General features: G+C 68.5%; 52 protein-coding genes (2 of these 52 running past the window's edge). 39 read left to right on the top strand and 13 right to left on the bottom strand.

Translation table 11 applies throughout. The features are described 5' to 3' along the window. A protein-coding gene (gene dnaJ, locus LRA98_RS02165; protein WP_201170613.1) for a molecular chaperone DnaJ crosses the window boundary here: on the top strand, positions 1 to 755 show its 3' portion. 406 nt of this gene lie to the left of the window's left edge; only the last 755 of its 1161 coding nucleotides appear in the window; its start codon lies off the left edge, out of view; it ends in the stop codon at positions 753 to 755. Further along, positions 752 to 1555 carry a 4-hydroxy-tetrahydrodipicolinate reductase gene (dapB, locus tag LRA98_RS02160; RefSeq protein WP_238633180.1) on the top strand — a complete coding sequence of 268 codons (804 nt, stop codon included), beginning with the start codon at positions 752 to 754 and terminating at the stop codon, positions 1553 to 1555. Before dnaJ ends, dapB begins: the two co-directional genes overlap by 4 nt. Positions 1556 to 1593: 38 nt before the next feature. Here the strand turns inward: dapB and LRA98_RS02155 are convergent, their stop codons facing one another. From LRA98_RS02155 to map, 7 genes are all read right to left on the bottom strand, one after another. Then, positions 1594 to 5007: a BadF/BadG/BcrA/BcrD ATPase family protein gene (locus LRA98_RS02155; protein ID WP_238633181.1), complete on the bottom strand. Its 3414-nt coding sequence runs from the start codon at positions 5005 to 5007 to the stop codon at positions 1594 to 1596. Continuing rightward, positions 4991 to 6715, bottom strand: coding sequence for an activator of (R)-2-hydroxyglutaryl-CoA dehydratase (locus LRA98_RS02150; RefSeq protein ID WP_238633182.1), 1725 nt, complete (start codon positions 6713 to 6715; stop codon positions 4991 to 4993). The genes LRA98_RS02155 and LRA98_RS02150 overlap by 17 nt, the downstream gene beginning before the upstream one ends. A gap of 95 nt (positions 6716 to 6810) precedes the next feature. Continuing rightward, positions 6811 to 7950 (bottom strand): succinyl-diaminopimelate desuccinylase, encoded by a 1140-nt coding sequence (gene dapE, locus LRA98_RS02145; protein WP_238633183.1) that lies wholly within the window; start codon positions 7948 to 7950, stop codon positions 6811 to 6813. Next, entirely contained in the window at positions 7947 to 8768 is an 822-nt protein-coding gene (gene dapD, locus LRA98_RS02140; RefSeq protein WP_238633184.1) for a 2,3,4,5-tetrahydropyridine-2,6-dicarboxylate N-succinyltransferase, read from the bottom strand. Before dapD ends, dapE begins: the two co-directional genes overlap by 4 nt. A gap of 10 nt (positions 8769 to 8778) precedes the next feature. Next, the gene (gene dapC, locus LRA98_RS02135) at positions 8779 to 9978 is read right to left on the bottom strand and encodes a succinyldiaminopimelate transaminase (protein ID WP_238633185.1); all 1200 of its coding nucleotides are present in this window, start codon (positions 9976 to 9978) and stop codon (positions 8779 to 8781) included. After that, a complete protein-coding gene (glnD, locus tag LRA98_RS02130; protein WP_238633186.1) occupies positions 9975 to 12641 on the bottom strand; it encodes a [protein-PII] uridylyltransferase in 2667 nt (888 codons plus the stop codon). The genes dapC and glnD overlap by 4 nt, the downstream gene beginning before the upstream one ends. A gap of 29 nt (positions 12642 to 12670) precedes the next feature. Further along, positions 12671 to 13438, bottom strand: coding sequence for a type I methionyl aminopeptidase (gene map / locus LRA98_RS02125; protein ID WP_238633187.1), 768 nt, complete (start codon positions 13436 to 13438; stop codon positions 12671 to 12673). A 280-nt stretch (positions 13439 to 13718) separates the two neighbouring features. On the opposite strand from map, the gene rpsB reads away from it, so the two are divergent. From rpsB to dnaE, 14 genes are all read left to right on the top strand, one after another. Continuing rightward, the gene (rpsB, locus tag LRA98_RS02120) at positions 13719 to 14462 is read left to right on the top strand and encodes a 30S ribosomal protein S2 (protein WP_201170597.1); all 744 of its coding nucleotides are present in this window, start codon (positions 13719 to 13721) and stop codon (positions 14460 to 14462) included. 15 nt (positions 14463 to 14477) lie between these two features. Then, positions 14478 to 15353: a translation elongation factor Ts gene (tsf, locus tag LRA98_RS02115; protein WP_201242641.1), complete on the top strand. Its 876-nt coding sequence runs from the start codon at positions 14478 to 14480 to the stop codon at positions 15351 to 15353. 76 nt (positions 15354 to 15429) lie between these two features. Continuing rightward, positions 15430 to 16176 (top strand): UMP kinase, encoded by a 747-nt coding sequence (pyrH, locus tag LRA98_RS02110; protein WP_201170595.1) that lies wholly within the window; start codon positions 15430 to 15432, stop codon positions 16174 to 16176. Continuing rightward, positions 16173 to 16730, top strand: a complete 558-nt coding sequence (frr, locus tag LRA98_RS02105; protein ID WP_201242640.1) for a ribosome recycling factor — start codon at positions 16173 to 16175, stop codon at positions 16728 to 16730. Before pyrH ends, frr begins: the two co-directional genes overlap by 4 nt. A gap of 9 nt (positions 16731 to 16739) precedes the next feature. Continuing rightward, the gene (gene uppS, locus LRA98_RS02100) at positions 16740 to 17519 is read left to right on the top strand and encodes a polyprenyl diphosphate synthase (protein ID WP_238633188.1); all 780 of its coding nucleotides are present in this window, start codon (positions 16740 to 16742) and stop codon (positions 17517 to 17519) included. After that, positions 17512 to 18336 carry a phosphatidate cytidylyltransferase gene (locus tag LRA98_RS02095; protein WP_238633189.1) on the top strand — a complete coding sequence of 275 codons (825 nt, stop codon included), beginning with the start codon at positions 17512 to 17514 and terminating at the stop codon, positions 18334 to 18336. Before uppS ends, LRA98_RS02095 begins: the two co-directional genes overlap by 8 nt. Continuing rightward, entirely contained in the window at positions 18336 to 19508 is a 1173-nt protein-coding gene (locus LRA98_RS02090; RefSeq protein ID WP_238633244.1) for a 1-deoxy-D-xylulose-5-phosphate reductoisomerase, read from the top strand. The genes LRA98_RS02095 and LRA98_RS02090 overlap by 1 nt, the downstream gene beginning before the upstream one ends. 7 nt (positions 19509 to 19515) lie before the next feature. After that, positions 19516 to 20883 (top strand): RIP metalloprotease RseP, encoded by a 1368-nt coding sequence (gene rseP, locus LRA98_RS02085; protein ID WP_238633190.1) that lies wholly within the window; start codon positions 19516 to 19518, stop codon positions 20881 to 20883. A 70-nt stretch (positions 20884 to 20953) separates the two neighbouring features. Next, positions 20954 to 23296, top strand: coding sequence for an outer membrane protein assembly factor BamA (gene bamA, locus LRA98_RS02080; RefSeq protein ID WP_238633191.1), 2343 nt, complete (start codon positions 20954 to 20956; stop codon positions 23294 to 23296). Positions 23297 to 23511: 215 nt separating this feature from the next. Next, on the top strand, positions 23512 to 23973 hold the full coding sequence (fabZ, locus tag LRA98_RS02075) for a 3-hydroxyacyl-ACP dehydratase FabZ (protein WP_201170578.1): 462 nt from the start codon (positions 23512 to 23514) through the stop codon (positions 23971 to 23973). Next, positions 23970 to 24746 (top strand): acyl-ACP--UDP-N-acetylglucosamine O-acyltransferase, encoded by a 777-nt coding sequence (lpxA, locus tag LRA98_RS02070; protein ID WP_201170577.1) that lies wholly within the window; start codon positions 23970 to 23972, stop codon positions 24744 to 24746. The genes fabZ and lpxA overlap by 4 nt, the downstream gene beginning before the upstream one ends. A 32-nt stretch (positions 24747 to 24778) precedes the next feature. Further along, on the top strand, positions 24779 to 25918 hold the full coding sequence (lpxB, locus tag LRA98_RS02065) for a lipid-A-disaccharide synthase (RefSeq protein WP_201242632.1): 1140 nt from the start codon (positions 24779 to 24781) through the stop codon (positions 25916 to 25918). Then, positions 25915 to 26499, top strand: coding sequence for a ribonuclease HII (locus LRA98_RS02060; RefSeq protein WP_201242630.1), 585 nt, complete (start codon positions 25915 to 25917; stop codon positions 26497 to 26499). The genes lpxB and LRA98_RS02060 overlap by 4 nt, the downstream gene beginning before the upstream one ends. Before the next feature lie 64 nt (positions 26500 to 26563). Beyond that, the gene (dnaE, locus tag LRA98_RS02055; RefSeq protein ID WP_238633192.1) at positions 26564 to 30115 is read left to right on the top strand and encodes a DNA polymerase III subunit alpha; all 3552 of its coding nucleotides are present in this window, start codon (positions 26564 to 26566) and stop codon (positions 30113 to 30115) included. Here dnaE and LRA98_RS02050 read toward each other — a convergent pair. Then, complete coding sequence (locus tag LRA98_RS02050) at positions 30112 to 30837, bottom strand: HAD-IA family hydrolase (protein WP_201170572.1); 726 nt, start codon at positions 30835 to 30837, stop codon at positions 30112 to 30114. The two genes, dnaE and LRA98_RS02050, sit on opposite strands and share 4 nt — an antisense overlap. Positions 30838 to 30979: 142 nt before the next feature. Between LRA98_RS02050 and LRA98_RS02045 the strand changes: the two genes are divergently transcribed. Genes LRA98_RS02045 through frdD form a run of 5 tightly spaced genes read left to right on the top strand, consistent with a single transcriptional unit; the run spans position 30980 to position 35646 of the window. Further along, positions 30980 to 32308 (top strand): transposase, encoded by a 1329-nt coding sequence (locus tag LRA98_RS02045; protein WP_201170571.1) that lies wholly within the window; start codon positions 30980 to 30982, stop codon positions 32306 to 32308. A gap of 56 nt (positions 32309 to 32364) precedes the next feature. Continuing rightward, positions 32365 to 34137 (top strand): fumarate reductase (quinol) flavoprotein subunit, encoded by a 1773-nt coding sequence (frdA, locus tag LRA98_RS02040; protein ID WP_207190326.1) that lies wholly within the window; start codon positions 32365 to 32367, stop codon positions 34135 to 34137. Beyond that, positions 34134 to 34898, top strand: a complete 765-nt coding sequence (locus tag LRA98_RS02035) for a succinate dehydrogenase/fumarate reductase iron-sulfur subunit (RefSeq protein WP_238633193.1) — start codon at positions 34134 to 34136, stop codon at positions 34896 to 34898. The genes frdA and LRA98_RS02035 overlap by 4 nt, the downstream gene beginning before the upstream one ends. Beyond that, positions 34895 to 35293, top strand: a complete 399-nt coding sequence (locus tag LRA98_RS02030; RefSeq protein WP_201242624.1) for a fumarate reductase subunit C — start codon at positions 34895 to 34897, stop codon at positions 35291 to 35293. The genes LRA98_RS02035 and LRA98_RS02030 overlap by 4 nt, the downstream gene beginning before the upstream one ends. Continuing rightward, complete coding sequence (frdD, locus tag LRA98_RS02025; protein ID WP_238633194.1) at positions 35290 to 35646, top strand: fumarate reductase subunit FrdD; 357 nt, start codon at positions 35290 to 35292, stop codon at positions 35644 to 35646. Before LRA98_RS02030 ends, frdD begins: the two co-directional genes overlap by 4 nt. A 2-nt stretch (positions 35647 to 35648) precedes the next feature. Here frdD and LRA98_RS02020 read toward each other — a convergent pair whose 3' ends face one another. Both LRA98_RS02020 and LRA98_RS02015 read right to left on the bottom strand, forming a co-directional pair. Then, a complete protein-coding gene (locus LRA98_RS02020) occupies positions 35649 to 37745 on the bottom strand; it encodes a putative bifunctional diguanylate cyclase/phosphodiesterase (RefSeq protein WP_238640820.1) in 2097 nt (698 codons plus the stop codon). A 10-nt stretch (positions 37746 to 37755) separates the two neighbouring features. Next, positions 37756 to 38610: a fumarylacetoacetate hydrolase family protein gene (locus LRA98_RS02015; RefSeq protein ID WP_238633196.1), complete on the bottom strand. Its 855-nt coding sequence runs from the start codon at positions 38608 to 38610 to the stop codon at positions 37756 to 37758. Positions 38611 to 38722: 112 nt separating this feature from the next. On the opposite strand from LRA98_RS02015, the gene LRA98_RS02010 reads away from it, so the two are divergent. The 3 genes from LRA98_RS02010 (at position 38723) to tilS (ending at position 41502) form a co-directional block, all read left to right on the top strand. Next, positions 38723 to 39112: a hypothetical protein gene (locus tag LRA98_RS02010; RefSeq protein WP_201170554.1), complete on the top strand. Its 390-nt coding sequence runs from the start codon at positions 38723 to 38725 to the stop codon at positions 39110 to 39112. Positions 39113 to 39217: 105 nt separating this feature from the next. Next, entirely contained in the window at positions 39218 to 40174 is a 957-nt protein-coding gene (locus LRA98_RS02005; protein ID WP_201170552.1) for an acetyl-CoA carboxylase carboxyltransferase subunit alpha, read from the top strand. A 5-nt stretch (positions 40175 to 40179) separates the two neighbouring features. Next, positions 40180 to 41502, top strand: coding sequence for a tRNA lysidine(34) synthetase TilS (gene tilS / locus LRA98_RS02000; protein WP_238633197.1), 1323 nt, complete (start codon positions 40180 to 40182; stop codon positions 41500 to 41502). Here the strand turns inward: tilS and LRA98_RS01995 are convergent. Beyond that, the gene (locus LRA98_RS01995; protein WP_238633198.1) at positions 41484 to 43466 is read right to left on the bottom strand and encodes a M1 family metallopeptidase; all 1983 of its coding nucleotides are present in this window, start codon (positions 43464 to 43466) and stop codon (positions 41484 to 41486) included. The two genes, tilS and LRA98_RS01995, sit on opposite strands and share 19 nt — an antisense overlap. Before the next feature lie 224 nt (positions 43467 to 43690). Between LRA98_RS01995 and LRA98_RS01990 the strand changes: the two genes are divergently transcribed. The 8 genes from LRA98_RS01990 (at position 43691) to truD (ending at position 50429) form a co-directional block, all read left to right on the top strand. Continuing rightward, complete coding sequence (locus LRA98_RS01990; protein WP_238633199.1) at positions 43691 to 44020, top strand: hypothetical protein; 330 nt, start codon at positions 43691 to 43693, stop codon at positions 44018 to 44020. Positions 44021 to 44110: 90 nt separating this feature from the next. Next, a complete protein-coding gene (locus tag LRA98_RS01985; RefSeq protein WP_238633200.1) occupies positions 44111 to 45766 on the top strand; it encodes a CTP synthase in 1656 nt (551 codons plus the stop codon). Further along, positions 45762 to 46589 (top strand): 3-deoxy-8-phosphooctulonate synthase, encoded by an 828-nt coding sequence (gene kdsA / locus LRA98_RS01980; protein ID WP_338018539.1) that lies wholly within the window; start codon positions 45762 to 45764, stop codon positions 46587 to 46589. Before LRA98_RS01985 ends, kdsA begins: the two co-directional genes overlap by 5 nt. Positions 46590 to 46604: 15 nt before the next feature. Next, positions 46605 to 47891, top strand: coding sequence for a phosphopyruvate hydratase (eno, locus tag LRA98_RS01975; protein WP_238633202.1), 1287 nt, complete (start codon positions 46605 to 46607; stop codon positions 47889 to 47891). Between the two features lie 39 nt (positions 47892 to 47930). Further along, entirely contained in the window at positions 47931 to 48203 is a 273-nt protein-coding gene (gene ftsB / locus LRA98_RS01970; RefSeq protein WP_201170538.1) for a cell division protein FtsB, read from the top strand. Continuing rightward, positions 48200 to 48931 (top strand): 2-C-methyl-D-erythritol 4-phosphate cytidylyltransferase, encoded by a 732-nt coding sequence (gene ispD / locus LRA98_RS01965; RefSeq protein WP_238633203.1) that lies wholly within the window; start codon positions 48200 to 48202, stop codon positions 48929 to 48931. The genes ftsB and ispD overlap by 4 nt, the downstream gene beginning before the upstream one ends. Beyond that, positions 48931 to 49419, top strand: a complete 489-nt coding sequence (gene ispF / locus LRA98_RS01960) for a 2-C-methyl-D-erythritol 2,4-cyclodiphosphate synthase (RefSeq protein ID WP_338018474.1) — start codon at positions 48931 to 48933, stop codon at positions 49417 to 49419. The genes ispD and ispF overlap by 1 nt, the downstream gene beginning before the upstream one ends. Then, positions 49416 to 50429: a tRNA pseudouridine(13) synthase TruD gene (gene truD, locus LRA98_RS01955; protein WP_274519814.1), complete on the top strand. Its 1014-nt coding sequence runs from the start codon at positions 49416 to 49418 to the stop codon at positions 50427 to 50429. Before ispF ends, truD begins: the two co-directional genes overlap by 4 nt. 33 nt (positions 50430 to 50462) lie before the next feature. On the opposite strand, the gene LRA98_RS01950 is transcribed toward truD, so the two are convergent. Then, positions 50463 to 51026, bottom strand: a complete 564-nt coding sequence (locus LRA98_RS01950) for a Smr/MutS family protein (RefSeq protein WP_201170531.1) — start codon at positions 51024 to 51026, stop codon at positions 50463 to 50465. A gap of 88 nt (positions 51027 to 51114) precedes the next feature. Here LRA98_RS01950 and surE point away from each other — a divergent pair, with 88 nt between their 5' ends. From surE to LRA98_RS01915, 7 genes are all read left to right on the top strand, one after another. Then, positions 51115 to 51870 carry a 5'/3'-nucleotidase SurE gene (surE, locus tag LRA98_RS01945; RefSeq protein WP_201170529.1) on the top strand — a complete coding sequence of 252 codons (756 nt, stop codon included), beginning with the start codon at positions 51115 to 51117 and terminating at the stop codon, positions 51868 to 51870. Continuing rightward, positions 51870 to 52532: a protein-L-isoaspartate(D-aspartate) O-methyltransferase gene (locus LRA98_RS01940; protein ID WP_201170528.1), complete on the top strand. Its 663-nt coding sequence runs from the start codon at positions 51870 to 51872 to the stop codon at positions 52530 to 52532. Before surE ends, LRA98_RS01940 begins: the two co-directional genes overlap by 1 nt. Continuing rightward, the gene (locus LRA98_RS01935) at positions 52533 to 53114 is read left to right on the top strand and encodes a VTT domain-containing protein (protein WP_201170527.1); all 582 of its coding nucleotides are present in this window, start codon (positions 52533 to 52535) and stop codon (positions 53112 to 53114) included. A gap of 7 nt (positions 53115 to 53121) precedes the next feature. Continuing rightward, a complete protein-coding gene (locus LRA98_RS01930; RefSeq protein WP_238633204.1) occupies positions 53122 to 53862 on the top strand; it encodes a peptidoglycan DD-metalloendopeptidase family protein in 741 nt (246 codons plus the stop codon). 252 nt (positions 53863 to 54114) lie between these two features. Continuing rightward, the gene (rpoS, locus tag LRA98_RS01925; RefSeq protein ID WP_238633205.1) at positions 54115 to 55134 is read left to right on the top strand and encodes an RNA polymerase sigma factor RpoS; all 1020 of its coding nucleotides are present in this window, start codon (positions 54115 to 54117) and stop codon (positions 55132 to 55134) included. 92 nt (positions 55135 to 55226) lie between these two features. Continuing rightward, entirely contained in the window at positions 55227 to 56093 is an 867-nt protein-coding gene (locus LRA98_RS01920) for a response regulator (RefSeq protein ID WP_238633206.1), read from the top strand. A 38-nt stretch (positions 56094 to 56131) separates the two neighbouring features. Continuing rightward, entirely contained in the window at positions 56132 to 56491 is a 360-nt protein-coding gene (locus tag LRA98_RS01915; RefSeq protein WP_238633207.1) for an ArsR/SmtB family transcription factor, read from the top strand. A gap of 72 nt (positions 56492 to 56563) precedes the next feature. Here the strand turns inward: LRA98_RS01915 and LRA98_RS01910 are convergent, their stop codons facing one another. After that, positions 56564 to 57137: the end of a DUF1302 family protein gene (locus LRA98_RS01910; RefSeq protein ID WP_238633208.1), read on the bottom strand. It continues 773 nt past the right edge of the window; the window shows 574 of its 1347 coding nt (coding positions 774–1347); its start codon lies off the right edge, out of view; the stop codon is at positions 56564 to 56566.

The raw sequence follows: 57137 nt of genomic DNA, 5'->3' as shown, positions 1-57137 counted from the left end.
TCGAGGACGCGGTGCGCGGTACCGAGGAGCAGATCCAGGTGCCCACCCACGTCGAATGCGACTCGTGCAAGGGCTCGGGCTCCCGGGCCGGCTCCAAGCCGCAGACGTGCCCGACCTGTAAGGGCCACGGCGACGTGCGCGTGCAGCAGGGATTCTTTTCCATCCAGCAGACCTGTCCGCGCTGCGGCGGCGAGGGCGTTGTGGTGACCGACCCGTGTCCCAAGTGCCGGGGCCGGGGTCGGGTCGAGGACCGCAAGACCCTCAGCGTGCGCATCCCCGCCGGCGTCGATACCGGCGACCGCATCCGCCTCTCCGGCGAGGGCGAACCGGGCGAGCGCGGTGGTCCGCCGGGTGACCTGTACGTCCAGGTCGCCGTGCGCGAGCATGAGTTCTTCGAGCGTGACGGGGCCGACCTGCACTGCCAGGTACCGGTGGACATCGTCACCGCGGCCCTCGGCGGCGAGGTTGAGGTGCCCACCCTCGACGGCCGCGTGAACCTGCGCATCCCGCCGGGGACCCAGCCCAACCAGGTGTTCCGCCTGCGCGGCAAGGGGGTCAAGCCGGTGCGCGGCAACCGCCAGGGCGACCTGCTCTGCCGGATCCACGTCGAGACGCCGGTCAACCTGACCAAGCGCCAGCGTGAGCTGCTCGAGGAGTTTCAGGCGACCCTGCAGGACACCGGAGGCAAGCACCATCCGCACACCTCGTCGTGGCTCGACAAGGTCAAGCGCTTTATCGAGGAGTGGCGGATATGAGCCTGGGCATCGGCATCATCGGGGCCGGCGGCCGCATGGGCCGTATGCTGATCGATGTGGTGCACCGGCAGCCGGGGGTGCATCTGGCCGCCGCCACCGACCGGCCCGGCGGCGAGGCCGTCGGTCGGGATGCCGGTGAACTCGCCGGGCAAGGGGCGGTGGGCGTGACCGTCGGGGACGACATTGCGGCCGCCGTGTCTGCCTCCGAGGCTGTGATCGATTTCAGCCTCCCCGAGGCGACGGAGGCGGTGACTGCTGCCTGTGCGCAGGCCGGCCGCCCGCTGGTACTGGGGACCACGGGCCTCGGCGAGGCCCAGCGCGAGGCGGTGCGGCAGCTCTCGGAGCAAGTGGCGGTCATGCACGCGGCCAACTATTCGACCGGAGTGACGCTGCTGACCGCGCTGGTCGAGCAGGCCGCCCGCGCCATCGGTGAGCACAGCGACATCGAGATCATCGAGGCCCACCACCGCCACAAGGTGGATGCCCCTTCGGGTACTGCGCTTCGGCTCGGCGAGGCGGCGGCCGATGCCTTGGGACGTGACTTGGGGCAATGCGCCGTCTACGGCCGCGAGGGCTACACCGGGGAGCGCGACCGGCGGGCCATCGGCTTCGAGACGATCCGTGCCGGCGACATCGTCGGTGAGCATACCGTGCTTTTTGGCGGGGACGGTGAACGGGTCGAGCTCACCCACAAGGCCTCGAGCCGCACCACCTTTGCCGTCGGCGCCCTGCGGGCCGCCACGTGGCTGGTGGAACAACCGCCGGGGCTCTACGACATGCGCGATCTGATCGGCGTGTGAAGGCCTGAGCACGGGGCGGCCGCTCGGCCGCTCCGTGCTCAGGCAGCCGAGCGCTTGGCGGGTAGCTCGGCCTGGTATCGGCGCAGGAAGTAGTCGATGGTCTCGGTGCGGATCTGGATCGATCCGCCGGGGCGGTTCTCGTCTAGGTCCTTGAAGCAGAAGTAGGGTGTTCCGGATTGCTCGATGATCGCCTCGATCACCGAGTAGATCGGGGCGTCGTGGCCGCACTTGAAGTTCGACAGCTCCACGGCCACCAAGTTGGGGTGGCGGGCGATGAACTTCGCCGCCCAGAGCTTGCGGGAGCTGTGCTCTGAGAAGTCGTGCTTCCAGACGTCGTCGATGGCCAGCGCCGAGCGCATGGCGCCGGCGCGCACCTCGGCGCCGAAGAGCTGCTCGAGCGTGGCCGGATCGCGGGGCAGGGCGTCCTGCCACAGGATCGGGTAGCCCTTGCGCTGCAGATCATCGAGGATGCCGTGGTTGATGCCCGGATCGTTGTGGTAGGGCCGGCCGAGGACCCCGATACCCACCCGTCCTTCCTGCTCCAGCCGCTGCAGCGTCTGCCGCTGTTCGGCCTCCATCCGCTCGTGGAAGGCGTGCAGGGCTGCCAGGCCCTGTTCCGCGGCGCCCCTTGACTCCCTGGCGCTGATGCCGAGTTCCTCTCCCCAGTCGGCGCGCATCTGTTCGGCACACAGCGCCGCGTCGTCCAGGTTGACCAGGGTCTTGCGGAAGCGGATCCCGTGCTCGGCGAACACGTCCCCCTCGCGGCGGAAGGCGGCGTGGGTGGCTTCGGCGGTGCCCGGCACCGTCGGGCACGCCTGGGCGGCGAGTGCGCCGTCCAGAGCGCCGGGCAGACTCTTGATCATCGGGAAGAAGATGTGGGTGAGCGGGCGCCGGCGGTGTTTGCGGGTAAGCAGGTTATGGACGTGCGGGATGCCGAGCTTGCTCGGGAAGCACGGGTCGATGCTGCCGCGGTTGGCGCCGCGACGGTAGAGTTCCGGATCGGTGTAGTCGGAGAAGACCAGCGCCCGTTCGGGGACGCCGAGCGCTGTGAAATAGCCGAGGAAGAAGGGCGCGCAGCTGTAGAGGTTCAGGACCCGGGGGATACCGATGCGCACCTGACGGCGATAGGCCATCGCCGCCCGGCGGCGGGCCGCAGGGCGGCCCAGCGGGCCGGGCAGGCGGGTCTGTGGCAGCGGGTCGGCGACCCCTTCGACCTGCGGGGTGCGGAAGACCTCGCGGGCGGCGCGGTCCAGGTGATTCGGATTGCGCTCGGCGTCGCGATCGAGCGCCGCCTTGATGCGCTGCATGGTGTCTTTGTCCTCGACCTCGCCCTGCTCGCAGGAGGCGATGATTACGCGCCGGAAACCGGGGGCCAGGGGGACCGAGGTCCGGGGTGGCGTATCGGCCCCGGTTGCCGGCTCGGTGACGTCGCCGGTGGCCACGTCGATGAAGGTCCGCAGGCAGAGGTTGCGGCAGAAACGACACCGTGTGCGCTCGTCGCGGATGGTGTGGTGTTGGAGGCGGCGCGCGCGTTCGAAGCCGATGAACGTCGAGCGGCGGTGCTCGCTGCGGTGCAGTCGGCGGGCCTCGAGCCCCGCGCCGATCGCCCCGGATTCACCGCAGTGGCGGTGCACGCGGATGTCACACTCCGCCCCCACCTGCCGGAAGCGCTCGCGCAGGTAGTCCACCTGTGCCTTCACGGCGGCGAGGTTGTGCTGCGTTCCCCCTTGTAAGACGAAACGCCGTCCCAGATCCGCCGGGTTGGGCTGCTGCGCCACATAGAGCCAGATGTTCTTCGGCAGGACCGCCGCCAGACCGGCGAGGATCTCGTGGCGCTGCCAGCCCTTGCGCTGGAAGTCGACGATGTCCGACTGCAGGAAGACCGCACAGCCGTGGTTGAACACGGGCATCGCCTCCGCGCTGAGCGCGGTCTCGGCGTAGTCCTCGAGCTCGATGCCAAAGGCGCGCGCGGTTGCCTGCAGGAAGTAGCCGTTGCCCGCCGAGCATTGGGTGTTGAGACGGAAGTCGCGGACCCGGCCGTCGCGCAGGAACATCAGCTTGATGTCCTGGCCGCCGACATCGACGATGCAGTCGGTCCCGGGGTGCTCTTTTTCGCAGGCGTGGGCGTGGGCCACCGTCTCGACGACCGCGGTATCCGCATGCAGCACGTCGCGCAGGATATCCTTGGCGTATCCGGTGGTGCCCACACCGAGGACTTCCAGTTCCGCCCCTTGGCGCAGGACGGCGGTCTCCAGTTCGGCGAGCAGGGCAACGGCGTCCTCGATGGGGTTGCCTCCGGAGAGTCGATAGGCCTTGGCGAGGACCTCGCCGTCCGGATCCAGCAGGACGCCCTTGGTGGAGGTGGACCCGGCGTCGATCCCCACATAGCCGGTCACCCTTTCGCCGGGGGAGAAGCGGGCCGGCTGCCAGGGTTGCGGCTGGAACTCGCGCAGAAACGTTTCCAGCTCGGCGGAATCCTGGACCAGGGGCGGTGCGCCGCCCGGGCGCCGCCCGCCGGTGCGCTGCTCCGTCAGCCAATCGTCCAGCACGCCCGGCCCCGGGTAGCGCCCGGCGTCCGGGTCATCGGCCAGCTCGCTGCGCCCGAACGCGACCGCGCCGAGCGCGGCGAAGTACTGGGCCTGCTCGGGGACGTGGACGGCTGCCTCCAGCGGCGCGTTCCAGTCGACGCCTCGCTCCTCCCAGAGGGCCTGGATGTGGCTTCGCCAGCACTCCTGAAGGCCGCGGATGTAGGTGTTCGGCCCGCCGAGCAGCAGCACCCGGGGGTGGAGGGTGTGGCCCCGGGTCAGGACGGAGAGGTTCTGCTGCACGATGGCCTCAAACAGTGAGGCCATCAGTTCCTCGGCGGCGACCCCCTGCTTCTGTAGGGAGTTGATATCGGTCTCGGCGAAGACCCCGCACTTCCCGGCCACCGGGTGGACGGTGTGGCCGACATAGCCCATGTCGCCGAGCCGCTCCGGCGCGATGGTCAGCTTGGCGGCGATCTTGTCGATCACGGCGCCGGTGCCCCCGGCGCACTTGTCGTTCATGGCCGGGATCTTGCGCTTGCTGCCGTCTTCCAGCGACTTGAAGACGATGATCTTGGCGTCCTGGCCACCGAGCTCGACCACGCTGCCGACGTCGGGGAAACGCGACTCGACGGCCAGCGACACGGCGTGGACCTCCTGCACGAACCGCGCCCCCAGGGCCCGGGCGACGCTGCCGCCCCCCGAGCCGGTGGTGAACAGCCGCAGGTTTTCGCGACGCGCCGCTGGGATGGCTGCCTCGATCCGGGCGAGGAAGTCACGCACGGTCTCCAGCTGGCGCGTTTCGTGGCGGCGATAGTCGTGCCAGAGCAGTGTATCGTCGGCACCGTCGATGACGACGGCCTTGACCGTGGTGGAACCGACGTCCAGGCCGACCAGGATCGGGGCGTGATCAGCGGGGCTGGGCATGACGGGGCTCCCCGGGCTGGTGCTCGGTGGCGGCGTGGCGGGGCGAGTCCGGGTGGCTGGCCATGCGATCGGCCAGGTGATGGACGAACCGTGCCGCCCGGCAGATCGCCCCGCCGGTTTGGGGGATCGGGTAGAGCGGGCTGCGCAGCTGCGGGCGTTCGGCGATGTAGGCGCGCAGCGTGTCCAGGTCGGTGCCGCGGGCGGTCAGGGCGTCTTGGAACTCGTTGCGGGCGGACTCGCGCGCCTCGCCCAGCGCCATCTGTGCCCGCGAGTAGGCGTTGATCTCGCCCTCGCCGGAGGTCTCGATGGGCAGGAAGCGGATATCCGGATAGTCGGCCTGCACGGCTGCCTGGGCCCCGTCGGACTGGGTCGAGGGCATGCAGCCGAAGGGCTTGAGCGAGAGGGTCATGTGCGCCAGACGGTTGCGGTGGTAGTAGAGCGTCTTGGCCACCTCAAGGTGTCCCTCGCCACCGGTGATGCGCGGGTGGTAGTAGGGGCGGCCGAGACGCTCCAGGGTGCGCTGGTCGGCCAGCGGGGCTGCACAGTTACCGAGGGCGGCGCGCATGCGGTCGTACTCGCGATGGAGGAGCCGGCCGATCTGCTCGATCAGCCAGTGGCGCAACCGTGTGGTGGTGGCCCGCAGTAGGGCGCGGCCCGTCCGGACGTGAGCCGCCGCCTCGGCCGCCCGGGCCTCATCGAGCTGGCCGTGGAGCCCGTGGCGCATGTAGTCGACCCATCCGGCGACCGGTTCCACCTGGATCTCGGCGCCTTCCCCCTCGAGAAACTCGAACATGCGGAAGTTGCCGTCCCCCTCGGTGGTCTGCGCCCAGAACTCGCCGGTGACCTTCACCAGGGGACGCGGGCGCAGGTAGTCCACCTCGAAACCCGCTTCGATGATCCTGCGACAGCGGGACAGGGCGGCGGTGCAGGTCGAATCCCGCAGGCGGGTGAGCAGGCGGGCGGCATCCTCGGCACTGGACAGGGGGGTCACGGCGGCCAGCAGCCGGGCCGTGGCCGTCACCCGGGGATGCGGCCGTCCCTGGCCGAGCGCCCGCTCGCACTCGCTCAGGCAGGCCTTGAAGGTCCGTTCGGCCGCGGAGCTATCGGTAGCGTAGGGGCGCGCCCGGTAGAAGACGGCATTGAGCACGTCGGCCATGAACAGGGCGTCGAGCACGGCGATGTAGAGACCAAGGTCCACGGAGAGTCCGTCTCCGTAGCCCTCGTCCGGGTGGCCATCGCCGCCGCCCTTCTTGTCGAAGGCGATCACCCGGAACCCCGGATAGCCGGCCTTGGCCAGGGCCTGCCGGTACTGCGCCTCGTACATCCCGAAACGGCAGGGCCCGCACGAGCCCGGCGTGACGAAGACGTACCGGTCCGTAACTTCGTCCCGCGCGAGGTTGCGCTCGGCTCGGCGCCGTTCGAGGTGGTTGATCAGGGCGCCGGCGACGAAGTAGACCGGATTGCACTGGCCGTTGTTGCAAAGCTCCCGGCCGGTCTGCAGATCGCCGCGCTCCGGCGTGGGGATCGCCTCGGCATGGTAACCCAGACCCCGCACGGCGGCGGTGAGCAGCCGATCATGAGCGACGCTGAGACTGCCGAAGAGCAGGGTGACCCGGTCCCGTTCCTCGCGGGTGAACGGCCGCTCGGCGGGGCGCCGGTAGTGACGCCTCGCGCCGTCCTGCGGGTGCGTCGGCGGGCTCGGTTCCATGGGCCACTCGCGTACCGCTGATCCGGTCAGCCTTCCAATCTAATCCTGTTGCCCGAAGGCATCAAATCGCCCCCGGGCCCCTCGCCGCCCGGGGCTCAGCCTGCCGCGCAGTCCAGCAGGCGCTGCAGGATGTCGAAGTAGATCGCCTCCAGCGCTTCGAGGTCGGCGACCGCGACGTGCTCATTCGCCTTGTGAATGGTGGCGTTCAGCGGGCCGAGTTCCACCACCTGCGCGCCGGTCGGGCCCATGAAGCGGCCATCGGAGGTGCCCCCGGAGGTCGATCGCCGTGGACAGCGCCCGGTGTGCGCAGTGACCGCCTGCTCGACGGCCTCGATGAGCGCCCCGCCTCGGGTGGCGAAGGGGCCGCCCGAGTGCCGCCAGGATATCGTGTAGTGGACGCCGTAGTGGTGGAGGATCGCCTCGATCCGTTGCTGCAGATCCTCGGCGGAGACCGTCGGGGCGTAGCGCAGGTTGAAGACGACCTCCATGGCGCCGGGGATGACGTTGTCCGCCCCGGTGCCCGCCTGGATGTTGGAGATCTGGAAGCTGGTCGGCGGGAAGTCGTCGTCACCCTGATCCCACTCGGTGGCCACGAGCTCCTGCAGCGCCGGTGCGAAACCGTGGATGGGGTTGTCCGCCTGGTGCGGGTAGGCGACGTGACCCTGCTCGCCGTGGACGGTGAGGTGGCCGGTCAGCGACCCCCGGCGGCCGACCTTGAATTCGTCCCCCAACTGCGCCTGGCTGCTGGGCTCGCCGACGAGGCAGTAGTCGATGGCGCTGCCCCGCTCGGCCAGGGTCTCCACCACGTGGCGCGTGCCATCCACCGCAGGACCCTCCTCGTCGCTGGTCAGCAGGACCGCGATGGCGCCGGCGTGCTTGGGATGGTAGGCGACGAAGCGCTCCACGGCAGCGGTGAAGGCGGCGACGCTGCCCTTCATGTCCGCCGCACCGCGGCCGTAGAGATAGCCATCTTCGACGATGGGCTGGAAAGGTGGGTGCTGCCACGCTGACTCCGGGCCACTGGGGACGACATCGGTATGGCCGAGGAAGCAGAACAGCGGCCGCCCGGTGCCGCGCTGCGCCCACAGGTTGGTCACCCCGCCGGTGCTCAACCACTCGGCGCCGAAGCCGGCCGCGGCCAGGCGTTCGGCGATGAGGGTCTGGCAGCCGGCATCCTCGGGGGTCACCGACGGTCGCTGGATCAGCTCCCGGGCCAGCTCGAGGGTTGCGCTCATGGGCGCAGCAGCTCGTTGATGCCGACCTTGGCGCGGGTCTTCTCGTCCGCGTATTTGATGATCACGGCACAGTAAAGACTGTGGCTGCCATCGGCGGCGGGGAGGTTACCCGGGACGACCACGGCACCCTCTGGAACGTGCCCGAAGTGGACCTCACCGGTGTTGCGGTCGTAGATCTTGGTGCTCTGGCCGATGTAGACGCCCATGGAGATCACCGCGCCGCGGCCGACAGTCACGCCCTCGACGATCTCGGAGCGGGCGCCGATGAAGCACTCATCCTCGATGATGGTCGGGTTGGCCTGCAGGGGCTCGAGCACGCCGCCGATGCCCACGCCGCCGGAGAGATGGACGTTCTTGCCGATCTGGGCGCAGGAGCCCACCGTGGCCCAGGTGTCGACCATGGTTCCCTCGTCCACATAGGCGCCGATGTTCACGTAGGAAGGCATCAGCACCACCCCGGGGGCGATGTAGCTGCCGCGCCGCGCTGCTGCCGGCGGCACCACGCGCACGCCGGACTCGCGCAGGGCGTCCTCGCCCCAGTCGGCGAACTTCATCGGCACCTTGTCGAAGAAGTTGGTCACGCCGCCGCGCATCAGGCGGTTGTCGTTGAGCCGGAAGGAGAGCAGGACGGCTTTCTTCAGCCACTCGTTGACCTGCCAGCCCCCGTTGCCCGGTTCGGCCACCCGTGCCTGGCCGCTATCCAGACGGCGCAGGGCCTCATCGACCGCCTCGCGGATCTCGGCGGGGGTGTCATTCGGGTTGAGGCGGGTGCGTTGTTCGAACGCCTCTTCGATCACCTTCTGGATGTCTGCAGCCATGCTGGGCTCCCTATTGGAAATTTCTCTGGACAAACCGCCGGATCCGCTCCGCCGCCTCGATGCAGGTGGCCAGGTCGGGAACCAGCGACATGCGGATGCGTCCCGCCCCCGGAGCAACCCCGTCAGGGCCGGTGCGGGAGAGGAAGCTGCCCGGTAGCACCGTGACGTGCTCTTCCTCCCAAAGCCGCCGGGTGAACTCCTGGTCGTCCACCGGTGTGCGCGGCCATAGATAGAAGGTCGCCGGCGGCGGGGAAACGTCCTCGAGGGCGTCGGCGAGAATGGTACACACCTCCCGGTAGCGCTCGCGATAGCGCGCCCGGTTGTCGATGACGTGGCTCTCGTCGCCCCAGGCTGTGGTGCTCGCGGCCTGCACGTGCAGGGGCAGGGCGCAGCCCTGATAGGTGCGGTAGCGCAGGAAGGCGTGGATCAGGCCCGGGTCGCCGGCAACGAACCCGGAGCGCAGGCCGGGGGCGTTGGAGCGCTTGGACAGGCTGTGGAAGACCAGGCAACGGTGGAAGTCGGTGCGCCCCTCGGCCTGGCAGACCTGCAGCAGTCCGGGCGGGGGATCGTCCTCGTCGGCGTAGATCTCGCTGTAGCACTCATCGGCGGCCACGATGAAGCCGTACCGGTCACTGAGTTCCAGCACACGGCGGTGGTAGTCGGTGCCGGCCACGGCGCCGGTGGGGTTGGCCGGGCTGTTGAGGTAGAGCAGCTGCACCCGCTGCCAGGTCCGTGGCTCGATGGCATCCAGATCCGGCAGGCCGCTGGCGGGGTCGATGGGTAGGTAGAGCGGACGGGCACCGCTGAGCAGCGCAGCGCCCTCGTAGATCTGGTAGAAGGGATTGGGCATGGCCACGTAGGGCCGCCCGCGGCCGATGACGGTCTGGGCGATGGCGAACAGCGCCTCGCGGGTGCCGGCCACCGGCAGGATGTGGTAATCGGGGTCGATGGCCGTCCCGGGCAGCTCGAAGCGTCGCTGCAGCCAGGCGGCGATCGCCTCGCGCAGCGACTCGAGGCCCCGGGTGGCCGGGTAGCGAGCTACCTGATCCAGGTTATCGCGGAGCACCCGGGTGAGCAGCTCGGGGGGCGGATCCTGGGGTTCGCCGATCCCCAGCCGGATGGGCGCTGCAGCCGGTGCGCGGTGCCCGGCCAGAAGCCGCTCCATGCGCTCGAAGGGGTAGGGCTGCAGCTCGGAGAGACCGCGATTCATAGATCCTCCGCGTCGAGGAGTCCTTGCAGGGCCTGACGCACACAGCGGTACTGTGCCGGCCGGCGCAAAGGCTTGCCCTGGTCATCGGTGATGAAGAACACGTCCTCGGCCCTCTCTCCCATAGTGGCGATCTTGGCGTTCTTGACCCGCACGCCGCACTGCGAGAACGCCCTGCCTACCCGTGCCAGCAGTCCGGGCCGGTCGGCGGTGATCAGCTCCACGACGGTGCGGGTGTTGTCCGGGTCGTCCGTAAAGCGGATCTGCGTCTCGGTGCGAAAGTGCTGGAGCTGTCGCGGGATGTGCCGCGCCACCGGGGCCGGGGGCGGGCCCTGCTCAGCGGCGGCGGCGGCCAGCACGCGGCGCACCTCCTCGATACGTTGTTCCTCCCGCGGTGGCTCGCCGTGCTGTTCCAGCACCCGGTAGCTGTCCAGGGTATAGCCGGCGTCGGTGGTGATCACGCGGGCATCCTGGATGCTCAGACCGAGCCGGTCCAGGGCCCATACACAGCGGGCGAAGAGATCGGTGCTGTCGGGTGCGTAGAGGAAGATCCGCGTGCCGCCTCCAGCGTCCTGCGCGGCGGCCAGCACCAGCGGGAGCTGGGCCGGCAGCGCCTCGGCAATGGCCTCGGTGTGCCAGGCGATCTCCTCGGCGCTGTGGCGCAGGAAGTAGTCCTCCGGCAGCTCCCCCCAGACTTTGCGGATGCGCCCCGGTCCGTAACCGCGCTGGCGGAGGATTCGCCGGGCATCGCGCTGGGTGTCGCGGATCAGCTCGCGCTTGTCCAGCGGCTTACCCAGTCCACGGCGGATGGCGGCCCGGGTCAGCCCGTAGAGCTCGTTGAGCAGCGCGGCCCGCCAGGCGTTCCAGAGTTCCGGGTTGGTGGCGCGGATGTCGGCGACGGTCAGCAGGTAGAGGTAGTCCAGGTGGGGCTGGTCGCCCATGGCGCGGGCGAACTCGGTGATCACCGCCGGGTCGGAGAGATCCTTGCGCTGCGCGGTGACCGACATGTCCAGGTGGTGGCGCACCAGCCAGGCGACCAGGCGGGCGTCGTAGGCCCCGAGCCCGTGCTGGATGCAGAAGTCGTAGGCATCGGTGGCGCCCAGTTCGGAGTGATCGCCGCCGCGGCCTTTGGCGATGTCGTGGAACAACCCCGCCAGGAAGAGCAGCTCGGGTTTTGGCAGCTGCTGCATGATGTCGTGGGCCAGGGGCAGCTCGGCACGGTGCTCGGCCAGGGCCATGCGGCGCAGGTTGCGCACCACGAAGAGGGTGTGCGAGTCGACGGTGTAGACGTGGAACAGGTCGTACTGCATGCGCCCGGCGATTCGCCCGAACGCCGGGATGTAGCGCCCGAGCACGCCGTAACGGTGCATCCGGCGCAGGGCATGGGTGATGCCCTGGGGCTGGCGGAGGATCTCCATGAACAGGCTGCGGCAACGCAGATCGCGCCGGAAACTCTCGTCGATGAGCGTCCGGTGCTGGCGGATGAGCCGGATGGTCGAGGCACGCACGCCCTTGAGTTCCGGGTGCTGCTGCAGCACCAGGAAGACCTCCAGCAGGGCGAATGGATAGCGCCGGAATACCGAGGGGTCGGTGACCTCAAGGAAGTCGCGGCGGATCTGGAAGCGCTTGTTGATCGGGGTCGGCTCGGTACCCGAACCGGCGTAGAGGATCGCCTCCTGGAAGTGCTGCAGGAGCATCTCGTTCAGCCGCGAGATGTCCATGGCGGTGCGGAAGTAGCGCTGCATGAACTGCTCGACGGCCAGGGTGCGGTCGTCATCGACGTAGCCGAACAGCTCGGCCAGACCGACCTGGTGGTCGAAGAGCAGACGGTCCTCGCGTCGACCGGCGATCAGGTGCAGACCGAAGCGCACGTCCCAGAGGAAGCGTTGGCCGGCGTGGAGGGCCTGGTACTCGGCTTCGGTCAGGAACCCCTCCGCGACCAGCTCGTGCACGTGCTCGGCCCCGAAGTGGCGCTTGGCGACCCAGCCCACCATCTGGATGTCGCGCAGACCGCCGGGGCTGGATTTGATGTTTGGTTCCAGGTTGTAGGCGGTGTCGTGGAATTTGGCGTGGCGGGCCTGCTGCTCGGCCAGCTTGGCCTCGAAGAAGGCCGGGCTTGGCCAGATGCGCTCGGCCGACATGGCCTGGCGCAGCGACTGACAAAGCTGCGGGTCGCCGCAAAGCAGGCGCGACTCCATGAGATTAGTCGCGATGGTGATGTCGTCGCCGGCGGCCTCGATGCACTCCTCGACGCTGCGAACGCTGTGACCGATGTCCAGACCTAGATCCCATAACCCGGTGATGAGGGATTCGAGCGAAGGGGTGAGCGCCTCTCTGCGCCCGGGGGCGACCAGGACCAACACATCGATGTCGGACCCCGGGTGCAGCTCGCCGCGGCCGTAGCCGCCCACCGCCAGGAGCGCGCAGCCACCTGGATCGTCGCCGCCCAGGCTGCCTCGCCACAATTGTCGGACCACCTCATCCACCAGGGCGGCCCGTTCCGGAACCAGTTCCTCGGCGCCGGTCCCGGCGCGGAATCGCTCGGCGAACTCTGCATCAGCCTGCCGCAGGGCTTGGCGCAGGGTGGGCAGCAGCGGCTCACCCGCCTCCAGCGCCCGGGCTAGATCACCGGACTCCAGGACGGCGGGGCGGGCCGTGGCGGGCATGGTGGGGCTCCTGTCGATGGGGCGGCGACTCAGCGGCCGTCCGGTGACGGGGTGAGGATCTCGTAGCCGGTCTCGGTGACAAGCAGGGTGTGCTCCCACTGGGCCGAGAGGCTGCGGTCCTTGGTCACCACCGTCCACTGGTCCCGCAGCAGCTTGGTGGCCGGTTTTCCGGCGTTGATCATCGGTTCGATGGTGAAGGTCATACCGGGCTCGAGGCGCATGCCGGTGCCGGGCTGGCCGTAGTGAAGCACCTGCGGCTCCTCGTGGAAGCTCCGCCCGATGCCGTGGCCGCAGTACTCTCGCACGACCGAGAAGTTGTGCTCCTCCGCGTGGCACTGCACGGCGTGGCCGATATCCCCCAGAGTGGCGCCGGGCCGGACCTGCTCGATGCCGCGCCAGAGGCAGTCGCGGGTGGTTTCCACGAGGCGTCGGGCCAGGATGCTCGGCTCGCCGACGTAGAACATGCGGCTGGTGTCGCCGTGCCAGCCCTCGGGGTCGATAACCGTCACGTCGATGTTGAGGATATCGCCCTTCTTGAGCTTTTTCGGCCCGGGGATGCCGTGGCAGACGACGTGATTGACCGAGGTGCAGGTGGCCTTGGGGAAGCCGCGGTAGTTCAGCGGCGCCGGCGTCGCCCCGAGCTCCTCCGTGATGTAGCGATGACAGAGCTCGTCGAGGTGCTCGGTTGTCACCCCGGGCTCGACCCGGGGGGCGACCATGTCCAGCACGCTCGCGGCCATCCGGCCGGCGCGGCGCATGCCCTCGATCTCTTCAGCGGTTTTGATGGGTACAGACATGCGCCTCATCATAACATGTGGAGTTCGCCTGCGGTGTGTCGCCGCCCGGCCGTGGAGGGTGTTGCCCAGCATCGGCAGGCCGTGCAGTTCGTTCTTGTAACCGACTGTCGATAGTGGTATAAACCGCGCTGCTGCGGCGTAAAGGTGCGCTCAGCAAACTGGGAAAACCACTGAATCCACACATACGCCGTCACATTCGACCGGGTGCCCGGTGGCCGTGCGCGACCGGGTCGTCGTCTGCGGGCGTATGGAGGCTCAACCCGATCCAAGGAGATCCGACATGGCCGACGTTTCCATGCGTCAGATGCTGGAAGCGGGAGTGCACTTCGGGCACCAGACCCGCTTCTGGGATCCGAAAATGCGCCCCTTCATCTTCGGTGAGCGCAACAAGATCCATATCATCAACCTCGAGAAGACGCTGCCCCTCTACAAGGACGCCCTGAACTTCGCCGGGCGCCTGGCCAGCAACGGTGGCAAGATCCTCTTCGTCGGGACCAAGCGGCCGGCGCGGGAGCTGGTCCGCGAGCATGCGGCCCGCTGCGGGATGCCCTACGTCGATCACCGCTGGCTCGGCGGCATGATGACCAATTTCCGCACCGTCAAGCACTCCATCGCCCGCCTCAAGGACCTGGAGACCCAGGCGGAGGACGGCACCTTCGACAAGGTGACCAAGCGCGAGGCGCTGGCGCTGAGTCGCGAGCGCGAGAAGCTTGATCGCAGTCTTTCGGGCATCAAGAACATGGAGCGCCTTCCCGACGCCATGTTCGTCGTCGACGTGGGCTATGAGCACATCGCCATCTCCGAGGCGAAGAAGCTCGGCATCCCGGTCATCGGCGTGGTGGACACCAACTGCTCGCCCCGCGAGGTCGACTACGTCATCCCCGGCAACGACGACGCCATCCGTGCCATCGAGCTCTACGTCAGCGGTATCGCCGATGCCGTCCTCGAGGCCAAGCAGGCAACCAGTCATGCCGCGGCCTCGGGCAAGGACGACTTCGTCGAGATCAACGACACCGCATCCTGAGGGGGGCAAACAGAGATGTCCGTATCCGCAAATCTGGTCAAGCAGCTTCGTGAGCGCACCGGCTCCGGCATGATGGAGTGCAAGAAGGCCCTGGTGGAGGCCGACGGCGACCTGGAGGCCGCCGCAGAGCTGATGCGCAAGAAGGGCCTGGCCAAGGCCGACAAGAAGGCCGATCGGGTCGCGGCCGAAGGCCGCATCGTGGCGGCCCGCTCCGATGACGGCAAGGCCGGCGTGCTCGTCGAGGTCAACTCCGAGACCGACTTCGTCGGCAACGGCGACGAGTTCCGCGCCTTCGCCGAGTCCGTGGCGCAACGGGCTCTGGACTCCGGCGCCGAGGACCTGGACGCCCTGCTGGCCAGCGAGGTCGACGGCAAGTCGGTGGAGACCCTGCGCCAGGAGATGGTCGCGCAGCTCGGCGAGAACATCGAGGTCCGCCGTTTAATCCGCTACGCTGGGGACCATCAGGTGGCTCAGTACCTGCACGGCGCGCGGATCGGCGTGATGGTCGAGTACACCGGGGGCGACGAGCAGCTCGGCCGCGACCTGGCCATGCACATCGCGGCCTCCTCGCCGGTTTGCGTCAGCCCCGACGATGTGCCGTCGGATCAGCTGGCCTCCGAGAAAGAGGTACTGCTGGCGCAGGCCCGCGAGAGTGGCAAGCCGGAAGAGATCGTCGAAAAGATGGTCGAGGGCCGGCTCAATAAGCATCTGAGCGAGATCACGCTGCTCGGTCAGCCCTTCGTCAAGGACCCGGATCAGACCGTCGGGGACCTGCTCAAGGCCAAGGGCGCGGAAGTGACCCGCTTCGCGCGCTACGAGGTCGGCGAGGGCAAGGAGAAAAAGGACGAGAGCTTCGCTGACGAGGTGATGGCCCAGGTCCGCGACTCCTGAGCCCGGGCGGCGCTATCAGCAACGGCGGTGCCCGGGGTTCCCGGGCACCGCGCCCGCTCACCGAAAGGCCGGAGTCATGACGGTGCCGCACTATCGCCGGATACTGCTCAAGCTCAGCGGCGAGGCGCTGCTGGGTGACGGACAATACGGGATCGCCGCCAACACGCTCGATCGCATCGCCGACGAGCTCGCCGAGATCAACGCCATGGGGGTCCAGGTGGCGGTGGTCATCGGGGGTGGCAACATCTTCCGCGGGGCCGGTTTGGCCGCATCGGGCATGGACCGCGTCACCGCCGATCACATGGGCATGCTGGCCACCGTGATGAACGCCCTGGCCATCCAGGACGCTCTGGAGCGGCGGAACGTGTTCTGCCGCGTCATGTCGGCCATCAAGATCAATCAGGTCTGCGAGGATTACATCCGCCGCCGGGCGGTGCGTCACCTGGAGAAAGGCCGGGTGGTGATCTTCGCGGCCGGTACCGGCAACCCCTTCTTCACCACCGACTCCGCCGCCAGTCTGCGCGCCGTGGAGGTCGGAGCCGAATTGCTGCTCAAGGGAACCAAGGTCGACGGGGTTTACAGCTCCGACCCGGTCCGCGACCCCGAGGCGAAACGCTATCAGCAGCTCACCTACGATGAAGTGCTGAGCAAGCGCCTGGAGGTCATGGACGCGACCGCCATCGTCCTGTGCCGCGATCAAGCGATGCGCATCATGGTCTTTGACATCACCAGCCCGGGTACCATGGTCGCCGCGGCCCGTGGCGAGCCGGTGGGCACCGTGGTCGACCCGGGCCTGCCCAGCGCCCAGGAGGAATCATCGTGATCGAAGATATCCAGGAAGACGCCGACCGCCGGATGGCCAAAGCTGTCGAGAGCCTCAAGCACGACCTGGCTCGGCTGCGCACCGGGCGCGCCCATACAAGTCTGCTTGATCAGGTGAATGTCGAGTATTACGGCATGGAGGTGCCCATCAAGCAGGCGGCCAACATCAGCGTGGAGGATTCGCGCACGCTCGCCGTTACGCCCTTCGAAAAGCACATGGTGCCCGCCATCGAGAAGGCGATCATGGCCTCGAACCTGGGGCTGAGTCCGGTTACGGCCGGGCAGGTCATCCGGGTGCCGCTGCCCTCACTGACCGAGGACCGCCGCAAGGAGATGGTCCGCCTGGTCAAGAACGAGGCCGAGCAGGCCCGCGTCGCCATCCGCAACGTCCGCCGGGATGCCAACTCGGACCTCAAGGACCTGGCCAAGGGCAAGGACATCACCGAGGACGAGGAGCGCAGCGCCCAAGAGGCCATTCAGAAGCTCACCGATCGGTACGTGGCGCAAGTCGACGACCTGCTCGAGGAGAAGGAACGCGAGCTCATGGAGGTCTGAGCAGGTCGTATGGCGGAGACGAATGGGCCAGCGCAGATCGCCGAGCGATTAGCCGGTGTCGAGTTACCGCGCCACATCGCCATCGTCATGGATGGCAATGGGCGGTGGGCGCAGCGGCGTGGGCAGCCGCGCTACGCCGGCCACCGCGCTGGCGTGCGCTCGGTGCGTGAGGTGGTCGAGGCGTGCGGGCGCCTGGAACTCGAGGCACTGACGCTCTTCGCCTTCAGCAGCGAGAACTGGCGTCGTCCGCGCGGCGAGGTCCGCGTGCTGATGGAGCTGTTCCGGACCACGCTCGATGAGGAGCTGCAGCGGCTCCACGAGAACGGGGTGCGCCTGAGCTTCATAGGCGATCGGGCGCAATTCAATAAGGCCCTGCAGCGGCGGCTCGTCGATGCCGAGACGCTGACCGCCGGGAATACCGGGCTGAATCTGATCGTGGCCACCAGCTACGGCGGACGCTGGGAGATCGCCGAGGCGGCCCGCCACCTGGCGGCGTCGGCGGCCCGCGGAGAGGTCGATCCGCAGGCCATCGACGAGGAGGCCTTCCGCGGCGCGCTGTCCCTTCCGGATGTGGCCGATCCCGATCTGTTCATCCGCACCGGGGGCGAGCGACGCATCTCCAACTTCCTGCTCTGGCAGATAGCCTATACCGAGCTCCACTTCGCCGAGACGCTTTGGCCGGAGTTCGGCACCGAGGAGCTAGCCCGCGCCATCGAGGACTATGCCGGGCGGGATCGCCGCTTTGGCGCCGTATCCTCCCGTCCGCTGAAGTCGGTGCGCCATGCTTAAGGCACGGGTGCTGACGGCACTGGCGTTGGGCCCCCTATTACTCGCCGCCATCTGGCTGCTCCCCACCGGGGTGCTCGCCGTGCTGCTGGGGGCCACGGCGGCCCTTGCGGCCTGGGAGTGGACCACGTTGATCGGGGTTCAGGACACGGCGCGTAGGGTGGCCATCGTGGGCGGGTTCGCCGCCACCCTGCTGCCGGGGTGGTTGCTTCTGGAAGCCGGTGTCGCGGCTGGCGGTATTCTCTATGCGGTGGCCGGTCTGTGGGTCGGGGCCCTGGTGTGGCTCCTGCTCTACAGCCGGCGTGACCTCCCGGCGCCTTCGCCCCTGCGGGCTGCCCTGGTGGGTTGGTTAGTGCTGTGGCCGTGCTGGCTGGCGTTGGTCTACCTCCACGGCAGCACGCCCTGGGGGCCGTTCTGGCATACATTCCTGCTGGTGCTGGTCTGGGCGGCGGACACCGGCGCCTACTTCACCGGTCGGGCGTGGGGCCGCCACCGGCTGGCACCGCGGATCAGCCCCGGCAAGAGCTGGGAAGGGGCGCTCGGTGGGGGTGCCGCTGCGCTGCTCGGAGGCGGGCTGCTGGTGCTCGCCCTGCAGCCGCAGGCCCCGGGGCTGGGAGCGCTGGCCCTGCTGACGGTGGCGGTCGTTGTTGCCTCGGTGGTGGGGGATCTTTTCGAGAGCATGCTCAAGCGTCAGCGCGGCGTGAAAGACAGCGGCGGCATCCTGCCGGGGCACGGCGGGATCCTCGATCGCATCGACAGCCTGACTGCGGCGGCGCCGGTTCTAGCAGCGGGGTTAGCGTGGTGGCAGAGCGGAATCTGATGCAGCTGGCAGTACTCGGGGCCACCGGCTCCATCGGCACGAGCACCCTGGATGTCGCGGCCCGGCATCCGGAACGGTTCGGCGTCCACGCGGTGGCCGCCGGCCGGGACTGGGAGGGGTTGCTGCGGATCTGCCGCGAGCACCGTCCAGCACGCGCGGCCCTTGCCGATGCGGCGGCGGCGGACGAACTGCGCCATCGCCTCCGGGACGAGGGGCTGCAGCACATCGAGGTCGATGTCGGCGAGGAGGGTGTGGCGGCCCTGGCGGCGGATAGCGACGTGGACGCCGTGGTGACGGCGGTGGTCGGCGCCGCGGGTCTGGCCTCTTCGCTGGCGGCCTGCCGCGCCGGCAAGCGGATCCTGCTGGCCAACAAGGAGACACTGGTCGTCGCCGGGGAGCTGTTCATGGCGACGGCGAAGCGGTTCGGAGCCCGGATCGTGCCCGTGGATAGCGAGCACAACGCGGTCTTCCAGGGACTGCCGGCCGGTGCAGATGCCACGGCGGGGGTCGAGCGCATCGTGCTCACCGCCTCCGGCGGCCCGTTCCGCGATCGCGATCCCGACACCCTGGCTGCGGTCACGCCGAAGGAGGCTGTGGCGCACCCGAACTGGTCCATGGGTCGCAAGATCTCCGTGGATTCGGCCACGATGATGAACAAGGGCCTGGAGGTCATCGAGGCCTGCCACCTCTTCGACCTGGAACCTCGGTGCGTCGATGTGGTCATTCATCGACAGAGCCTGGTGCATGCGCTGGTGGGCTACCGTGACGGTTCCTACCTGGCGCAGGTCGGGTCGCCGGACATGCGGGTGCCGATCTCTTACGCCATGGGCTATCCCGAGCGGATCGCCTCCGGCGTCGATCTGGTCGACCTGGCTGCGGCGGGTCGTCTCGACTTCGAGGCTGTGGACGAGCGCCGTTTCCCGTGCCTGCGTCTGGCCTATCAGGCGCTGCGTACCGGCGGCGGTGCCTGTGCCGTGCTCAATGCGGCCAACGAGATTGCGGTGGATGCCTTCCTCGACGGGCGTCTCCGTTTCGACCGCATCGCGCCAGTGATCGAGGAGGCCCTGGCGGCGGAAACCCCACCGCCCCCCCAGGATCTGGATTCGGCCCGTGGGATCGACGCGCGGGCCCGCCGCCAGGCCGAAGAGGCCGTGCGGCGCATCGCGGACTGATTCGACTATGACCATCGTCTGGAGCATCATCGCCTTCCTGGTCGCCATCGCGATCCTGGTGACGGTCCACGAGGCCGGTCACTACCTCGTCGCGCGCTGGTGCAACGTCCGCGTGCGCCGCTTCTCGGTCGGCTTCGGGCGCCCGCTGCTGAGCTGGCGCGGGCGCGGCCCGGACCGCATCGAGTACTGCCTGTCGGCCATCCCTCTCGGCGGTTACGTACAGATGCTCGATGAGCGCGAGGGCGAGGTCGATCCCGCCGAGCGCCACCGCGCCTTCAACAATCGCCCCCTGGGACAGCGCACGGCCATCGTCGCCGCGGGGCCCGCGGCCAACTTCCTGTTCGCGGTGGTGGCCTACTGGCTGGTGGCGGTGCTCGGCATGGTCGAAATGCGGCCCATCGTCGACGAGCCCATCACCGATTCACCGGCCGAGATGGCCGGTTTCGAGCGGGGGGAGGAGATCGTGGCCATCGACAGCCGCGATACCCCCACCTGGCAGCGGGTGGCCATGGGGCTGATGAATGCCGGGTTCAACCGCGAGGATGTCCCGGTCACGGTACGCGATGAGGCCGGCAACGAGTTGGAACGCTCCCTGGATCTGCGCGCCGAGCCCCGGCTCAAGGACACCACCGATATCCTCGGCACCATTGGCTTGCGCGCCTACACGCCGGATCTGCCGGCGACCATCGGCCGTCTCGCCGAGGGTGGGGCGGCAGCGCAGGCGGATCTGCGCGAGGGGGATCGGATCCGCGCCATCGACGGCGAGGCGGTCGGTTCCTGGCTTGAGCTGGTTGAACGGGTCGAGCCACGCGCCAACGAGCCAGTGACCCTGACCTACGAGCGGGAAGGCCAAGTCCGCGAGGTTACGCTCACTCTGGGCGCGCAGGAGCGCGGCGAAGCCGAGGTCGGCATGCTCGGTGTCGGGCCGGCCATCCCCGAGGGGTATCAGGAGCGCATGGAACGGGAGGTTCGCCACGGGCCAGTGGCCGGGGTCGCCTACGGCGTGGAGCGCACCTGGGACACCACCGTGGTGACCGTCAAGATGCTCGTGCGTATGGTCATGGGCGAGGCGTCGCTGAAGAATATCGGTGGCCCGGTGACCATCGGCCAGTTCGCCGGGGATACCGCCTCCATGGGGGTGGTGCCGTTCCTCACCTTCCTGGCGGTCATCAGCATCAGCCTGGGCATCATCAACCTGCTGCCCATCCCGATCCTCGACGGTGGCCATCTGCTCTACTTCCTGACCGAGGCCATCCGCGGCAAGCCGGTCTCGGAACGGACGCAGTTGATCGGGCAGCAGGTGGGTATCGTCATCCTGCTCGGATTGATGGCACTGGCCTTCTACAACGATTTTGAGCGTCTGCTCGGTGGTTGAGCCCGGCGGCGACGATACGAGGCGGACAAGGAGCCGGCCCGATGCGGCACACGGTAGACAAGGGGGCGCTTTGATTCGACGCTGGGGGCGCAATGCGGTTGTCGCGCTGCTGCTGCTGGGCGCGGCCACGGTCGCGACGGCCAGGGCGGACTCCTTTGTCGCCGAGCAGATCCGCGTGGAAGGACTGGAGCGCATTGACGAAGGCACGGTCTTCAGCTATCTGCCCGTCGAGCCCGGTGATCGCGTGGGCAGCGGCGAGGTCGCGGAGGCGATCCGTGAACTCTACCGCTCCGGCTTCTTCCGCGACGTGGAGTTGGCTCGGGACGGCGATGACCTGATCGTGCGGGTGCAGGAGCGGCCGTCCATCGCACGGCTCCAGTTCGAGGGCAACGAGCAGATCCGTACCGAGGACCTGCGCGAGGCGTTGCGCAGCGCGGGGATGGCCGAAGGGCAGGTCTTCAACCGTGCGCAGCTGGCGGAGATCGAGCGGGAACTGCGCCAGCAGTACTTTGCCCAGGGCAAGTACGATGTCTCCGTGGAGAGCACCGTCTCGCCGCTGGAGCGCAACCGGGTGGCCATCCGGATCGACATCGAGGAAGGGCCGGTGGCCGAGATCCGCGAGATCCACTTTACCGGCAACGAGGCCTATTCCGACCGCGAGCTGCGCGGCGTGTTCGAGCAGCAGGCTCGGCGCTGGTGGGCGCCGTGGTCGCAGCGGCACCGCTACGCCCGTGATCTGCTCGCCAACGACCTGGAGAGCCTGCGCGGGTACTACCTGGATCGTGGCTTCCTGAACTTCGCCGTGACCTCGACCCAAGTCTCCATCAGCCCCGACCGGCGCGATGTCCATATCGCCGTCAATGTCGCCGAGGGTGAGCAGTACGAGATCGGCAGTATCGACGTCCAGGGGCATCTGGTGGTTCCGCCGGAGGAGCTGCGGGAGCTGATCACGGCCGAGCCCGGCGAACTCTATTCGCGCAGCCGCGTCAACGCCGGCTCCTCGGCCATTCGTTCGCGACTGGCGGAGGAGGGGTACGCCTTCAGCAACGTCAACGTGCGCCCGCGGGTCGACGAGGACGAACAGGTCGTCGATCTGACCTATGTGGTGGACCCCGGGGCGCGGGTTTACGTGCGGCGGATCAATATCACCGGCAATCAGCGCACCCAGGACGAGGTCATCCGGCGCGAACTTCGCCAGCTTGAGGGGGCGCCACTGTCCAGCGAGGCCCTGGAGCGCTCCCAGACCCGGCTCAACCGCCTCGGTTTCTTCGACTTCGTCAACGTCGAGACCCCCCGGGTGCCGGGCGAGGACGATCGGGTGGACGTGGATGTCAGTGTCCAGGAGCGCATGACCGGGCAGCTGCAGGCCGGCGTCGGGTACGGCGATGTCCAGGGACTGCTGGTCAACTTCTCCGTCTCTCAGGACAACCTGCTCGGCACCGGCGACCGGCTGAGCATGACGGTGAACAACTCCAGCGTTTCGACGATCTACAACGTCTCGTACACCGACCGCTACCACACCCAGGAGGGTGTCTCCCAAACGTTGTCGGCCGGCTACCGCGAGACCCGCGCGCGTCGCGCCGACCTGGCCGACTACGACCTGACCTCAGGGCACGCCTCGGTGGAGTACAGCGTGCCGGTCACCGAGGTGGACCGGCTGGCGGCGCGGCTGCGGCTGGAACGCATCGGCATCGACGAGCGCTCCAATACCCCTGAGTGGATCACGGACTACCTGGCGGATCAGAGCGACGATCGCTTCACTATGATCAAGCCGCGGCTGTCGTGGAACCGGGACACCCGGGATCGCGGCGTCTTCCCCACCGCTGGCGGGCGTCAGCGGCTGTCGCTGGAGGGGACCGTCCCCGGTGATGACCTGGAGTTCTACAAGCTCACCTACGAGAACCGGCGCTACTGGCCGCTGCGCTGGCTCGGTGACCGCACGACGTTCTCAGTGGAGGGGCAGGTCTCCTACGGCGACGGCTACGGCGATACCGACCGCCTGCCGTTCTTCGAGAACTACTACGCCGGCGGTGTGCGGACCGTCCGCGGTTACCGCGGCAACTACCTCGGGCCGCGCGAGGAGGGGGGTGATCCGATCGGCGGCAACGCGCGGGCGCTGACCAAGGCGCAGGTGATCTTCCCACCCACGCCGGAGTCGCAGTCGGTGCGCATGGCCGCTTTCGTCGACGCCGGGCAGGTCTTCAATACCCGCCAAGACGAGTACGGCTTTGAGGACGTGATCCCGGAGGGACTGGACCGCGTGGATCTCGGCGAACTCCGGGCTGCGGCGGGTATCTCCCTGATCTGGATGTCGCCGGTGGGTCCGTTGACATTCAGTCTTGCCGAACCGTTAAATGAGTCGCGGGACGACGAGACCGAGACCTTCCAGTTCTCGCTCGGGACGGAATTCTAGGGCTGTCGCGAAGCGGGCAGGGCCGGATGCAGAAGGCGGCAGCCCCCGGACCGTCCCGGACGCCCGGTCGATCCGTGATCTCCCGGGGGGGTGGCCGAGTTCATCCGAGCGCCCGGTGTGATAGGCTCTGCCGCTTATGGGGTCGTCCGCGGCCTGCGGATGGCACGAGGCGCACGGCGCCGGGAGTAACCGGATCAGACGACGGAGGAGTGAGCGTGAGCGAGAGTGACGCGCAGGGGGCAACGGATATCGAAGGCATCATGAACCTGCTGCCGCACCGGTATCCGATGCTGCTCATCGACCGGGTGCTAGAGTTCCAGCCCCACGAGCATCTGGCCAGCATCAAGAATGTCACCATCAATGAGCCGTTCTTCGTCGGCCATTTCCCGCAAAAGCCCGTAATGCCGGGGGTGCTCATCCTCGAGTCGCTGGCCCAGGCTTGTGGCATGCTCGCGTTCAAGAGTGTTCAGGACACCCTCACGGACAACGACGTCCTCTACTTGGTGGGGATCGACAAGGCGCGCTTCAAGCGGCCGGTTCAGCCCGGTGATCAGCTTCGACACGATGTCTCGGTGCGTCGTGTGGCTCGGGGGATTTGGATCTTCCAGGCACGCGGAAGTGTCGATGGCGAGTTGGCGGCCGAGTGTGAGATCCGCTGCACGGTGCGTACGGTTTGAGTCGAGTCCATCCGAACGCCCTGGTCGACCCCAAGGCCCGCCTCGGCGAGGACGTCGAGGTGGGGCCTTTCAGCGTGATCGGGCCGGATGTGGAGATCGACGAGGGGACCTGGATTGGCCCGCACGCGGTCATCCAGGGGCCGACCCGCATCGGCCGGGATAACCGCATCTACCAGTTTGCCGCCCTGGGGGAGGCCCCGCAGCACAAGGGCTATCAGGGCGAGCCCACGGAACTGGTGATCGGCGACGGCAATACCATCCGCGAGTTCGTCACCTGCCACCGCGGCACCGCGCAGGGGCGGGGCGAGACTCGCATCGGCGATCACAACTGGCTGATGGCGTACTGCCATATTGCCCACGACTGCCGGCTGGGCGACCATCTGCTGTTCGCCAACTCCGCGTCGCTGGCCGGGCATGTGGATGTCGGTGATCACGCCACCTTGGGCGGCTTCGCGCTAATACACCAGTTCTGCCGCATCGGTCCTTACGCCTTTTGCGGTTTCGGCAGCGGGATCAATCGGGATGTACCGCCGTTCGTCACAGTCTCCGGACAGATGGCGGTGCCGCACGGGATCAACTCGGTGGGGCTGCGCCGGCACGGGTTCTCGCGGGAACGCATCCGGGATATCAAGCGCGCCTACCGCATGATCTACCGACAGGGGCTGCGTCTCGACGATGCGCGCGAGGCGCTGTGCCAGCAGCTCGGCCACTCCGCGGACGTGCAGGGCATGGTCGATTTCATCGACAGCAGCCAGCGCGGTCTGTTGCGCTAGACTGCCGTCGGCCGGCGCAGGGGGGTCCGCCAATGGCCAGTCCCAGGGTGGCGATTCTCGCCGGTGAACTCTCCGGTGACGTCCTCGGCGCCGGCCTGATGAGCGAGCTTCGGGGCCGATGCCCCGGTGTGCGTTTCGAGGGGGTTGGTGGGCCGGCCATGGCAGCCCAGGGGCTTGAGTCGCTGGTACCCATGGAGCGGCTCTCGCTGATGGGGCTGACCGAGATCGTGCGGCATCTGCCGGGGCTTCTTCGCCTGCGCGCTGATCTGGCCCGGCGCTGGCGGGAGGATCCGCCGGATTGCTTCATCGGCGTCGATCTGCCCGATTTCAACCTCGGTCTGGCCCGGCGCCTGCGTGCGGCCGGGATCCCCACGCTCCACTACGTCAGCCCCACGATCTGGGCCTGGCGTCGTGGGCGCGTGCGGGGCATCCGGCGCTCGGTGGACCGGATGCTGACCCTCTATCCCTTCGAGGAGCAGTTCTACGCCGACAGTGGCGTCGACGCGGTCTGCGTCGGTCATCCGGCTGCTGATCGATTCCCGCTGCAGCCGGATACCGTTGCGGCGCGCCGGAGGCTGGGGCTGGATACGGACGCCACGGTGGTCGCCCTGCTGCCCGGTAGCCGTGGCAGCGAGATCGACCGCCTGCTCGAGCCCTTCCTCGGGGCGGCAGCGCTTCTGGCGGAGCGGCCGGATGCGCCGGACTTTGTCATACCGGTGGCCGCACCGCGGCTGCGCGAGCGGATCGAGGCGGCCGTGGATCGGCACCAGGTCCGCCTGCGCACGCGGCTGCTGGACGGCGACACGGCGACCGCGGCGACTGCGGCGGATGTGGCCCTGACCGCCTCGGGCACGGCAACCCTGGAGGTCATGCTGGCCAAGCGTCCGATGGTCGTGGCGTACCGCCTGTCGCCGCTGAGCTATCAGATCATCCGCCGGTTGATCCATGTCCCTTGGGTATCGCAGCCGAATCTGCTTGCCGGCGAGCCCCTGGTCCCGGAGTACTTCCAGGGCGACGTCACGCCGCAGGTCCTGGCCGAGGCGGCCGCATACTGGCTCGATGAGGCCCCGGCCCGGCTACAGCTGGTCCGCCGCTTCCGGGAGCTCCACGCCTCACTGGCCCGCGGGGCCGATGCCCGGGCGGCAGAGGCCGTTCTGGAGGTCCTGCGGTGAGCGGCGACGGCGGCGCGTGGCAGGTGGGTGTCGACGAGGCTGGCCGTGGGCCGTGGGCCGGGCCGGTGGTGGCCGCCGCGGTCATCCTGCGCGAGCCCATCGCCGGTGTCACCGACTCCAAGCGGCTGTCGGCGCGGCGCCGCGAGCAGGCCGCTGGGCTGATCCGCAGCGAGGCCGTGGCCTGGGGAATCGGGCGGGCAGAGGTCGCCGAGATCGATGCACTGAACATCCGTCGTGCCACCTTCCTGGCCATGTCCCGTGCGGTGGCGTCGGTGGCCAGCACCGCGCGGATCGCCGAAATCCTGGTGGACGGGCGCGAGATGCCGGAGGATTTGCCCGCTCCAGCGCGGGCCTTGGTCGGTGGCGATGCCCTGGAGCCGAGCATCTCGGCGGCATCCATCCTGGCCAAGACGCTACGTGATGCCGAGATGGTGGTGCTCGAGGAGACCTACCCGGGATACGGTTTTGCCCGGCACAAGGGCTACGGGACCGCCGAGCACCGCCACGCCCTCGAGCGCCTCGGCCCGTGCGCCGCGCACCGGCGCAGCTTTGCCCCGGTGCGCAGGATGCTCGGCGGCTGAGGCGCGCACCGCACGCGCTTGGCTGACCCGTTGACCACCGCGACCCTGATATCCTGACGCGACCATGAGTGAAGCCCCACCGTCCTTCGTCCATCTGCGTCTGCACAGCGAGTTCTCGCTGGTCGACGGCATCGTCCGCATTCAGGAGGCGGTGTCCGCGGCGCGGGACGCCGGCATGCCGGCGGTGGCCATCACCGATCAGTCCAACCTGTTCGGCATGGTCAAGTTCTACCGGGCCGCGCTAGCCGCCGGAGTCAAGCCGATCATCGGAGCCGACGTGTGGCTGGCGGACGATACCTTGGAACTCGGCTACGCCCGGATGACGTTGCTCTGCCGGGATCGCGGCGGCTACCGTGCGCTGTCGCGGCTGCTCAGCCGCGCTTATCGCGAGGGTGCCTGCGGCGATATCCCGGTCATCCGGCGGGAGTGGTTGCAAGCGGATGCCGGCGGGCTGCTGGCCCTCTCCGGCGGGGCCCAGGGGGATATCGGTCAGGCCCTGCTGCGTGGTGATGAGGCCACCGCGCGGCGCTACCTCGAGCAGCACCGGCAGACCTTCGGCGAGGACGGCTTCTATCTGGAGCTCCACCGTCTGGGCCGGCCGGGCGACGAGCGCCACCTGCATGCCGCGGTGGCGCTGGCCGCCGACGAGGACGTGCCGGTGGTGGCCACCAATGACGTGCGCTTCATGCGCCCGGCGGATTACGACGCCCATGAGGTCCGTGTCTGCATCCATCAGGGGCGTACCCTGGACGACCCCAACCGGCCACGCCACTACACGGAGCAGCAGTACTTTGCCGACGCCGCGGACATGGCCGAGCGCTTCTCCGATCTGCCCGAGGCGCTCGAGACCACCCTGCGTATCGCCGAGCGGTGCAGCGTGGATCTGGAACTCGACACCAACTATCTCCCGGACTTTCCGGTGCCCGAGGGCCATACGGTGGCCTCGTTCCTGCGCGCCGAGTCCGAGCGCGGCCTGGCGCAGCGGCTCGAACAACGCGGCCTGACTGAGGACGAGGATACCGGCGAGGTCGAGGCGACCTACCGGCAGCGCCTCGAGCACGAGCTGGCCGTCATCGAGCAGATGGGGTTCCCCGGCTACTTCCTCATCGTCGCCGACTTCATCCGCTGGGCGCGGGAGAACGACATCCCGGTCGGCCCCGGGCGCGGCTCCGGTGCGGGATCGCTGGTCGCCTATGCCCTGGGCATCACCAACCTCGACCCCCTGCGCTATGACCTGCTCTTCGAGCGCTTCCTCAACCCGGAGCGGGTCTCCATGCCCGACTTCGACGTGGACTTCTGTATGGAACGCCGCGACGAGGTCATCGAGTACGTCTCGGACCGCTACGGCGCCGAGAAGGTCTCGCAGATCGCCACCCACGGCACCATGGCGGCCCGGGCCGTGGTGCGCGACGTGGGCCGGGTCTACGGTCACGCCTTCGGCTACATGGACCGGATCGCCAAGCTGATCCCTTTCGAGATCGGCATGACCCTGGACAGGGCCCTGGAGCAGGAAGAGGACCTGCGCGCCGAGTACGACAACGACGAAAACATCCGCGAGTTGATCGACACCGCGCGCAGCCTGGAGGGGATGGCGCGCAACGTCGGCAAGCACGCCGGAGGCGTCGTCATCGCGCCCACGGACCTGACCGATTTCTCGCCGCTCTACCGCGACCCGGAGGAGCGCGACGACGCCGAGGCTTGGAAGGTGGCCACCCACTTCGACAAGGACGACGTCGAGGCGGTGGGTCTGGTCAAGTTCGACTTCCTGGGTCTGCGCACGCTGACCATCATCGACTGGACCGTCCAGGCGGTGAACCGCATCCTCGAGCAGCGGGGAGACCCGGCGCTGGATATCGATGCCATCGCTCTGGATGACGGCGCCACCTTCGAGCTGCTCAAGCGCTGTGCCACCACCGCGGTCTTCCAGCTGGAATCCCGCGGGATGAAGGAGCTGATCAAGCGCCTTCAGCCCGATAGCTTCGAGGATATCGTGGCACTGGTGGCGCTGTTTCGGCCCGGGCCGCTTCAGTCGGGCATGGTCGACGACTTCGTCGAGCGCAAGCATGGCCGTTCGGCGGTCGCCGGTTACCCAACCCGCGAGCTGCACCATCCGGACCTGGTGCCGGTCCTCCAGCCTACTTACGGGGTGATCCTCTACCAGGAGCAGGTGCAGCGCATCGCGCAGGTCCTGGCTGGCTACAGCCTTGGCGAGGCGGATCTGCTGCGCCGCGCCATGGGCAAGAAGAAGCCCGAGGAGATGGCCAAGCAGCGGGCCAAGTTCCTGGAAGGGGCCAAGGCCCGGGGTCTGTCCGAGGACCATGCCACCGGCATCTTCGACCTTATGGAGAAGTTCGCCGGCTACGGCTTCAACAAGTCGCACTCGGCGGCCTACGCGCTGCTCTCCTACCAGACGGCCTGGCTCAAGTGTCACTACCCGGCGCCGTTCATGGCCTCGGTGCTCTCCTCGGACATGGACAACACCGACAAGGTGGTGATCTTCCTGGATGAGGCCCGGGCCATGGGGCTGGAGGTGCTGCCGCCGGACGTCAACCGCAGTGACAAGCCCTTCCGGGCGGTGGACGAGCGGACCATCGTCTACGGTCTGGGTGCCATCAAGGGGGTGGGGGAGTCGGCGCTCGATGCGGTGCTGAGCGAGCGCGATACCAACGGGGCGTTCCGGGATATCTTCGACCTGTGCCGCCGGGTCGACACCGGCCGCGCCAATCGTCGCGTGCTGGAGGCCCTGTGTCGTTCGGGGAGCCTGGATCGCCTGATCCCCAACCGTGCCACGGGGATGGCACAGATCCCGGCGGCGCTGGCGGCTGCCGAGCAGGCGACGCGCGACCAGGCCGCCGGGCAGACCGATCTGTTCGGTGGCCCTGCAGAGGCGGTGATCGCCCCCCGTGGCGAGGGCGAAGAGGTTGCCGAGCAGCCCGAATGGCCGGAGGAAGAACGCCTGGCCGCGGAGAAGGCCACACTGGGTCTATTCCTGACGGGGCACCCGATCGACCGTTACGAGCATGAGCTTCCGTATCTGGCTACGGATCGCCTGCAGCGGCTGTCCAGTGGCGCCGGCGGCAATGGCGGAGACGGCAATGGGGGCCGAGGCCGGACGGTTACCGCGGCTGGGCTGGTGGTCGCGCTGCGGGTGCGCAGCACCTCCACTGGCGGCCGCCTGGCCACCCTGACCCTGGATGACCGCACGGGCCGGATTGAAGTGGTGCTATTCCCCGAGGCGTTCGGCAAATACCGGCATGCCGTGGAGAAGGATGCGCTGCTGGTGGTGCGCGGCAGTCTCGACTACGACGACTTCAGTGGCGGGTACCGGATCACCGGCGAAGAGGTGCTGGACATCGCCCGGGCCCGCGAGCGGGCAGCCGGTCGGTTGGTGATTCCGGTAACCGCGGCTCGTGCCGCTAACGGTCTGGTGCCCGAGCTGCGCCAGGTCCTCAGCAGCTACGCCGGGGAGAGTCCGGTCCATGTCGATTACCGCCACCCAAGGGGCCGGGGGCGCGTCGTCCTAGGCCGCAACTGGACGGTGACGCCCAGCGATGACCTGATCAAGCGGCTTGAGTCGGTGGTCGATGACCGTGTGGGGGTCGAGTACCCCCGCTAGCGGCTCTCGCGGTGAATGGCGATCAGGTCATCGATCCCCACGGCGGTGCCGTCGGGTCCGTGGTCCAGGTCATCAATGACCGCTGCGGCACCCGGGAATGCGTCGTCCCGGGTCCAGCGGTTGCGGGTGATCAGCGTCGGGATCCCGGCCGCGCGGGCGGCGCGCAGCCCGTTAACCGAATCCTCCACGGCGAGGCAGTCCTCGGCCGCGAGCCGCAGTGATCGCAGGGCCTGCAGGTAGGCCTCGGGGTCGGGTTTCTTGGCGTTGACGTCGTCGCCACAGATGCAGACCTCGAAGGCCGGTTGCAACTCGGCGGGTAGCACGCCGTTGAACAGGGCCTCGACGTTGGCGCGGGCGCTGGTCGTGACCACGGCCAGGCGCACCTGCCGCTCTCGCGCTTCGGCAAGGATTCGCTCGATCCCCGGCCGGGGCGGGATGGAGCCGGTGCTGAGGCGCTCGGCGTAGAGGCGGTTCTTGGCCTCGTGCAGTCGCCGCGCGAGCGTATTGATATCGCCGTGCCCGGGCGGGGGCGGTTCCCGGGTCAGGGTGTCGTGCAGTCGTTCCCGGCCGCCCGGGACCGCGTTCAGGAGGCGTCGATAGGTGGTTTCATCCCAGCGGTGGGGAAGGCCGAATGCCTCGAAGGCGGCGTTGAAGGCGGGCAGGTGGCCCGCGCCTTCGGTGTCGGCCAGGGTGCCATCGACGTCAAAGAGCAGCGCTTGCATGGGTTTCCGTTCTCCAGGGGTGTCGGGTCCGTGGCGGTGCCGGCGTTATCATCTTAGGGTTCTTGACCCGTCCGGGAAAACGGGCTGGAGTAACCGCGTCGACGGACTCGCCGTATCCGCATGATCCGGAGGAAAGCACTGCATGGCTGAGGGTCGCCCGAAATATTCGCCGGAGTTCCGGCGCAAGCTGGTCGAACTGGTCGAGGCGGGGCACACCCCGCAAGAGTTGGCACGGACCTACGAGCCGGCGGCCAAGACGATCCGCCGCTGGTACCAGGAGGACCGGCAGGAGACCAGCGAGCGGCGCACCGGGGCTGCAGATCGGCGCAGCGCTGGCCCGGGAGGCAGGCAGCAGGGCAAGAGCCCTGGCGCTGCTGCGTCCGCGGCGGGGTCCGGGAAGCGCTCGAAGACGGCGAAGGCCGGTCCCCGGAGCAGGCCGGCGAGTAGCCAAGCGCACCGGCTGGCCGGCAAGCGCGTCTTGGAGCGCCCCGCGGACACGGCTGCGGAGGCTGGGGAGGGGGCGCCCGAGCGGGCCGAACCCGAGCCGGCGGAAGAGCCGGCCGAGGTGGCCCCATCGGCGGACGGCGAGGTGATCGTCGACCCGGCTCCCGAGGGCGGGGTGCCCGAGGAGGAGGGGGTCGAGCTAGATGTGCAGCCGCACGCCGGCCTCGAGACGGAGGGCGATCCAGCCGAGTTGCTTGCTGTCGGCCTGGAACGCGCCGATCAGGGCGATGCCGTCTACGACGACGAGGGTCCCGAGGCGGCTATCCCGATCTACCAGGAGGCACTCGACTATCTGGATGCAGCGATCAGCGCCGGTGAAGGGGGAGATGCCGCGCGCCGCGACTGGGGGATCACCCTGGAGCGCCTGGGCGATGCGCTCTTCGAGGCCGAGGGGGCGAGTGCCGCACTGCCCTGCTACGAGGCTTGGTGTGAACTCGCCGAGGCCCTGGCCACCGAACACGCCACGGCGCAGTCGCTTCGGGACTGGAGCGTTGCGCTGGGTCGCTACGGCCAGGGGGTGCTGGTCGAGGAGGGGGCCGAGGTGGCACTACCCTACTACCGGCAGGTGATCGAACTGCGCGAGGACATCGTCCGCGAGCGGCAGAGCGCGGATGCCTACCAGGATTGGGCGCTGGCGCTGGAGCGCTGCGGTGCGGTCCAGGAGGCCGTGGAGGGGTTGGCCGAGACGGTGGAGACCTACCGCCACGCCCTCGAGGTGCGCGGGGCGCTGGTCGAGCAGCAGGACACACCGCAGGCGCGCCGGGCTCTCGGGATCGCTCAGGAGCGCCTGGCCATGGCGGTGCTCGCCGCCGAGGGCGCCGAGGCGGCCCTGCCTCACTTTGAGCAGCTCGCCGAACTCTTCACGGAACTGGCCGAGGAGCTGGGCACTGAGGAGGCCGATGCTGAACGACGGCAGGCGGATACCATGCTCGGCAAGGTACAGATGGCGGCACTGGATCTGGAGTGACACCCGCGTCCGCGACGGTTGGACCTCCGTCGTGGCCCTGGATCCCGGGAGGCGCATTGCAGGCGATCGAAGACATTGAGTGCGACTTGGTTGTTGTTGGTGGCGGCGGGGCCGGGTTGCGGGCCGCCATCGCGGCGGCCGAGCGCGACCCTGGGTTGCGGATCGCGCTGATCTCCAAGGTGGTGCCCATGCGCAGCCACACCGTCGCTGCGGAGGGGGGCGCTGCCGGTGTGGCCCGGGCGGATGACAGCCTGGACGGGCACTTCAACGACACCGTCTCCGGGGGGGATTGGCTGTGCGACCAGGACGTGGTTGAACGCTTTGTCGCCGAGTGCACTGGCGAGATGGTCCGTCTCGAACAGTGGGGTTGCCCGTGGAGCCGACAGGCGGACGGCCAGGTACATGTCCGGTTTTTCGGGGGCATGACGACCCAGCGCAGCTGGTACGCCGCCGACAAGACCGGCTTCCACATGTTGCATACGCTGTTCCAGACCTCCCTGCGCTATCCGGGGATTCAGCGCTACGACGAATACTTCTGCTCAGATCTGCTGGTCGACGACGGGGTGGTCTGTGGCGTACTGGCCTTGGAGATCGCCAGCGGCAAGCCGGTGCGCTTCGGCGCACCGGCGGTGGTGCTGGCCACCGGCGGGGCCGGGCGGGTCTACGGGCAGAACACCAACGCCGGCATCGTGACCGGCGAGGGCATGGCCATGGCGCACGCCCAGGGGGTGCCCCTGCGCGACATGGAGTTCGTTCAGTGGCACCCCACCACGCTGCCCGGCAGTGGCATCCTGATCACGGAAGGGTGCCGGGGCGAGGGCGGCGTCCTGACCAACCGGGATGATCGTCGCTATCTGCAGGACTACGGTCTCGGGCCCACCGAACCGTGGCCGCGTCCGAAAGCCATGGAGCTGGGGCCGCGGGATCGGCTCTCCCAGGCTTTCTGGTACGAGGACCAGGCGGGCCGGACCGTGCCCACGCCGCAGGGCACGGCGGTCCAGCTGGATCTACGCCACCTGGGCGAGGACCGCATCCTAGAGCGGCTGCCCATGATCACCGAGGTGGCTCGCCGCTACGCCGGAGTGGATCCGGTTCGGGAGCCGATCCCCGTCCGTCCGGCGGTCCACTACACCATGGGGGGGATTCCCACCGACGTCCGGGGGGCCGCCCCCCTGTCGGGGCTGTTTGCTGCCGGGGAGTGCGCCAGCACCGGGATTCACGGAGCCAACCGGCTCGGTTCCAACTCGCTCGCGGAACTCCTTGTCTTCGGCCGGGCGGCAGGAGAGGCGGCCGCCGAGTACGCCCGCGAGGCACCGCGGCGGCCGCAGCGCGTGGTGGAGCAGCTCGCTACCGAGGCCCTGGCGCCGCGGCTTGAACTGCTGCGCAACGACAGGGGCGAGCGGCTCGCTACGCTGCGTGCGGATCTCAATCGGGCCATGGAACAGGGGGTGGGGATCTTTCGCAACGAGGCCGGCCTGGAGCAGGCGTGCACGACGCTGGCGGCGCTGCGCGAGCGCCTGCGACGCGGCATCCGCCTCGACGACCGCAGCCGGACATATAACACCGAGTGGCTGACTGCGATGGAGTTCGGGGCCAGCCTGCAGGTGGCTGAGGCGATGGCCTGGTCGGCGCGGGCACGCAAGGAGTCCCGCGGCGCCCACGTGCGCGATGACGCCTATAGCGAGCGTGATGACGAGCGCTATCTGGTTCATACCCTGGCCTACCCCGGTGACGGGACGGGCCCCGTGATCGACCATGCGCCGGTGACCGTTACCCGCTCTGCGCCGCGGCGGCGGGCCTACGGCGCTGAAGGGGAGGCGCAGGCATGAGCGAATCGCAGCGGATCACTCTGGCGGTGCAGCGTTTCCACCCGGAACAGGACGCCGAACCGCGCTGGCAGCGCTATGCCGTGCCGTACACGCCGGATATGTCCGTGCTCGAGGGGCTGCAGTACATCAAGGATCACCTCGATGGCAGCCTGACCTTCCGCTGGTCCTGTCGCATGGCGATCTGCGGTAGCTGTGGCTGCATGATCGACGGCGAACCCGAGCTGGCCTGCCATGTCTTCCTCCGCGACTACGCGCCGGGGCCGGTGTGGGTGTCGGCACTGGACCACTTCCCCGTGCAGCGGGATCTGGTCATCGATCAGAGCGACTTCCTCGAGAAGCTCGAGACGGTGCACGCCTACCTGATCCCGGCCGGGGAACGGACGGCGGCCGAGGGGACCTATCGGCAGACGCCGGAGCAGATGACGGATTACTACGCGTACGCCCAGTGCATCAACTGCCTGCTCTGCTATGCCGCCTGCCCGCAGTACGGTTGGCATCCGGACTTTGTCGGCCCCGGGGCCCTGGCGCTACTCCAGCGCTACAACCTGGACAGCCGTGACGCAGGTAGCGAGTTGCGGCACGCGGTGGTTGATGCCGAACAGGGGGTCTGGAGCTGCACGCTGGTCGGCCACTGCTCCGAGGTCTGCCCCAAGGGGGTCGATCCCGCGCGGGCCATCAATCAGAACAAGCCCGGCAGCAGCGCGCGGTACTTGCTCGACTGGCTGCGGCCCGGTCGTCGTCGACAGGAGGGATCGGAATGAGCCGAGCGCGCGTCTACCGTCCGACCATGCGCGGTTGGTGGGAGCGGCATCCGGCCTACCGCCGATACCTGTTGCGCGAAGGCAGCAGCGTCCTGCTGGGCCTTTATGCGCTCTGGCTGCTTGCCGGACTGTTGGCCCTTGCTGCTGGGGAAGCCGCCTATCAAGGGTGGCGGGACCTGCACGGCAGCGCCTGGTTGTTCGGCCTCCACCTGGCCGCTCTGTTGGCCGCCGCCTACCACGCTGTCACCTGGTTCCGGTTGCTGCCCCTGACGCTGCCGGTCCTGCGCTGGCGGGGCCGTCGGCCCACCGACCGGGCGGTCGTGCGGGGTGCCTGGGTGGTCTCGGTGGCCCTCTCGGGCGGGGTGTGGCTCTATCTCCTGGGAGGCGTCCGATGAGGCGTTCGCACGAACCGCCGCTGTGGCTGCTCTTCGGTGCCGGGGGCCTGCTCGCCGCGCTGCTCGCCCCGGCGCTGATCCTGCTGACCGGCGTCGTGATGCCCGTGGCTGCAGAGCATGGCATCGAGGTACTGGATTACCACGCGTCCCGCGAGCTGTTCGCCCGGCCGGTGGTGGGGGTGCCAGTGGCCCTCGCGCTGGGGCTGGTGCTCTGCCACGCCGCTCACCGCATCTACCATACCCTGCGCGATCTCGGGATTCCGGCAGGGCGCGGTACCTGGTGGGTCTGCTACGGCGGCGCCGGTGTCGCGGGGCTGCTCGGTGTGGGCGCGGTTGTCGCCCTGTGGTGGTGAACTCAGGGCGGGTCGTTGGGCGCCTGGGGGCGACAGCAGCGTAGCTGCGGGTGGGGCTCCGGCCGTGCCCAGAGGAATCCCTGGCCGACGCGGCACCCGGCATCGATGAGCTGGTCGCGCTGCTGCAGGGTCTCGACCCCCTCGGCCACCACCTCAAGCCCGAGGACATGGGCGAGCTGCAGGATCGTCTCCACGATGGAGCGGGATTCCGGCGTGGTCTCCATGTCCCAGATGAAGCCGCGGTCGATCTTGACCCGGTTGATGGGCAGGCGCTTGAGGTAGAGCAGGGACGAGTAGCCGGTGCCGAAGTCGTCGATGCTCAGCGACACTCCGGCCCGGCGCAGGGCGGCCAGCCGCTCCAGGGTGCGGGGGGTGAGATCCATGATGGTCGACTCGGTGATCTCCAGCTCCAGGTGCCGTGCCGGCAGGCCGGTCTGCTCCAGCGTACGCAGGACCGTCTTTTCGATGTTGCCGTTGTGGAACTGGGCCCCGGACAGGTTGACGGCGATGCGCCCGAACTCGCGTCCCTGGTCCAGCCAGGTGCGCCCCTGCTGACAGGCCTGGTGGAGGATGTCCTCCCCCAGCGCCGCCATGGTTCCGACCTCCTCGGCGACCGAGATGAAGGCGCCCGGGGCCAGTAGCCCCCGGTCCGGGTGGTGCCAGCGGACCAGGGCTTCGATGCCCACGATCTGACCGGTCCGCAGCTCGACCTGGTGCTGGAAATAGGGGACCAGTTCACCGCGCTGCAGGCCCTGACGCATCTCCTGGGCGAGATCCAGCCGGCGCTGGGCATGTTCAGTCAGCTCCTCGGCGTAGAAGCACGTGGTGTTGCGTCCATCGGCCTTCGCCTTGTGCAGCGCCGAGTCGGCGTTGCGGACCAGCGCCTCGACGGTCTCGCCGTTGTCCGGATACATGCTGATGCCGATGCTACACCGGCACTGGAACCAGCGGCGGCTGTACTGGAACGGTCGCTCCAGTTCCTGGTGGACGGTCTCAGCGCAGGCGAGGGCGTCCCGGTGGTCGCGGATCTCGGCCAGGCAGATGCTGAACTCGTCGCCACCCAGTCGCGCCAGGGTGTCATCGGCGCCGAGGCGCGCCTGGAGGCGGTGAGCCACCTGGCGGAGGACGCGATCGCCGGCGGTATGACCGAGGCTGTCGTTGACGTCCTTGAAGTGGTCGAGGTCGATGAACAGCACGGCTAGCTGTTCACCGGACTGTCGCGAGCGCTCCAGGGCGCGGGCCATGCGGTCCTTGAACAGCAGGCGATTGGCGAGGCCGGTGAGCGCATCGTGGTAGGCCTGGAACTGCAGCCGCTCCTGGGAACGTTTGAGCTCGGTTAGGTCGCTAAAGACGGCAATGTAGTTGACGACTTCGCCGTAGGCCCCGGTGACACGGCTGATGGTCACCCACTTCGGCTGCAGGGTGCCGTACTTGGAGCGGTCCCAGAGTTCGCCGGACCAGCTACCCTCCCGTTGGATCGACTCCCACATGGCCCGGTAGAAGTCGTCGTTGTGGTGGCCCGACTGCAGGATCCGCGGCGTCAGCCCGATGAGCTCGTCCTCGGTGTAGCCGGTCATTCGCGCGAAGGCGTCGTTGACCTGGAGGATGCGGCTCTCGGCGTCGGTGATCAGGATCCCGTCCCGCGTGGCGGTGAAGACCTTGGCCGACAGCTGCAGGCGTCGTTCCATCTCCTTGCGCCCAGAGATGTCGCGCAGCGTGGCGCAGCAGAGGGTCTCGTCCTCCAGGTGCAGCGGGGTGAGCACCACCTCCAGCCAAAGGTGTTCGCCCTGCGGGGTGACGTGCACCCACTCAAAACGTTGCGCGCCCTCGATGAGTGCGGTCTCGAGCAGGTTTTGTGCCCGCTCCGCCGCCGAGGATCCGTCCGGCTGGAGTTGCGAGGAGATGGCCTCCGGGCGCAGGCCGATCAGCTGCTGCGGATCCTCCCAGCCCAGCATGCGGGCAGCCGCCGGGTTGCAGGCGATGAAGTGCCCATCGCGCAGGATCAGCATCCCGTCTTCGCTGTGCAGGAAGAGGGTCTGCGTCAGGCTGCTCGAGAGCGCCGGGGCCGGAGTGGTTGGGGGAACCACGTCGTCTTTCACAGGGGTTAGCTCACGGGTCCGGTGCCACGATGCGGTTGCGCAGGGTGCCGAGCCCCTCGACATCACAGGTGACGATGTCCCCGGCCTGCAGGAAGCGGGGCGGGGTGCGGGCAAAACCGACGCCGGCCGGCGTGCCGGTGGCGATGATATCCCCGGGAACCAGGGTCATGACCCGCGAGAGCGTGGCGATGACCGCGGGGATGGAGAAGACCATCTCGCCGGTATGCGACTGTTGCTGGGTGGTGCCGTTGACCTGACAGGAGAGGGCAAGGCCGTGGGGATCGGGTACCGCGTCGGCGGTGGTGATCCAGGGCCCCATCGGGCAGCTGCCGTCCACCGACTTGCCGAGGAAGAACTGCTTGTGCCGGAATTGCAGGTCACGTGCCGACAGGTCGTTGATCACCGTATAGCCGAAGACATGCTGTAGTGCCTCGCTCTCCGGGATGTGCCGGCCACCCCGGCCGATCACCACGCCGAGCTCCACCTCCCAGTCCAACTCCCGGGTGACGGCTGGGTCGAGGAGGAAGTCCGCGTATGGGCCGGCGACGGTGGTCGTTGCCTTGGTAAAGACCACCGGCGCCTCGGGCAGCGCCAGCTCGTCACCCTTGGCCTGTTGCGACTCTCGGGCGTGGTCGGCGTAGTTCAGGCCCAGGCACATGATGTTGCGGGGTGGCTGCGGCAGCGGAGCCAGGAACGTCAGGGCCTCGGCCGTGACCCGCGGCCAGTCGTAGCCGGCCTCGGGTAAGGTGCCGGCGCACAGGTGTCCGCCCAGATCACCCGCGACGGGTGAGACGGCCCAGCGGTCGCCCTGTTCGTGGATGGCGACCCGGGTGACGCCCTTGTGAACAACGGTGGTGATGCGCATGCTGCCGTTTCCGCGTTGGGGGTTGCGGTCAAGCCTGTCGGCCCCGCATTGTCCCGCATTTGGGGCCGGTCGTCGACGGTGATCGGTCGGATGATGCGGATCGGGGGGCGGCATGCACGATGAAAGTGGCGACAATGCCCTGGAACGGGCGACGCTGGAAGCGGTCCGGCGGATGGCGGCGGCCTTTGCCGATCCGCTGCTCGCCCCGTTGGACGCGGGTGCCGACGGCGTCGCCCAGCGCTACCAAGCGGAAGGGGACGCGCAGGCGGGGACGGAGTATGTGCTGGCGCTGACCAGCGTCGCCGGGTGCCGGGTCGAGGTACGTATCCCGCGAAGCGATCTGCTGGCGCTGGAGGGGTCGGGGGTGGTCCACGCGGTCTACCAGACCCTTGTGCGCGAGTGTGGTGCCCATCTGGCCGAGCGCGAGACGCTGATCGTCACCACCCGAGGGCGACCCGGGCCGGGGCAGCTGCTCAGTGTCTACCGGCGCCGCCTTGGTTAGGCCAAGCCGGCGTCCCCACAGGAGTTTCGCTTCTGGTAAGGTACGCCCACGACGCATTTAGCCTGTGGTATCCGCCCGCCCATCGGAGAGGTCAACGGGGAGCTCATGACCAAGAACTTTCTGGATTTCGAGCAGCCGATCGCCGAGCTAGAAGCCAAGATCGAAGAGCTGCGCAACGTCGGCCAGGATTCCGAGGTCAACATTAACGAGGAGATCCAGCGACTCGAGGCCAAGAGCCGCTCGCTGACGGAGAAGATCTTCTCCTCGCTGAGCGCCTGGCAGATCGTGCAGCTGGCCCGTCATCCCGAGCGCCCCTACTTCTTCGACTACGTTGAGCGGATCTTCACCGATTTCCAAGAGCTTCACGGTGACCGAGCCTATGCCGACGATGCCGCCATCGCCGGTGGCCTGGCGCGCTTCGACGGCCGCCCGGTGATGGTCATCGGGCAGCAGAAGGGGCGGGATACCAAGGAGAAGGTGCGGCGCAATTTCGGCATGCCCCGACCGGAGGGGTATCGCAAGGCGCTTCGGCTGATGCGCATGGCGGAGCGCTTCGGTCTGCCGATCTTTACGTTCATCGATACGCCGGGCGCTTACCCCGGCGTCGGCGCCGAAGAGCGCGGACAAAGTGAGGCCATTGCGCGGAATCTGGCCGAGATGGCACAGCTGCGCGTTCCGGTGATCTGCACCGTGATCGGTGAAGGCGGGTCGGGCGGCGCGCTGGCGATCAGCGTTGGCAATCGACTGCTGATGCTGCGCTACTCGGTGTATTCGGTGATTTCGCCAGAGGGGTGCGCCTCGATCCTGTGGAAGAGTTCCGAGCGGGCCGCGGATGCGGCCGAGGCCATGCAGATGGCGGCCGAGCGGCTGCACGACCTGGGGGTCGTCGATCGCGTGATCCCCGAGCCGCTCGGGGGCGCCCACCGGGACTACGACGCGATGACCGAGAGCGTGCGCGAGGTGCTGCGCGAGGAGTGGGGGCGGGTCGCGCAGATGAGCCCGGATGAGCTCGTGGCCGACCGGCACCGGCGGCTTGCGGGGATCGGTCAGCCCCAGGGGTAACCTGCGTGCTCGACCCCGGGGCGCTGGTGGCGCGGTTGTTGGCCCTGGCCCCCGCGGCCGCGGGCTACCGGGTCGCCTTCAGCGGCGGGCGGGATTCCACGGCACTGCTTCACGCCCTGGCCGAAGGCCGCGATGAGTTGCCAGCGCCGCTGGGTGCAGTCCATATCGATCACGGCCTGCACGCCGGATCGGCCCGCTGGGCGGAGCATTGCCGGGCCGTATGCCAGCGCCTGGGGGTGGCACTCGAGTGCCGCCGCGTGGATGTGCCTTCCCCCGTCGGTCAGGGCCTGGAGGCCGCCGCCCGGGAGGCGCGCTACCGGGCTTTCAGTGCCCTAGTGGCCCCCGGCGAGTGCCTTGTCTTGGCGCACCACGCCGAGGATCAAGCCGAAACCTTCCTGCTCCGGGCACTGCGCGGGGGCGGCCTGCACGGGCTGTGCGCCATGCCGACAACCCGACCGCTGGGGCGGGGTCGGTTGGCGCGGCCGCTGCTGGAGGTGTCGCGTGCCTCTTTGACGGCCTACCTGCAGGCCCGTGGTGCGGACTGGATCGAGGATCCGGCCAATCGGGATCCTGCCCATGACCGGGTCTATCTGCGCGAGCATGTGCTGCCTGCGTTGGCGGCGCGCTGGCCGGATGCAGCTGGCCGCCTGCAGGCGGGGGTGGCTGCCCTGCAGGCGGATCAGGCCTTGCTGGATGGCTACCTGGACAGCGATCTGGCGGCGGCGCGTGCCGCCGACGGGCGCCCGGCGGTAGCCGAGCTGCTGCGCCTGGCGCCGTATCGGCGTCAGGCCGTGCTTCGCCACTGGCTGGTTCGTTCCGGGCACCGTCCGCCGCCGGGCCGGCGGCTGGCCGTCGGCATGCAGGCGCTGCTTGAATCGGGCGAAGGGGCTCAGCCGGAGTTGCGTTGGCCGGACGGGTGCATCCGCCGCTACCGGGGGCGGCTCCACTTGCTGCCCGCCGAGTCGTTGGGCGCGGATCCCGATCCGGAGCCGTGCTCCTGGTTTGGCCGGGGGGCGCTGAGCCTGGCCGGGGGCACGTTGTCAGCGCGGTGGAGCCCGCGGGGTATCGACGGACAACTCCTTGCGCAGGGGGTGACGGTGGTCTTCCGTGCCGCAGTGCTGGATGCGGATGCCCGGCGCAGGCTGCAGCGCCTGTATCAGCGGTTGGGTGTCCCGCCCTGGGAGCGCAGCCGGGTTCCGGTGGTCTTCTCCGGTCATCGCCCGATCGCCGTGCCGGGCTACGGCGTGGCCCCATCGTGCCGGGCCATGCCGGGGGTGCGACTGCTGTGGCAACCGCCTCGCGTCGCGGGTCAGTCGGCGTCCAGCTGATCGGCCAGGGGCAGGCGCAGCCCGTGGCGGTCGGCGGGGTTGTAGAGCCCGGTCTCGGCATCGTGGCCGCTACCGAAGCCGACGTAGCTGTGCCGGCCGTAGCGCGCCAGACGCTGCAGCGCCTCGCGAGCCTCTTCGGCGTCCTCGGCGGCGAGGGCGATCAGCGGTTGTCCGCCCCCGGTGGTGCTGGCCCAGGCGACGGGGGAACGGTCCACCGGCCGGATCCGATCGGTGACGCAGGCCTTGATCGCCTCGAGGTGTTCGCTGACCGCCTCCCTGGGGCCGACGATCAGAAGGGGGCGGTCGCGATCCGGGGCGCCGGGCTCGACCTCGCCGCGCAGCGCTCGCTCGGCGGCTGCTTCCAGGCCGTCCCAGCTAGCGACCAGGGTCACGGACTCGGCCAGCAGGGTGTCGCGCAGGATGGAGACTCCCTCACCGAGGGCCAGCTGGCGGTACAGGTGGTGGTCCGGGTCGGCCTGTAGGTAGCGGGGAGCGGTCTCGCTGGTGAACTCGATCCGGGTTCGCTCCCCCGGTTGCAGGCGGATGTCCCGTTCGTCCAGACGGCCGTCTTCGCCCTTAAGCACGACGGGGACAGAGACCGGGTAGCCGTCCTCATCCCAGGCAATGTCTACCCGGATCCGAAAGCGGTCGTCCCCCTCGTGGGCGACCTCGAGCGTGCGTTCATCCAGTTCCAGATCCGGGGCGCGGGTGGCCGAAAGGAACCACTCGAACAGCGCCGGGACGGTTTCGGCGTCCGCGCCCTCGTCCTCCGCAGCTCCCGCGAAGGCGGTCTCGAGGTCCGACCAGCTGGCCTCCTGGTGGGCGTGCCGGGCGTAGAACCGGCGCACTGCCTGGTCGAAAGCCGCTTCGCCGAGGCTTCGGCGCAGGGTATGGAAGAGTTGGGCGCCGCGCTGGTAGCCGATGATCTCGTCGACCGTCCCCCGGTTGTGCCGGAACTCGCTGAGCGGGTAGTCAGCCGCATCGGGGAGCGCGGCCTGGCTGCGCAGCCAGTCTCCTCGCAGGCGCTGCGCTTGCTCGGTATCCCGCTGCGCGGCCTGGTGGTAATCGCCCATGTAGTAGGTCAGGGCCTCGTTCCAGTTCCCTTCGTCGTAGTCGGTGTAGACACCGCGGCCCCACCAGTTGTGGACGACTTCGTGGGGCAGCGAGGTCTCCGGGATGAAGGGCAGGGGGATGACCTGCTCGCCGAGGGCGGTGAATCCGGCGAAAGCCAGGCCCACGGGGTATGGTGCGGCGACCACCGAGTAGGTCTCGTGCGGTGGCGGGCCGATCCAGTCGCTGTATTCGTCCAGGTAGGCCCCGGTCTTCTCCAGGTAGAGGTCGTGGTGCTCCGCGAGGTGTTCAGGGAAGAACGTGTGGACGGTCCCGTGACGGACGGATCGGCTGCGTTGCTCCCATTCGCCGGCGAACAGGGTGATGCCACGCGCTGGCGCCGGATGGCGGAACTCGACGCGGCGCAGGCCGTCTGAAATGCGCTCATCGACGCGCGTTCCCTCGGCCACCACCTGGAGAGGTTCCGGCACAGTGACGTTCAGCCGGTAGCCCGTACTCCGTTCCGCCGGGCGGGGGTACCAGCCGGCCTCCGCGGCGAGCCAGGCGCCCTCGGGTCGCAGGTGGGCACCCCGGCTTTCCTCGCCGGGTTCGCCGGACCAGCGCAGCCGGGCTTCAGTGGCCTCCCCGGGGCGCAGGATGACCCCCCGTTGGCCCAGTTTCTCCGCGCTACCGGCGTCGAGCGCCACCTCGTCGATGCGGTATCCCGGCCCGACAGCCAGAGAGAATGGTCCCTCGTCCGGGAGTTGCAGAGTCAGGCGCCCCTCGAGCCGGCCATCGTCGGGGTGCAGGCGGACATCCATCTCGGCCTGTGGGTCATCGGGCCACGAGCTGGCAGCCGCCACCGGCAGGGTGGCGAGCAGGGCAGCGGCGAGGATGCGGGCGAGCCTGCACATGCGGGCATCATAGCGCACCCTGGCTGGGCGCGTCGTCCGTGCCGGCTGCCGACGACAAGCAGCGGTTGTCGATGGCAACTGCCTTTTTCGACCGCCCTCCTTAGCCTGCGACGATGGCATGTAATCCTGGATCTGAAGACGCGCGGGCCCAGTTCGCCGAACGACTCCGCCAAGCCCTCCACCGGTGTGGAGTCGGTCCGCGGGAGTATGCCCGGCTGGGTCGTATGGTCGGGGTATCCAAGCAGGCGGCGCGCGGCTGGCTCGAGGGCCAGAACTTCCCCACCCGGGAGCACATCGCCCTTCTCGCCCGGGCGCTGGGCGTGCGCCACGGCTGGCTGGAGTACGGCGAGGGGCCGATGCACCCCGGTGAGGTGCTGGCCGAGTCGGGTGGTGCCGAGTATTCGGCGTCCCGTTTCACTCTCGATGAGGGGGAGGTGCGCCTGATCTCGGTCTATCGTCGGCTCGACGTCACCTCGCGGGCCGCCGTGGACCAACTCATCAACGTCCTGAGCGATTGCTTCGGCCCCGAAGGGCCGCGTGGCGGAGACTCCTGAGCCGCCGGGTGCGTTGTGGGCCTACCCCCCTTCTGGTAAGGTTCCGCCATTCCGTTTCCCGGTTCACCCTTCCCTCGGCTGGCTCTGTCCATGACGCGTTATCTATTCATTACCGGTGGCGTGGTTTCCTCCCTGGGCAAGGGCATCTCGGCCGCCTCCCTGGGGACCATCCTCCAGGCGCGCGGCCTGAGCGTGACCCTGATCAAGCTCGACCCGTACATCAATGTCGACCCGGGGACGATGAGCCCTTTCCAGCACGGCGAGGTCTACGTCACTGACGACGGGGCCGAGACGGATCTGGATCTGGGTCACTACGAACGGTTCGTGCGTGCCCCGGTCAGTCGCCGCAACAACTTCACGACGGGCCGGATCTACGAGAGCGTGATCCGCAAGGAGCGCCGTGGGGACTACCTCGGTGGTACTGTGCAGGTCATCCCCCACGTCACCGATGAGATCAAGCGCTGCATCCAGGAGGGTGCCGACGATGTCGACGTCGCGCTGGTCGAGATCGGTGGGACGGTGGGCGATATCGAGTCGCTGCCCTTCCTCGAGGCGATCCGTCAGATGGGTACTGAGCTCGGGCGTGAGCGGTGCCTGTTCATGCATTTGACCCTGGTGCCGTTCATCGGCACCGCCGGGGAGATGAAGACCAAGCCGACGCAGCACTCGGTCAAGGAGCTGCGCTCGATCGGCATCCAGCCGGATATCCTGGTCTGCCGCGCGGCGCACCCGATCCCCGAGGAGGAGCGGCGCAAGATCGCCCTGTTCACCAACGTCGATCCGCGCGCGGTAATCGCGGCGCTGGATGTACCGAACATCTATCAGATCCCCGAGGAGTTGCATCAGCAGGGGCTGGATCACATCGTCGCCGAGAAGTGGGGCTTGGAGCTGCCGCCGGCGAACCTGGGGGACTGGCACCGGGTCGTGGAAATCATGTCCAACCCGGAGGGCGAGGTGACGGTGGCCATGGTTGGCAAGTACGTCGACCTGACCGACGCCTACATGTCTCTCAACGAGGCTTTGCGTCACGCCGGTATCCAAGCCCGGCAGCGGGTGAATATCCGCTACGTCGACTCGGAGTCCCTGGAGCGCGAGGGGTGCGCGGCACTGCAGGGGGCGGACGCGATCCTAGTGCCGGGTGGCTTCGGGCAGCGTGGTATCGAGGGCAAGATCGAGGCCGTGCGCTATGCTCGGGAGCATCGGGTACCGTACCTCGGCATCTGTCTGGGCATGCAACTGGCAGTCATCGAGTATGCACGGCACCGGGCGGGGCTGGAGAACGCCCACAGCACCGAGTTCATCCGCCACCCGCACCATCCGGTGATCGGTCTGATCACCGAGTGGATGACCGACGACGGTGACCTCGAGCAGCGCGGTGAGGCCGACGACCTGGGCGGCACCATGCGCTTGGGCGGGCAGCCCTGTCGGCTTGGCGCCGGGAGCCTGATCAATCAGGTCTACGGCAAGGATCGGATTGTCGAGCGCCATCGCCACCGTTACGAATTCAACAACCACTACCGTGAGCGCCTGGCCGAAGCGGGCCTGAGCTTCTCGGGGTGGTCCCAGGACGGCCGGCTGGTCGAGGTCGTGGAGCTACCCGACCACCCCTGGTTCATCGGCTGTCAGTTCCATCCGGAATTCACCTCCACGCCCCGGGACGGGCATCCGCTGTTCGCCAGTTTCGTGCGGGCAGCGATGGCCCGTCGCGACGGTACTGCGCAGGCCCTGAATTATGAGCAGCATTGAGCTTTGCGGGTTCCGCGCCGGCCTCGAGCAGCCGCTGTTCCTGATCGCCGGCCCCTGCGTGATCGAGTCCGAGCAGCTGGCGCTGGACAGTGCCCACGAGCTGCGCGAACTCTGCCGCGAACTCGGCGTCCCGCTGATCTACAAGTCGTCCTTTGACAAGGCCAACCGCTCCTCGGCCCAGAGCTATCGCGGCCCCGGCATGGAGGCGGGGCTGCGGGTACTTGAGCGGGTGCGCGGCGAGCTTGGGGTGCCGGTGATCACCGACGTCCACGAGGACACCCCGCTCGACGAGGTCGCCTCCGTGGTCGATGCCCTCCAGACCCCGGCCTTTCTCTGTCGCCAGACCAGCTTCATCCAGCGGGTGGCCGCCTGCGGGCTCCCGGTCAACCTGAAGAAAGGGCAGTTCCTCGCCCCCTGGGATATGGCTCACGTCGTCGACAAGGCGCGCGCCACCGGCAATCGGCAGATTCTGGTCTGCGAGCGCGGGGTATCGTTCGGCTACAACAACCTGATCTCCGACATGCGGGCGCTGGCCGTGATGCGTGACACCGAGGCGCCGGTGGTCTTCGACGCCACGCATTCGGTGCAGTTGCCCGGTGGCCAGGGTCACGCCTCGGGCGGCCAGCGGGAGTTCGTTCCCGTGCTCGCGCGGGCCGCGGTGGCTGCCGGCGTGTCGGGGCTGTTCATGGAAACCCATCCGGATCCCGAACGCGCGCTGTCCGACGGCCCGAATGCGTGGCCACTGGAGCGGATGCGCGAACTCCTTGAGACGCTGATCGCCTTGGATCGCGTGGTCAAGGAGCGGGGATTCGCCGAGCAATGAAGGAGCGACTGAATCATGGCGAACATCGAGCGTGTCATCGGCCGCGAGGTACTGGACTCCCGCGGCAACCCCACCGTCGAGGCGGATGTCTGGCTGGATGACGGCAGCTTCGGCCGCGCCGCGGTCCCCTCCGGGGCCTCGACCGGCAGCCGTGAGGCGGTGGAGCTGCGTGACGGCGGAGCGCGCTACAACGGCAAGGGGGTGCGCACCGCGGTGGAGAATGTCAATACCACCATCCGCGAGGCGCTGCGGGGCGTCAGTGCTGACGATCAGGCCGCCCTGGACCGGCAGCTGATCGAGCTTGACGGCAACCCCAACAAGGACCGCCTCGGTGCCAACGCCATCCTCGCCGTGTCCATGGCCGTGGCCCAGGCGGCGGCGCGCAGCCGCGGACTGCCCCTTTACCGCCACCTCCAGCAGGAGGGCTCCTCGGCTCAGTTGCCGGCACCGATGATGAATATCCTCAACGGCGGTGAGCACGCCGACAACAGCGTGGACATCCAGGAGTTCATGATCATGCCCCTCGGGTTCGATCGGTTCTCCGAGGCCCTGCGCTGTGGCGCCGAGATCTTCCACGCCCTGAAGAAGGTCCTCAACGAGCGCGGACTCTCCACGGCCGTCGGCGACGAAGGTGGCTTCGCCCCGGATCTGCCCTCCAACGAGGCGGCGCTGGAGGCCATCATCGAGGCCGTGGAGCGCGCCGGCTATCAGCCTGGTGAGCAGGTGGCCCTGGCTCTCGACGTGGCGAGCTCCGAGCTCCACAGCAACGGCCGCTATCGACTCGCCTCCGAGGGTCGTGACTTCGATGCGGCCTCTTTTGCCGACTACCTGGCGCAGCTCGTCGACCGGTATCCGATCGTCTCCATCGAGGACGGCATGGATGAGTCCGACTGGGACGGCTGGAAGATCCTAACCGAGCGCCTCGGGGACCGGGTGCAGCTGGTGGGCGACGACCTGTTCGTCACCAATCCGCAGATCCTGCGCCAGGGGATCGATCGCGGCATCGCCAACTCGATCCTGATCAAGCTCAATCAGATCGGTACGGTGACCGAGACGCTGGAGGCGATCCGCATGGCCGACGAGGCCGGCTACACTTCGGTGGTTTCCCACCGTTCGGGCGAGACCGAGGATGTGGCGATTGCCGATCTGGCCGTGGCGACGCGGGCGACCCAGATCAAGACCGGTTCGCTGTGCCGCTCGGATCGGGTGGCCAAGTACAACCAGCTGCTGCGCATCGAGCAGGAGCTTGGAGACGATGCCCGTTACGTGGGTCGCGACGCGCTCCGCCCCGAGCAGGGGTAGGCCGGTGACCACCGCGTGGGGCCGTCGCGGGAGGGCGCCATGCGTTGGGTGAACGGGTTGCTCGGCGTGCTGCTGATCCTGCTGCAGGGCCAGCTCTGGTTCGGGCAGGCCAGCATCCCCGGCCTGCTTGAGCTGCGCAGCGCAGTCGCCGCGCAGCAGGCGGAGAACGAGCGGGCCGAGGCGCGCAACGAGGCCCTGGCAGCCGAGGTGGAAAACCTCAAGGAGAGCACGGAGGCCCTCGAGGAGCGGGCACGCTATGAGCTCGGCATGATCCGTCAGGATGAGGTCTTCTACCAGGTCGTGGAGGAGTGATGGCGCGCTACTGGGCGGTGATACCGGCGGCGGGTGTCGGTCGGCGTATGGGGGGCGGGGATGGCCCCAAGCAGTACCGTTCGCTGTTGGGTCGGCCCGTTATCGGCTGGGCCCTGGAGCGCCTGCTCGGGCACCCAAAGGTAGCCGGGGCTGTCGTGGCGCTGGCTGCCGACGACGGCTACTGGAATGCCCTGGGCCTGGCCGGCGAGCTGCCGGACAAGCCCGTGCACCGTGTTGATGGAGGCGCCGAGCGGCGCGATTCGGTGCGGGCGGCCCTGGATTACCTAAGCGGGATCGCCGGGCCGGAGGACCGCGTGCTGGTCCACGATGCCGTGCGTCCTTGTCTCAGCGCGGCGGAGCTGGACCGGCTGATCGAGGAGGGTGGCCTGGCCGCCGATGGGGCGCTGCTGGCGACCCCCGTGCGCGATACCCTCAAGCGTGCCGCCGCGGGGTGCGTGGATGCCACCGTCTCTCGGGACGGGCTATGGCAGGCGCAGACGCCGCAGCTTTTCCCGCTGGAGCGTCTTTCCGCGGCACTGGATGCGGCCCTCGCGGCCGGTGTCGCCGTCACCGACGAGGCGCAGGCTGTGGAGTGGCACGGCGGTCACCCGCGTCTGGTGACCGGCGAGGCCGGCAATCTGAAGATCACTCACCAGGCTGACCTGGATCTGGCTGCCGCCGTGCTCGCGGCGCAGCGGGCGGCCACAGAGAGGGAGCGAACGGCGTGATTCGTGTCGGGCAGGGTTTTGATGTTCATCGCTTCGGCGGCAAGGGCGAGGGGTTTCGGCTGGGCGGGGTGGCCATTCCGTACCACAAGCGGCTGGAGGCCCACTCGGACGGCGATGTGCTCTTGCACGCGGTCACCGATGCCCTGCTCGGAGCGTGTGGACTGGGGGATATCGGCCGCCACTTTCCGGACGACGACCCGCGCTGGCGGGATGCGGACAGCACCGGCCTGCTGGCATCAACGCTGCGGTTGGCCGCGGAGGCTGGATGGGTGCCGGTGAACGTTGATGGCACCGTGATTGCCCAGGCCCCCAAGTTGGCCCCCTACATCGATGCCATGCGTCAGGCCACGGCGGATGCCATGGAGCTGGCGCCCGGGGCGGTCAACGTCAAGGCGACCACCAGCGAGCGGCTCGGTTTCACCGGGCGTGGCGAGGGGATCGCCGCGATGGCCGTTGTCCTGGTGGAATCGGCCCCGGGGCGGGGTTGATCCGGGCCTTCGGCGGTCCCCTGGGCACGGCGCGACTGCGCGCCTGTCCCGAGGACTTCCGGGTGGATGAAATCCTCCCGTTCCGGCCTTCCGGCGGTGGAGAGCACTGCCTGCTCCAGATTCGCAAGAGGGGCTGGACCACCGAGGCGGTCGCCCGGCTGCTGGCATCCCAGGCCGGCGTGGCGCGGGGTGCGGTGAGCTTCGCCGGCCTCAAGGACCGGCACGCGGTCACCACGCAGTGGTTCTCCGTTCACGCGCCGAAGCCATGCCCGGCCCTCGCGCCGGGCTGCCTGGACGACGGCCTGGAGGTCGTCACCGCCACACGCAATGCCCGCAAGCTGCGGCGCGGAGCGCTCAGCGGCAACCGCTTCAGCCTGCTTATGCGCAACGTGTCCGCGCCGCGCCGGACGGTGGAGCGGCGGTTGCTGGCCATTGCCCGGTGCGGGGTGCCCAATTATTTCGGCCCGCAGCGGTTCGGGCGCGGGGGCCGCAATCTGCAGCAGGCCCGTGCCTGGCTGCTCGATGGCGAGCCGGTGCGGGGGCGCACCGTGCGGGGGCTGTTGATCTCCGCGGTGCGCTCGGACCTGTTCAATCGTGTGCTGGCGCGGCGAGTGGCGGCGGGTAGCTGGGATGTCGTGCGGCCCGGAGAGCGAGCAGCCCTCGATGGCACCGGCAGTCACTTCCCCGTGGAGGTGTTTGACGCCGCGCTGCGTCGCCGCGTTGTCCAGGGTGATGTCCACCCCACTGGGCCGTTGCCGGGGGTCGAGGGCGACGGGCCGAGAGGCGAGGTGGCCACCCTCGAGTCCGAGGTCCTGTCCGAAGAGCCAGAGCTGCTCGGCGCGCTCGCCCAGCGGGGCGTTCGCGCCGACCGGCGGCCGCTGCGCCTGATGCCTCGGCGGCTGGCCTGGCACTGGCCCGCGCCGGATACCCTCTCGCTTGAGTTCACCCTGACCGCCGGGGCTTACGCCACCACAGTGGTCGCTGAGATCCTCGATACCGCGGAGGAGTGAGGCCCGCGTCCCCGGCGGCCGGGGACGCGGCTCCTAGCCCCGGTTGCGCAGCAGCACGTAGACGGCTCCGGTGCCGCCATCGCTCTCCGGGGCCGAGGCAAAGGCCAGAACGTCGTCGCGGCGCCTCAGCCATTGATCCACCGAAACCTTGAGCACCGGTTGCGGCTGTCGCGAGCCGCGTCCCTTGCCGTGGATGATACGCACGCAACGCAAACCGCGATCAGCGGCGCTCGCTAGGAAGAGCACCAGCTCACGGTAGGCCTCGCGCCGGGTTAGCCCGTGCAGATCCAGCTGGGCCGCCGGCGGGTAGTGCCCCCGGCGTAACTGTCGGATCACGCGTCGCTGGACCCCGGCGCGGTAGTAGAGCAGTTCCTCGCCGGTCTCGACCTCCGCCGGGTCGGGCGGGGGATCGAGCAGGCTCTCGACAACCCGGCGTTCGTCGGCTTCACGCTGGGCAGGGCGGGGCGGCGGGGGAGGCGGTCGCGTATCGGCCCGGTCGTTTTCGTAACGGCGCACGCCGGCCATGGCTCGGCGGAACACGGCCGCCTCGTCCGCCGGGTCGCGGGAGTCGCCGCTGTCGTCTTGCCCGTTGCTCATGCCCAACCCCACGGTGGTGCTCCCCGACACGTTATACTGCCAATCTTGGCGGCAACTGTGTGTTCGAGGCTGCGCCTGCAGGAGCGAGATGTACATTCTGATCAGCAACGATGATGGTTACCAGGCCGAGGGGATCCTGACCCTGGCCGAACGGCTCGGCACCGTGGCGCGGGTGACCGTGATGGCGCCCGAACGGGACCGCAGCGGAGCCAGCAATTCGCTGACGCTTGAGGACCCCATCCGGGTCAATCAGATCGAGCCCCACCGTTACCGGGTCCAGGGAACACCGACCGACTGTGTGCACCTGGCGCTCACCGGGCTGCTGGAGGAGGATCCGGACATGGTCTTCTCCGGCATCAATGCCGGTGCCAATCTGGGCGACGACGTGCTCTACAGCGGCACGGTGGCGGCCGCCATGGAAGGGCGCTACCTGGGGCTGCCGGCGGTGGCCATCTCCCTGGCCGGGACCTGGGCGCCGGTCCACTACGACACGGCGGCGCGGGTGGCCGTCAAGCTGCTCGAGCAGATCCAGGATGATCCGCTGCCGCCGGATAGCATCCTCAACGTCAACGTGCCGGATCTGCCCTGGGATGAGATCCAGGGCTTCCACGCCACTCGGCTCGGCTGCCGCCACCGGGCCGAGCCGGTGATCAAGCAGCACGATCCGCGCGGTCGCACCATCTACTGGGTGGGGCCACCGGGCTCGGAACAGGACGCCGGCCCGGGGACCGACTTCTACGCGGTGCGCAATGGCTTCGTCTCGGTGACGCCGATTCAGGTCGACCTGACCCGGCACCAGGGGCTGGAGCAGGTCCGCGGCTGGCTGGACGGGGTGACCTGGTGATGCGCGAGCGGAATGCAACCGGTATCGGCATGACGTCTCAGCGGACCCGGGACCGGCTGGTGGAAGCGCTGGCCGCCCAGGGGATCCACGATGAACGGGTGCTGGCGGCGCTGCGCGAGGTACCCCGCCACCTCTTCGTGGACGAGGCCCTGGAGAGCCGCGCCTACGAAAACACCCCTCTGCCCATCGGCGAGGGGCAAACCATCTCCCAGCCCTGGGTGGTGGCGCGGATGACGGAACTGCTGCTCGAACAAGGGGTGCCGGAGCGCGTGCTGGAGGTGGGGACCGGCTCGGGGTACCAGGCGGCGGTACTGGCCCGGCTCGTGCCTCGGGTCTACAGCGTCGAGCGTATCGGCTCGCTGTTGCGCAAGGCCCGCGAGCGGCTGCACACCGCCCGCCTGTTCAACTGCCAGCTCCGCCACGGGGACGGCTACGAGGGCTGGCCCGAGTACGCCCCCTACGACGGCATCATCGTGACCGCGGCGCCGGAGGCGCTACCGGAGGCGCTGCTTGAGCAGCTTGCCGACGGGGGACGTCTGGTGGCGCCGATTGGCGGGGCCGGTTACCAGGAGCTGCTGGTGGTGGATCGTCGTGGCGACGAGTACGAGCAGCGTCGGGCGGCCGGGGTCTCTTTCGTGCCGATGCTTGAGGGGCGGATCTGAGTGCGACTGTTCGGACCGCTGTACAGCTGGACGGTACGGTGGGCGGGTCACCGCCGGGCCCCCTGGGCCCTGGGTGGGCTCAGCGTCGCCGAGTCGTCGGTGTTTCCGATCCCGCCGGATGTCTTGCTCGCGCCGATGTCCCTGGCGCGGCCGAACCGGGCGGCGGCCTTCGCCCTGATCGCCACGGTGGGGTCCGTGCTCGGTGGATTGATCGGCTACGCCCTGGGCCACTTCGCCCTCTATCTGGTTGAGCCCTGGATCGCGGCTGCCGACTACGAGCAGGCCTATCGGACGGCGGTGGACTGGTTCCAGGATTGGGGCTTCTGGGTGGTGCTGGTGGCGGGCTTCTCGCCGATCCCCTACAAGGTCTTTACCGTGGCGGCCGGTGCCACCGGGGTTGCGCTGGTTCCGTTTGTGGTCGCGTCGCTGCTCGGGCGTGGGGCACGGTTCTTCCTGGTAGCGGGGCTGGTAGCCTGGGGAGGAGCCCGGCTTGAGCCCTGGCTCCTGCGCCACGTCGAGCGGATCGGCTGGATCAGTGTCGTCCTGCTGCTGCTCGGAATGCTGTGGGTCAAATACGGATAGCCGTCCCATGGTGGGCAACCCGTCGCGAGCGCTGGCCTGGGCACTGATCTTCCTGCTGATGCCCGGGTGCGCGACGCTCTGGGACGGGGACTGGGAAGAGGACGGACACCGTCGTATCTATCTCTACGAGGTGCAGCCAGGCGATACGCTCGGCCGCATCGCCTGGCGGCACGGGCTGCGGGTCGAGCAGCTGCAGCGCTGGAACGAGCTGGCCAACCCGGACGAGATCCAGGCCGGGGCCTACCTAGTGCTCAATCCGCCCGGCGACGAGGGTGCTGCGGGAGGGCACGCAGCGGATACGGCCCCGGGGCAGACCGAGGATACGACCCGGGAGCCGCCCCCGCCGCCGGACGATGCGCCGGACTACGAACTCGGCTGGGTCTGGCCGGCCGACGGTGTAGTGCGGCGCTCCTACGCCACCGACAGCGGTGGCAAGAGTGGCATCCAGATCGGCGGTTCGGAGGGGGACACGGTGCGCGCCGCGGCCGATGGTGAAGTGGTCTACAGTGGCAGCGGTCTGCGTGGTTACGGCAACCTGGTCATCGTCATGCACGATGACCGCTTCTTGTCGGCCTATGGCTACAACCGAGCCCTGAACGTGGCGGAGGGCGAGCGGGTCAGCGGCGGCGACCCCATCGCCGAGATGGGGCGAGCCCCTGGGGCTGATGAGGCCAGCCTGCACTTCGAGATCCGCATCGACGGAGAGGTGGTCGACCCGGAGGATTACCTGCCTGCGCGCGATTTGTGAAAAGGGGTTAACGGTTCACACTTTTCTTGTTGCGCTGGCGATGGTTTGGTAATAACTTAACCATAGGCCGAGTTGATTCCGTTTCAAATAACGATCATCAAAACAAGGGGTTAAGTCTCCTCGGCAAAGGGTTCTTGGGGGCGGTGCGCTAGCACCGTGAGTTGACAGGGAGCCGATCCCCCATCGGCTGCCCAAGGAGCCGGGCTTGGAAGCCCGGCGAGCGGTTCCGCAGAGACCACTGGGAGGTCCGCGATGACCCTCGATACCGCGGTTGGGAGCGTATACCCGTACACTGATTCGGAGACGGAGCAGGATACCCCGATGACGGATGACCCCATGGAGCTGATGCAGCCTGTGGGCATGGATGGGGCCAGCGAGCCCGAGCCCGAGCCGGAACGCCGGCCTCGCAGCAGGAATCGATCCAGTGCCGAGTGCCGGACGGCGCTGGACGCCACGCAGCTTTACCTCAACGAGATCGGGCACGCCTCTTTGCTTACCGCCGAGGAAGAGGTCACGTTGGCGCGTCGAGTCCAGCAGGGCGACGCGGCGGCCCGGGGTCGCATGATCGAGAGCAATCTCCGTCTGGTGGTCAAGATCGCCCGGCGCTATATGAACCGCGGGCTCGCCTTCCTCGACCTCATTGAAGAGGGCAACCTGGGGCTGATCCGTGCCGTGGAGAAGTTCGATCCCGAGCGCGGGTTTCGGTTTTCCACCTACGCCACCTGGTGGATCCGGCAGACCATCGAGCGCGGCATCATGAATCAGACCCGCACCATCCGGTTGCCGATCCACGTCATCAAGGAGATCAACCAGTACCTGCGCACCCAGCGGCGGCTGACGCAGACACTGGATCACGAGCCTACGGTCGACGAGATCGCCGAGGCCATGGGCCGCTCAGCGGAGGACGTCCGGCGGATGCGCGGCCTCAACGAGGGGACCACCTCGGTGGATGTCCCCATCGGCAAGGACTCCGACCGGGTGCTGCTCGATGCCATCCCCGACGAGACGCAGAGCGTGCCGGACAGCGCGCTGGAAGATGGCGAGGTTATGCAGCACCTGGAGGACTGGCTCTCGGTCCTCACCGACAAGCAGCGCGCCGTGCTGGAGCGGCGTTTCGGGCTCAACGGACACGAACGCTACACCCTTGAGCAGGTGGGCGCGCAGGTCGGGGTGACGCGCGAGCGGGTCCGTCAGATCCAGATCGATGCCCTGCGGCGCCTGCGTGAACTCATGGAGCGGGATGGCTACTCCCAGGAGGCGGTCTTCGGCTAGCGCGTCAGGCAATCGAGCCGGGACGCGAGGCGTTCTCCTACGGAAAAGGGTCAGGGATTTGATAAGCTGACCCGGCACCCGTAGGAGGCGCCATGGCGAAGAAGCTCCACATCCTGGTCGTGGACGACGCGACCTTCACCCGGGATCTGGTGAAAAAGGGGGTCAAGCTCGGCTACCCTGGGTTCGTCGTACACGAGGCCGCCAATGGACGGCAGGCGCAGGCGAAGCTGACCACGGGCGGCTTTGATCTGGTGCTTTGTGACTGGGAGATGCCCGAGGTGAGTGGCCTCGAGGTTCTCGAATGGATGCGTGCCGACGAGAACCTGGCCGAGGTGCCCTTCGTGATGATCACCAGCCGCGGGGACCGGGAGCACGTGGTCCAGGCGGTGGAGCGTGGCGCCACCAACTACATCGTCAAGCCGTTTACCAACGAAAAGCTCTACGAAGTCGTCACCCGTGCACTGACCAAGTCGCTGGGTGTCTCCGCCAAGGCGTTGAAAAAGCTCGGCGGGGGCGAGACCCAGGTGCAGGGCGGCGACTCGGCGGCGGTGCTCGCCGGGGGGCTTTCCGGGGATCTGAATATCGCTGAACGGCTGGAGACCGGTGCCGGCGGTAGCGGCGCCCGCAAGGAACGTGCGGTGCCCCGCGACAAGGTCATCGCCCAAGTGCGCCATTCAGGCGGGACGATCGGCTGCCTGGTCAAGGAGATCGATTTCAACCAGGTCGTGGTGGTCTTCAAGCGCCCCGAGCGCATGCCGAACCTGCTCGAGCAGGCCACCTTCGATTTCACCACCGAGGAGGACGGGCGGACATCCCGGATGAACGCCTACATCCACGCCCTGCAGGCGGGCGAGAAGCGTCAGGACACCGACATCCTGCGCATGACCCTGCGCTTTGTGGATGACGATCCCGAAAAGCAGGACCACCTCGGATACTATTTCAATGTCATTGACGGCTGAGAGCCGCGTTGTATTCGCGAAGCAGTCCGGAGCCGACCATGTCGACGGAAACCGTGCAGCCACAGATCCAGAGCAGCGCCCCCGATGAGGGCGTGATCCCGGACCCGACGGAGATGGACTCGCGGGCCGCCGAGGCCGCGACCTTCCTCAAGGCCCTGGCCAACGAGCGGAGGTTGATGATCCTCTGCCATCTGGTCGCCGGCGAGCGCTCCGTCGGGGAGCTGGAACAGCTCCTGAAGATGCGCCAGCCGGCGCTATCCCAGCAGCTGGCGCGCCTGCGCGAGGAGGGGATCGTGGCCACCCGGCGCGAGTCGCGAACCATCTACTACCGCCTGGCCAGCCCCGAGACCGAGGCGTTGCTCGAGCGCCTCTACGAACTCTTCTGCCAGCAGTCGTAGAGCACCCCGCAGCCGCCGGCATGGGCCGCCGCGGTTGCGGGGCGGGCCACGCCGGCGAGTGCACGGGAGGGTTCAGAAGCGATAGCGCACCCGGGCGTAGAGGTTGGAATCCCGCTCGAACTGGCCGTAGAAGGTGTGCTCGCTGTCGCCACCGAAGAGATTCCCGCCCACGGAGTAGGTGAGCGCGTCGGAGGCGCGGTAGCGCGCGGACGGACGCAGGTAGTAATCGGCGTCGTCCGGTGAATAGAAGGCAAACAGCGACCAGGTCAGGTTGTCCCGCCACATGCTGTAGGTCAGCCGGGTGGTGACCACCTGGCGGTGCTCTTCGGGCAGACGATCAATGTCTCGGTTTTGGTCCTTCCAGGCCGATTCGAGGTCGTCGTGGTCCTGCAGCCACTCCAGGTAGTACTGCAGGCCTACGTCCAGATTGGTGACCGCCTCCCACGTGTAGCCGAGCAGCAGGCGCGCCTCCGAGTTGGGCACGTCGCCGCTGCGCTCCCCGTCGCGGTTGTCCACCGAGTCGTAGTAACCGACCTCGGCGTTGGCGATGCCCGGCCCGATCCGGTCGCGGATGCTGGCGCCGTAGGCGTTGAGCCGGGCGTGGGTGAAACGGTCATTGAGCCGCTGCTCCGGCTGCGGGAAGAAG

It is taken from the genome of Halorhodospira sp. M38 (assembly GCF_022227985.1).
GTDB lineage: Bacteria > Pseudomonadota > Gammaproteobacteria > Nitrococcales > Halorhodospiraceae > Halorhodospira > Halorhodospira halophila_A.
Note: the sequence above shows the minus strand (reverse complement) of the source record. Positions and strands in the feature narration are given on the sequence as shown.

Excerpts from the sequence above, each read along its gene's own strand:
- tsf (WP_201242641.1), top strand. The coding sequence starts at position 14,478 with ATGTCCGTATCCGCAAATCTGGTCAAGCAGCTTCGTGAGCGCACCGGC.
- LRA98_RS02050 (WP_201170572.1), bottom strand. The coding sequence starts at position 30,837 with ATGCAAGCGCTGCTCTTTGACGTCGATGGCACCCTGGCCGACACCGAA.
- LRA98_RS01920 (WP_238633206.1), top strand. The coding sequence starts at position 55,227 with ATGGCGAAGAAGCTCCACATCCTGGTCGTGGACGACGCGACCTTCACC.
- rpsB (WP_201170597.1), top strand. The coding sequence starts at position 13,719 with ATGGCCGACGTTTCCATGCGTCAGATGCTGGAAGCGGGAGTGCACTTC.
- lpxB (WP_201242632.1), top strand. The coding sequence starts at position 24,779 with ATGGCCAGTCCCAGGGTGGCGATTCTCGCCGGTGAACTCTCCGGTGAC.
- dapB (WP_238633180.1), top strand. The coding sequence starts at position 752 with ATGAGCCTGGGCATCGGCATCATCGGGGCCGGCGGCCGCATGGGCCGT.
- LRA98_RS02015 (WP_238633196.1), bottom strand. The coding sequence starts at position 38,610 with ATGCGCATCACCACCGTTGTTCACAAGGGCGTCACCCGGGTCGCCATC.
- LRA98_RS01985 (WP_238633200.1), top strand. The coding sequence starts at position 44,111 with ATGACGCGTTATCTATTCATTACCGGTGGCGTGGTTTCCTCCCTGGGC.
- glnD (WP_238633186.1), bottom strand. The coding sequence starts at position 12,641 with ATGCCCGCCACGGCCCGCCCCGCCGTCCTGGAGTCCGGTGATCTAGCC.
- surE (WP_201170529.1), top strand. The coding sequence starts at position 51,115 with ATGTACATTCTGATCAGCAACGATGATGGTTACCAGGCCGAGGGGATC.
- LRA98_RS01915 (WP_238633207.1), top strand. The coding sequence starts at position 56,132 with ATGTCGACGGAAACCGTGCAGCCACAGATCCAGAGCAGCGCCCCCGAT.
- map (WP_238633187.1), bottom strand. The coding sequence starts at position 13,438 with ATGTCTGTACCCATCAAAACCGCTGAAGAGATCGAGGGCATGCGCCGC.
- LRA98_RS01930 (WP_238633204.1), top strand. The coding sequence starts at position 53,122 with ATGGTGGGCAACCCGTCGCGAGCGCTGGCCTGGGCACTGATCTTCCTG.
- dnaE (WP_238633192.1), top strand. The coding sequence starts at position 26,564 with ATGAGTGAAGCCCCACCGTCCTTCGTCCATCTGCGTCTGCACAGCGAG.
- ftsB (WP_201170538.1), top strand. The coding sequence starts at position 47,931 with ATGCGTTGGGTGAACGGGTTGCTCGGCGTGCTGCTGATCCTGCTGCAG.
- LRA98_RS02035 (WP_238633193.1), top strand. The coding sequence starts at position 34,134 with ATGAGCGAATCGCAGCGGATCACTCTGGCGGTGCAGCGTTTCCACCCG.
- LRA98_RS02045 (WP_201170571.1), top strand. The coding sequence starts at position 30,980 with ATGGCTGAGGGTCGCCCGAAATATTCGCCGGAGTTCCGGCGCAAGCTG.
- rseP (WP_238633190.1), top strand. The coding sequence starts at position 19,516 with ATGACCATCGTCTGGAGCATCATCGCCTTCCTGGTCGCCATCGCGATC.
- LRA98_RS01950 (WP_201170531.1), bottom strand. The coding sequence starts at position 51,026 with ATGAGCAACGGGCAAGACGACAGCGGCGACTCCCGCGACCCGGCGGAC.
- LRA98_RS01940 (WP_201170528.1), top strand. The coding sequence starts at position 51,870 with ATGCGCGAGCGGAATGCAACCGGTATCGGCATGACGTCTCAGCGGACC.
- LRA98_RS02155 (WP_238633181.1), bottom strand. The coding sequence starts at position 5,007 with ATGCCCAGCCCCGCTGATCACGCCCCGATCCTGGTCGGCCTGGACGTC.
- dapD (WP_238633184.1), bottom strand. The coding sequence starts at position 8,768 with ATGGCTGCAGACATCCAGAAGGTGATCGAAGAGGCGTTCGAACAACGC.
- LRA98_RS02010 (WP_201170554.1), top strand. The coding sequence starts at position 38,723 with ATGCACGATGAAAGTGGCGACAATGCCCTGGAACGGGCGACGCTGGAA.
- uppS (WP_238633188.1), top strand. The coding sequence starts at position 16,740 with ATGGCGGAGACGAATGGGCCAGCGCAGATCGCCGAGCGATTAGCCGGT.
- LRA98_RS01995 (WP_238633198.1), bottom strand. The coding sequence starts at position 43,466 with ATGTGCAGGCTCGCCCGCATCCTCGCCGCTGCCCTGCTCGCCACCCTG.
- rpoS (WP_238633205.1), top strand. The coding sequence starts at position 54,115 with ATGACCCTCGATACCGCGGTTGGGAGCGTATACCCGTACACTGATTCG.
- LRA98_RS02150 (WP_238633182.1), bottom strand. The coding sequence starts at position 6,715 with ATGGAACCGAGCCCGCCGACGCACCCGCAGGACGGCGCGAGGCGTCAC.
- LRA98_RS02005 (WP_201170552.1), top strand. The coding sequence starts at position 39,218 with ATGACCAAGAACTTTCTGGATTTCGAGCAGCCGATCGCCGAGCTAGAA.
- dapC (WP_238633185.1), bottom strand. The coding sequence starts at position 9,978 with ATGAATCGCGGTCTCTCCGAGCTGCAGCCCTACCCCTTCGAGCGCATG.
- pyrH (WP_201170595.1), top strand. The coding sequence starts at position 15,430 with ATGACGGTGCCGCACTATCGCCGGATACTGCTCAAGCTCAGCGGCGAG.
- eno (WP_238633202.1), top strand. The coding sequence starts at position 46,605 with ATGGCGAACATCGAGCGTGTCATCGGCCGCGAGGTACTGGACTCCCGC.
- LRA98_RS01990 (WP_238633199.1), top strand. The coding sequence starts at position 43,691 with ATGGTCGGGGTATCCAAGCAGGCGGCGCGCGGCTGGCTCGAGGGCCAG.
- LRA98_RS02090 (WP_238633244.1), top strand. The coding sequence starts at position 18,336 with ATGCAGCTGGCAGTACTCGGGGCCACCGGCTCCATCGGCACGAGCACC.
- dapE (WP_238633183.1), bottom strand. The coding sequence starts at position 7,950 with ATGAGCGCAACCCTCGAGCTGGCCCGGGAGCTGATCCAGCGACCGTCG.
- frdD (WP_238633194.1), top strand. The coding sequence starts at position 35,290 with ATGAGGCGTTCGCACGAACCGCCGCTGTGGCTGCTCTTCGGTGCCGGG.
- LRA98_RS02095 (WP_238633189.1), top strand. The coding sequence starts at position 17,512 with ATGCTTAAGGCACGGGTGCTGACGGCACTGGCGTTGGGCCCCCTATTA.
- LRA98_RS02030 (WP_201242624.1), top strand. The coding sequence starts at position 34,895 with ATGAGCCGAGCGCGCGTCTACCGTCCGACCATGCGCGGTTGGTGGGAG.